At 67.1% G+C, this 57,671-nt stretch carries 26 protein-coding genes (1 of these 26 running past the window's edge); 12 read left to right on the top strand and 14 right to left on the bottom strand.

Annotated elements, in window-relative coordinates; all coding sequences use genetic code 11:
- From QSK31_RS22205 to QSK31_RS22195, 3 genes are all read right to left on the bottom strand, one after another.
- On the bottom strand, positions 1–694 hold the 5' portion of the coding sequence (locus QSK31_RS22205) for an SDR family NAD(P)-dependent oxidoreductase (RefSeq protein ID WP_285686203.1). The gene continues 41 nt to the left of window position 1, outside the view; 694 of the gene's 735 nt are visible here — the first part of the coding sequence; the start codon lies at positions 692–694; the stop codon falls past the left edge of the window.
- A gap of 78 nt (positions 695–772) precedes the next feature.
- The gene (locus QSK31_RS22200) at positions 773–1,633 is read right to left on the bottom strand and encodes an amidohydrolase family protein (RefSeq protein WP_285686202.1); all 861 of its coding nucleotides are present in this window, start codon (positions 1,631–1,633) and stop codon (positions 773–775) included.
- A 248-nt stretch (positions 1,634–1,881) separates the two neighbouring features.
- Positions 1,882–3,165, bottom strand: coding sequence for an aminotransferase class I/II-fold pyridoxal phosphate-dependent enzyme (locus tag QSK31_RS22195; protein WP_285686201.1), 1,284 nt, complete (start codon positions 3,163–3,165; stop codon positions 1,882–1,884).
- Positions 3,166–3,553: 388 nt separating this feature from the next.
- Here QSK31_RS22195 and QSK31_RS22190 point away from each other — a divergent pair, with 388 nt between their 5' ends.
- The 6 genes from QSK31_RS22190 (at position 3,554) to QSK31_RS22165 (ending at position 9,149) form a co-directional block, all read left to right on the top strand.
- On the top strand, positions 3,554–4,708 hold the full coding sequence (locus tag QSK31_RS22190; protein ID WP_285686200.1) for a thiolase C-terminal domain-containing protein: 1,155 nt from the start codon (positions 3,554–3,556) through the stop codon (positions 4,706–4,708).
- A gap of 36 nt (positions 4,709–4,744) precedes the next feature.
- Positions 4,745–5,191, top strand: a complete 447-nt coding sequence (locus QSK31_RS22185) for a Zn-ribbon domain-containing OB-fold protein (RefSeq protein ID WP_285686199.1) — start codon at positions 4,745–4,747, stop codon at positions 5,189–5,191.
- On the top strand, positions 5,188–6,117 hold the full coding sequence (locus QSK31_RS22180) for a cyclase family protein (RefSeq protein WP_285686198.1): 930 nt from the start codon (positions 5,188–5,190) through the stop codon (positions 6,115–6,117). Before QSK31_RS22185 ends, QSK31_RS22180 begins: the two co-directional genes overlap by 4 nt.
- An 18-nt stretch (positions 6,118–6,135) precedes the next feature.
- Positions 6,136–7,113: a TIGR03619 family F420-dependent LLM class oxidoreductase gene (locus QSK31_RS22175; RefSeq protein WP_285686197.1), complete on the top strand. Its 978-nt coding sequence runs from the start codon at positions 6,136–6,138 to the stop codon at positions 7,111–7,113.
- Positions 7,114–7,144: 31 nt separating this feature from the next.
- Complete coding sequence (locus QSK31_RS22170) at positions 7,145–8,740, top strand: class I adenylate-forming enzyme family protein (RefSeq protein ID WP_285686196.1); 1,596 nt, start codon at positions 7,145–7,147, stop codon at positions 8,738–8,740.
- Between the two features lie 142 nt (positions 8,741–8,882).
- On the top strand, positions 8,883–9,149 hold the full coding sequence (locus QSK31_RS22165; RefSeq protein WP_285686195.1) for a hypothetical protein: 267 nt from the start codon (positions 8,883–8,885) through the stop codon (positions 9,147–9,149).
- 55 nt (positions 9,150–9,204) lie between these two features.
- Here QSK31_RS22165 and QSK31_RS22160 read toward each other — a convergent pair whose 3' ends face one another.
- Entirely contained in the window at positions 9,205–10,149 is a 945-nt protein-coding gene (locus QSK31_RS22160) for an NADP-dependent oxidoreductase (RefSeq protein ID WP_285686194.1), read from the bottom strand.
- Between the two features lie 185 nt (positions 10,150–10,334).
- On the opposite strand from QSK31_RS22160, the gene QSK31_RS22155 reads away from it, so the two are divergent.
- From QSK31_RS22155 to QSK31_RS22145, 3 genes are all read left to right on the top strand, one after another.
- Complete coding sequence (locus QSK31_RS22155; RefSeq protein WP_285686193.1) at positions 10,335–11,273, top strand: LysR family transcriptional regulator; 939 nt, start codon at positions 10,335–10,337, stop codon at positions 11,271–11,273.
- Between the two features lie 360 nt (positions 11,274–11,633).
- Positions 11,634–12,245: an RNA polymerase sigma factor gene (locus tag QSK31_RS22150; protein WP_285686192.1), complete on the top strand. Its 612-nt coding sequence runs from the start codon at positions 11,634–11,636 to the stop codon at positions 12,243–12,245.
- Complete coding sequence (locus QSK31_RS22145) at positions 12,242–12,811, top strand: hypothetical protein (protein ID WP_285686191.1); 570 nt, start codon at positions 12,242–12,244, stop codon at positions 12,809–12,811. Before QSK31_RS22150 ends, QSK31_RS22145 begins: the two co-directional genes overlap by 4 nt.
- 256 nt (positions 12,812–13,067) lie before the next feature.
- Here the strand turns inward: QSK31_RS22145 and QSK31_RS22140 are convergent, their stop codons facing one another.
- The 5 genes from QSK31_RS22140 to QSK31_RS22120 form a co-directional block, all read right to left on the bottom strand.
- On the bottom strand, positions 13,068–13,946 hold the full coding sequence (locus QSK31_RS22140; RefSeq protein WP_285686190.1) for a dioxygenase family protein: 879 nt from the start codon (positions 13,944–13,946) through the stop codon (positions 13,068–13,070).
- Between the two features lie 111 nt (positions 13,947–14,057).
- The gene (locus tag QSK31_RS22135; RefSeq protein ID WP_285686189.1) at positions 14,058–14,915 is read right to left on the bottom strand and encodes a dioxygenase family protein; all 858 of its coding nucleotides are present in this window, start codon (positions 14,913–14,915) and stop codon (positions 14,058–14,060) included.
- Positions 14,916–14,922: 7 nt separating this feature from the next.
- Positions 14,923–15,714 carry an alpha/beta fold hydrolase gene (locus tag QSK31_RS22130; RefSeq protein ID WP_285686188.1) on the bottom strand — a complete coding sequence of 264 codons (792 nt, stop codon included), beginning with the start codon at positions 15,712–15,714 and terminating at the stop codon, positions 14,923–14,925.
- Positions 15,711–16,700 carry an amidohydrolase family protein gene (locus QSK31_RS22125; RefSeq protein WP_285686187.1) on the bottom strand — a complete coding sequence of 330 codons (990 nt, stop codon included), beginning with the start codon at positions 16,698–16,700 and terminating at the stop codon, positions 15,711–15,713. The genes QSK31_RS22130 and QSK31_RS22125 overlap by 4 nt, the downstream gene beginning before the upstream one ends.
- 27 nt (positions 16,701–16,727) lie before the next feature.
- Positions 16,728–17,669 (bottom strand): NADP-dependent oxidoreductase, encoded by a 942-nt coding sequence (locus QSK31_RS22120; RefSeq protein ID WP_285686186.1) that lies wholly within the window; start codon positions 17,667–17,669, stop codon positions 16,728–16,730.
- A gap of 111 nt (positions 17,670–17,780) precedes the next feature.
- Here QSK31_RS22120 and QSK31_RS22115 point away from each other — a divergent pair, with 111 nt between their 5' ends.
- Both QSK31_RS22115 and QSK31_RS22110 read left to right on the top strand, forming a co-directional pair.
- A complete protein-coding gene (locus QSK31_RS22115) occupies positions 17,781–18,260 on the top strand; it encodes a MarR family winged helix-turn-helix transcriptional regulator (RefSeq protein ID WP_285686185.1) in 480 nt (159 codons plus the stop codon).
- A complete protein-coding gene (locus QSK31_RS22110) occupies positions 18,257–18,646 on the top strand; it encodes a hypothetical protein (protein WP_285686184.1) in 390 nt (129 codons plus the stop codon). Before QSK31_RS22115 ends, QSK31_RS22110 begins: the two co-directional genes overlap by 4 nt.
- Positions 18,647–19,021: 375 nt before the next feature.
- Here the strand turns inward: QSK31_RS22110 and QSK31_RS22105 are convergent, their stop codons facing one another.
- From QSK31_RS22105 to QSK31_RS22085, 5 genes are all read right to left on the bottom strand, one after another.
- Complete coding sequence (locus QSK31_RS22105) at positions 19,022–36,184, bottom strand: hypothetical protein (protein WP_285686183.1); 17,163 nt, start codon at positions 36,182–36,184, stop codon at positions 19,022–19,024.
- A gap of 25 nt (positions 36,185–36,209) precedes the next feature.
- Positions 36,210–38,300 (bottom strand): hypothetical protein, encoded by a 2,091-nt coding sequence (locus QSK31_RS22100; RefSeq protein WP_285686182.1) that lies wholly within the window; start codon positions 38,298–38,300, stop codon positions 36,210–36,212.
- A gap of 105 nt (positions 38,301–38,405) precedes the next feature.
- Positions 38,406–39,434, bottom strand: a complete 1,029-nt coding sequence (locus QSK31_RS22095; RefSeq protein ID WP_285686181.1) for a CE1758 family FMN-dependent luciferase-like monooxygenase — start codon at positions 39,432–39,434, stop codon at positions 38,406–38,408.
- A gap of 4 nt (positions 39,435–39,438) precedes the next feature.
- On the bottom strand, positions 39,439–39,768 hold the full coding sequence (locus tag QSK31_RS22090) for a YbaB/EbfC family nucleoid-associated protein (protein WP_285686180.1): 330 nt from the start codon (positions 39,766–39,768) through the stop codon (positions 39,439–39,441).
- 99 nt (positions 39,769–39,867) lie between these two features.
- Complete coding sequence (locus tag QSK31_RS22085) at positions 39,868–55,167, bottom strand: hypothetical protein (RefSeq protein WP_285686179.1); 15,300 nt, start codon at positions 55,165–55,167, stop codon at positions 39,868–39,870.
- A 1,875-nt stretch (positions 55,168–57,042) separates the two neighbouring features.
- Here QSK31_RS22085 and QSK31_RS22080 point away from each other — a divergent pair.
- Positions 57,043–57,576, top strand: coding sequence for a hypothetical protein (locus tag QSK31_RS22080; RefSeq protein ID WP_285686178.1), 534 nt, complete (start codon positions 57,043–57,045; stop codon positions 57,574–57,576).
- The last annotated feature ends 95 nt before the right edge of the window (positions 57,577–57,671 follow it).

Genomic DNA, 57,671 nt, shown 5'->3' with positions numbered 1-57,671 from the left:
CCTCGCCGTTCAGCATCGGGTTGCGGACGATGTGCTCGACCAGGGCGGCGAACTCCTCGGGCTGACCGAGTCGCTTCGGGTGCAGCGTCTGCTCGGTCAGCGCGACCTGCGCCGCTTCCGGCAGAGTGGACATCAGGGGGGTGTGGAAGATCCCCGGAGCAATGGCAACGACCCGGATGAGCGACTGCGCCAGGTCGCGGGCCAGGGGCAGCGTCATCGCCGCAACGCCACCCTTGGACGCGCCGTACGCCGCCTGGCCGATCTGGCCGTCGAAGGCGGCCGCGGAGGCGGTGTTCACGATGACTCCGCGTTCGCCGTCTCGCGGCTCGGTACGCGCGATGAACTCGGCCCCGACGCTCAGCACGGTGAACGTGCCCACCAGGTTGACCTTCAGCACGTGCAGGAAAGACGCCAGCGGCTTGCGGGTACCGTCCCGGGACAGCACGCGCTGGGGATCGCCGATGCCGGCGCAGTTCACCACGATTCGGATCGGGCCCAGTGCCGAGGCCTCCTCGAACGCGCGCTGCACCCCCGCCTCGTCGGTGACGTCGCACTCCGCGAAGTGGATCGAGCCGGAGCCGGAGCCGACGGCGCCCGCCGGAGGCTTCTGCCGATCGAGCACCAGCACCGTCGCCCCGGCGCTCACCAACTGGTCGGCAGTGGCCCGGCCGAGTCCGCTCGAACCGCCGGTCACCACTGCGACGCTGCCGTCAATCTGCACAAAACTGCCCTTTCCGGACGTCGGCGTCAAAGGCGCCGGTGAGCGGTGCCTTCATTTCCAGCCGAACAATTCGATCGCGTTGTGCTTGAGAATCAGCGGGCGGACCTCGGGCTTGATCGGAAGCTGGTCGAACAGCTCGAGCCACCGCTGGGGAGTGAACGCCGGGAAATCGGTGCCGAAGAGCACCTTGTGCTTCAGCAAGGTGTTCGCATGTTGCACCAGCTGCGGTGGAAAGTACTTCGGCGACCAGCCCGACAGGTCGATGTAGACATTCGGCTTGTGCAGCGCCACGGCGAGCGCCTCGTCCTGCCACGGCGTCGACGGATGCGCGAGAACGATCTTGAGCTCTGGGAAATCCGCTGCGACGTCGTCGTGATGAATCGGATTGGAGTACTTCAGTCGCAGACCGCTGCCGCCGCGCTGGCCGGAGCCGATCGCCGTCTGCCCGGTATGGAAGATCGCGATCGCTCCGCTGCTCTGGATCACCTCGTAGAGCGGATAGAAGCGCTCGTCGTTCGGGTAGAAGTGCTGCATCGTCGGATGGAACTTGAACCCCTTGACGTCGTACGTTTCCAGCAGCCGCCGAGCTTCGGTGACGGCCGCGGGCCCCCGCCGCGGGTCGACACTGCCAAACGGCACGATCACGTCGGCATGCTCGGCGCCCAGCCGCAGAACCTCGTCGTTGGTCACCGGGTTCTCGGTGCCCATCACGTCGACCATGAAGGTCACGCACATCATGCGACGCTGACGATAGGTCTCCGCGATCTGCGGGACGGTCATCGCCATCTCGTGGCCGAACACCTCGCCGCCGGCCGCCTCCATCGATCTGGGCGCACCCTGGCCATCACGCACCGAGGTCAGGACGTGCGTGTGCATATCAATCGCGTCGATCGATTCCAGATCAATATCCATCGCCACACCTTTCCCTGAAGTGGTTGCGTCGCTCGCTAATCAGGATCCGTTCATCGGAATTAAGCCGAGCCTCGCTGGAATGGGTGAAATTGACGTTCTCGCGAGCCTTCGACGGCCTCATGCCTGTTGAAACAATGGCGAACCGGCAGGCGAAAGTCCATCGCGAACGGCTTTTCGACGCCGTGCGCTTGTTCTATAACCAGCTACGGTTGCAGGCCGCGAAATCGAGGGTTTACGGTGCAGCCGGGTCAGCTCCGGGCGACGGCGCCAGGCGCCGAAGCGGCCTCGTGAACCGCGAGCGCGACCTCGGCTGCGTGCTGCACCGGGAGCTGTGTGGTGGCGATCCGCAGATGGTGCTGCCGGTCCGGGTGGTGGGTGAACGAACTGCCCGCCGCCGCGCTGATGCGATAAGCCCGCAGCACCTGCAGCGCGGTGTGCTGGTCACCGACCGGAACCCACACGGAGAAGCCCTCGGTGCCGTAGGTCTCGATGCCCAGCCGGCCCAGCTCGCCGGCCAGGGCGGCACGCCGCTGACGGTATTGCTCAGCGGCGACGGCGACCGTCGCCGCGACCGCGTCGTCGGCGAGCATCAGGCTCAACGTGCCTTGCAGCAGGCGCGAGGTCCAGACCGATCCCATCGCGCGGCGGCGGCGAGCGAGCCGGACGACGTTGGGCGCGCCACCGATCAACGCCACCCGCAGGTCGGGGCCGTGCGACTTGTTCCAGCCACGGACCAGCACCACGCGATCCCGCAGCCAGGTGCCCAGGGACACGTCGGGACCGGCGGCGAACAGCGGCGCCGGGTCCGACTCGATCACGACCGGCGCCGTCCGCCAGGTGCGCAGGACGCTCGCCAGCTCGGCCGCCCGATCCGCGGTCATCGTGTGCCCGTCCGGGCTGGAGAACCGGGTCTGGACGACCACCACCTGGACATCTCGCGTCTCGGCGAGAGCGGAGGGGATCATGCCGGCGCTGTCGGTCGCGACCGGCACGATCTCGCATCGGAGAAATTCCAGCTGGTCGAGCACCGGCGCGGCGGTCGGGCTCTCCACGGCCACCCGCGTTCCGGCGCGGGCGAGAACGTCGAGCAGCAGGAGCACGCCGTCGTAGCAACCACCGCACGGGACGATCGTCCCGGCATCGAACGGCCAGGTCCGCCGGGCGTAGTCGGCCAGCGGCGCGATCAGGGTCTCCCCGGAATACCGGTTGAAATCGCTGATGGTGCCTGAGCGAAGCACCTCCGCGAGATGAGGCTGGATGTCGGGCAGCAGCGCGGGGTCCGGCGCCGGGCTCATCAGGTCCAGCTGCGTGGGCAGGCCGACGGTCACCGACTCCAGGCGGTGCCCCGGCGGCTCCTCGCCCACCACCCGCGTGCCTTGACTGCCGTTGGTCCGGATCAGGCCGGCGTCGCTCAGCACTCGCCACGCCTTGGCCACGGTGGCCGGGCTGACCTGCAGCGCCCGCGCGAGGTTGCGCACGGTGGGCAGGTACCGCTCCTTCACGTCCGCTCGGTGCCGGATCAGGTCGGTCATCTCGGTGATGATGCCGCGGGCCGTTGCGTCATGAATCTGCTCGGAAAGCCAGCGCGCCGGAATGACATCACCCGGAGGCAGCTCCGCAGAGTCCTCCCCGCCGCCCACGCGCGCACCTCCCGCACTCCGGCCCGCACTCCGCGCAAAAACCCATTTCAACGTATCAGAGCGACGTCCGGGCGGGGTGGGCGCCGGCGCGCGCAGCCGTGGTCCCGGGCCGCGAACCGCGCTCGTTCTAGAACAAGTACGGCGGGACCGTTGGCCCTATCTCGTTGACTTCGACAGTGCTGAGCCGTGACGGTTCTATGAACACGGTGACAGTTCTGCAACTCAGCTCGGCAGGCATGTCCAGTGCTTCGAGCTCGGCCGGACGAGAAGAGTCGACCAGATGAAGAACGAGGCGTGCATCATCGGCGTCGGCCAGACCGAGCTGTCGAGCAACAGCGGACGAAGCGTGCAACGGCTGGCCGTCGAGGCGATCACCGCGGCGCTGGCGGACGCGAACCTGCCCGCCAGTGCTGTCGACGGGATCGTCCCGTCCCCTCTCGGTCCGACGGCCGAGGACATCATCGCCTCGTTCGGCCTCGCTGATGTCCGATTCACCGCCGTTCCTCATCTGGGCGGGGCCGGCGCCGTGGCGTCCGTCCGCCTGGCCGCCCTGGCGGTGGCCGGCGGTCAGGCGGATGTCGTCCTCGCGTTCGTCGCCCGCAACGGCCGGTCCGGCGCGCGGGTCGACCAGCGGGTGGCGGCGGCCATGCCCGGCCAGCAGTTCCGGACGAACCTGGAGTACCCGCACGGCCTGAGCACGCCGGCCCAGTGGTACTCACTGCTCTGCCGCCGGCACATGTACGAGTTCGGCACGACCCGGGAGCAACTCGGCGCCGTCGCGCTCACGATGCGCCGGCACGCCAACCTCAACCCGGCCGCCCAGATGTACCGCAGGCCCCTGACCATGGCGGAATACCTCGCCTCGCCGGTCATCGCGGATCCCTACCATCTGTACGACTGCTGCCTCGAGACCGACGGCGCCGCGGCGGTCCTGGTGGCCACCTCCCAATACGCCGCCCGGGCCGGGGCCACGCCGGTGCGCATCGAGGGGGCGGCCGAGGGTCACGCCGACTCGGCCGACGACATCGGCAACCGGCGGGACTTCTTCAACACCGGCCTCACCAAGGCGGCCCCGCGAGCGTTCGACATGGCCGGGTACGGGCCGGAGGACATGGATTTCGCCATGATCTACGACTGCTTCACCTTCGAGGTTATCCACCAGCTGGAGAGCGCGGGCTTCTGTGCGCTCGGCGAGGGCGGAGCGTTCGTGGCCGGCGGCAACATCGCCCTCGGCGGGCGGCTGCCGGTCAATCCGAGCGGCGGCCTGCTCTCCGAGGGACACCTCGGCGGGATGAACCACCTCGTCGAGGCCGTGCGACAGCTGCGCGGGTCGTGCGGCGACCGGCAGGTGCCCGGCGCCACCCGCTGCGCCGTCACCGGCTGGGGCGACCTCGGCGACGGTGCGCTGGCCGTCCTCAGCACAGCCGACGCCTGACCGCCACCACCACTGTCACGAGATCAGGTGCATCGCATGGTCAACCCGCCCAACCGCCACGATCCCGAACTGGAGCCGTTCTGGGACGGCACGGAGAAGGACGAACTGCGCGTCCAGCGATGCTCGGCCTGCGGCGCCGTCCGCTGGCCGCCCCGCCCGGCCTGCTTCCGCTGCGGGGGGCTGGAGGTCGGCTGGGTCCCGGCGGCCGGGTGCGGCGAGCTCTACTCCTGGACCGTCGTGGCGCGCTCGACGCTGCCGGACTTCGCCGATCAGGTCCCCTATGTGGTCGGCGTCGTCGCGCTCGAGGGACTACCCGTCCGCGTCATCGGCCGGGTCGAGACGGATGACCCCTGGGGACTGCAGGTCGGGATACCGGTCACCGTGGCGTTCCGAGACCACGCCTCCGGCGTCCGGCTTCCGGTCTGGCTGCCGCGCGCCCGGCCGGTGGGCGGCGCGACCGGACCCGAGAGGAGAGCGATGTGACGCCGGAACCGGTCGATCTTGAGGTCGAGAAACTGCTCAGCAGCCTGAGCAACTGGGGGCGCTGGGGGGCGGAGGATCAGCTCGGGACGCTCAACCACATCACAGACGAGTCCCGGCAGGCCGCGCTGCGGACCGTACGCACCGGAGAGCCCGTTTCCTGCAGCCGCGACATCACACCCCGGCCGGGCAGAGAGAACCCCAGCCCCCTCATGCACCACATGATCATGAGTGGTGAGGGTGCGCCCGATCGTGGGCTCGGCATCGCTGCGGACTGGTTCGGGCTGGCGTTCCACGGCTACTCGGTCACCCACCTCGACAGCCTTTCCCACCTGTTCTGGGACAAGCACAGCTACAACGGCCGCCCGGCCAGTGACGTCTCGACCGTGTCGGGGGCTGCGACCGGCTCGGTCGAGGTGGCCCGGAACGGCATCGTCACCAGGGGCGTACTCCTCGATCTCGCCGGAGCACGCGGGCAGGCCTGGCTGGAACCGGGCGAACCGGTGCTGCCGGCCGACCTGGCGCTCGCCGAGCAACGGCAGGGCGTGACGGTCTCCAGGGGCGACGTCCTGTTCATCCGGACCGGCCGCGACGCACGGCGGGCTGCGAAAGGTGCCATCCATCCCGACCACGACGGGGCCGCCGGACTGCACTTCTCCTGCCTGCCTTTCCTCCACGAGCGGCAGATCTCGGTCCTGGGCTCGGACGCGGTCAACGACGTCATCCCGTCCGGCGTCCAGGGGTTCGAGATGCCCGTCCACACGGTCGCCCTGGTGGCGATGGGCCTCTGGCTGCTCGACAACGCCTACCTGGACGAACTGGCCGGCCGGTGCGGCGACCGGGGCTCCTGGGAGTTTCTCGCCGTCCTGGCGCCACTGCTGCTCAAGCGGTCGACCGGCTCACCGCTCAACCCGCTCGCGATTCTGTGACAGGCATCTGGAGGCGTCGTGAAAGTCGGCACGTGGATTCCCCCTAATCGGTCCTGGGTGCGAAGCGCCGAAGTCATGCGGCTCGCGACCAGCGCCGAGAGCATGGCCTTCGACTCGCTGTGGGTGCAGGACCACCTGGTCGCACCCGTGGGCGGACTCGAGGACACGCGTGTCGAGCCGGTGCGGCAATGGCTCGACGTCGAGGAGTACGGCAACAAGGAATACACGGCGGTCGAGTACTACGGCGCGGAGAACTGGTGGCTGGACCCCTACATGCTGTGGGGCTTTCTCGCCGGTTCGACGACGAAGATCCAGCTCGGTAGCTGCATCATCGTGCTGCCCTACCGAGATCCCGTCGTTCAGGCCAAGATGCTGGGCACCCTCGACGTGCTGTCGAACGGCCGGATGCTCTTCGGAGTCGGGGTCGGCCACGTGGAGGCTGAGTTCAACGCCATCGGCGTTCCCCCGGCCGAGAGAGGACCACGCACCGACGAGCACATCCGGCTGATCCGCCAGATGCTCCAGGGCGAGGAGTTTGATTTCGCCGGTCGATTCACCCGTCTGCCCAGGGTCCGGCCGCTCATCAGGAGCCCGCAGCAGCCGTCTCCCCCGGTGCTGATCGGCGGCAACAGCCGGCGGGCGGCGCGGCGCGCCGTGGCACTCGGCGACATGTGGCTCCCGGCCCGCCTGGAACCCGGACAGGTGCGGACCGGACGGCGCTACCTGCAGGAGCAGGCGGCCGAGCAGGGCGTTGCCACACCCGGAATGGCGGTGGCACTGACCTGGGGGTTGTCCGACCCGAATGCGCCCTATTCCGGAAAGAGCCTTCGCACGTTCTTTTCCGTCGAGCAAGCGGCGGAGCTGATGGCCGACTACGCGGACGCCGGGGTGGAGCACCTCAGCATCGATCTGCCCAATCCCAGCGAACGAATCCTCACGCGGCAAATGGAACTGCTCACCGAAGCGGTGGTGAAGTCGGGTGTCCGGGAGAACTGAAATGCGAAACCTCGGGCCTGAGGAGGGCGCCATGGGCCAGGACTGGCTCGGTCATGATTTCTCGCGGATGCTGGACACGCTTGCGGCGCGGTACGGAAAACGAGCCGCGCTCCACGCCGAAGAAGGTAGCCGGGAAGAGGATATGGAGGCCGTCACCTTCGAGGACCTCAGGACACGCTCCTGGAGCATGGCCGGCCGGCTGGCCGCGGCGGGGGTCACCGCCGGCGACCGGGTGGCACTCCTGGCCGAGAACTCGATCGCGTGGGTCTACGCCTGGTTCGGCTCGAACCTGCTCGGCGCGTCGGTGGTGCCGCTCAACACCAAGCTGACCTGGCGAGAAATCGAGTACCAGCTGGCGAAGGCGCAACCGCGTCTGCTCCTCGTCGATGACCCGCACCCCGAGTCGGACGCGGTCACCACCTTTGCCACCGAGCACCTCGTCGACTCGATGGCCGCCGAAATCACCTGCCGGTGGCTCCGTGACGTGCCCGGATCACCGTTCCCGGTGCTTGAGGCAGGCACCGAGGACGAGCTGCCGACGACGGGTGGCGACCGGTCCGGCGAGGTCGGCATGGTCCAGTTCACCTCCGGGAGCACCGCGTCCCCGAAAGGCGCTCTCCTGCGGCAGGACGCCGTGATCGCCACCGGCGCCGCCAACGCGGGTCGCTGGATGGTCGGCGTGGACGACGTCTTCCTCGGGACGTCGCCGTTCTACCACAACTCCGGTGCGGTCTTCACCCTGCTGTCCGCCCTCCTCGGCGGCGCCTCGGTGGCGATCACGTCCCGCTGGTCCGGAGACCGGGCGGCCCGGATGGCCCATCGCCTCGGGGTGACCGTGCTGATCGGGGTCGGTACCGTCCTGCGGGACTTCGTGCGCAGCTGGGCGGAGATCGGGGCCGAGTCGCAGATCCGGCTGGTCGCCACAGCCGAAACCCCGGCCTTCTGCCGGCAGGTGCGCGAGGCGCTCCAGGCGGAGATCACCAACGTGTACGGCCTGACCGAGTGCTCGCCCACAGTCGCGCTCGGGGACCTGCGCGATCCACAGGAGAAGCGCCTGCAGTACATCGGCCGGCCGCACGCCGGCATCGACGTCCGGATCGTCGACGACCACGGCCGGCTCGTCCCGGCCGGCACGCCGGGCGAGATCCACGTGCTGAGCTGGAATCGCATGGTCGGCTACCTCGGCATGTCCCCCGACGAGCAGCCGTTCACCGAAGACGGCTGGCTGCGCACGGGCGATCTCGGAACCCTGTCGGCGGACGGTTACCTCCAGTTCCACGGCCGCATCAAGGACGTCGTCAAGTCCGGCGGCGAGAACGTGTCGGCTCTCGAGGTGGAAATCTTCCTCAAGGGGCACCCGAGCATCGTCGAGGCGCAGATCGTCGGCGTGGAGGACCCGAAGTGGGGCGAGAAGGTCGTCGCCTTCGTGGAGTTCGCTCCGGGGAGCGCGCTCACGCCGGAGCAGCTGAAGGAGTTCTGCCGCTCCGGCCTCGCCGCCTTCAAGCGGCCGAAGGAGTTCATCGCCGTCGAACAGTGGCCGCTGACCGGAAGCACCAAGATCTCCAAGCCCGACCTGCGGCAGCGCCTGACCTCGTCGATGCCCGCGCCCGCCCGGCAAGAAGGCTAGGTCAGTGATGTCAGAGCCGCTCGTCGACTTTCGCTAGCACTTCGTCACCGACGACTACATCGCCGCCGGGCGGGCCGGCCACCCGGTGCCCGACCATATGCCCGCGTAGCCGTCCTGGCCTCCGAAGAAGCACCTCGCGTTGATGGATGAGGTCGGCATCGACCGGGCGATCCTGTCCATGTCCTCGCCCGGTGTGCACTTCGGCGACGACGAACGGGACCGGGACCTGTCCCGCCACGTCAACGACGTCGGCGTCGAGGTCGCCCGGCGGCACCCAGGCCGGTTCGAGCTCTTCGCCTCGAGCAGCTCGCCACCAAGTCGGAGCCCGAGTTCGTCAAACGGCGGGCTGAGGTTCACCCTCGTGCGCAGGCCCGGCCAGGTGCCCGACGTCCCGGTCGCCCGCCAGTAACAGCGCCACCGGCCCCAGCCGGCGCCCCGATCCCGATACCGAACCGCCGATGCAGTTACGGAAGCAGGATCAGTTTGCCGGGCGCGTGGCCGCCGATGCCTACGCGGTGGGCTTCTGCGGCCTCGTCCAGCGGGTATGTGCCGGCGATGATGACCCGCAACCGACCTTCGACGAGTTTTGCGATCAATTCCGGCCTGGCCGCGGCGCGGACCTCGGTGCCGAGGTCGGCGCCGGGTTGGTTGCCGATGACTTTGATGCCTTCTTCGATACGCCGGGGGCCGCCGGCGATGGAAGCGATGCGGTCCGGGTTACCGACCAGTTCCAGTGAGGTGTCCAGAGCCTCCTCGGTGCCGATCAGATCGAGTGCGGCGTCGATGCCCTCGGGTGCCGCTGCTCGTACCCGATCGATCAGGCCGGGTCCGTAGGCCACGGGCGTGGCGCCCAGACGGCGCAGGAGTTCGTGATTGGCCTCGGACGCTGTGGCGATCACGGTAGCGCCGAGGTCGACGGCGAGCTGGACTGCCATAAGCCCGACGCCGCCAGAGCCACCGTGAATCAGGACGAGGTCACCTGGTTGCACCGCGGCGGCGTGCAGCGTGTGCGCGGCCGTGGTGCCGGTCAGCATCAATGCGCCGGCGACCGGCCAGTCCACGGCGTTCGGCTTGCTGACGAGCGAACCGGCGCCGGCCACAACATAGTCGGCGTAAGCGCCGGTCACAGGGTAGACGATGACTTCTTCGCCGACCGACACTCCGCTGAGCTCCTCGCCCACCGCTGTCACGATACCGGCACATTCGAGGCCGATCCGAGGCAGCGCATCCGCGCTGACGCCGGCTTCGTCCTTGTACTTATCGTCGATGGCGTGGAACGAGCCACTGTAAAGCTTCCAATCAACCGGGTTGACCCCTGCGGCCTTAACCCGGACCACGACCTGGTCAGCTGCCGGGACAGGGACCGGCACCTCGACCAGGTCGAGGACCTCCGGGCCACCGTAAGACATCGGTCGGATCGTGCGAGCCATCACCAACGCTCCAAAGACTTCAGTTCGTTTGCCGCGGATCGCGGCGAGCCTGCTTCCGCGGCCCAACATCAACTGAATCGCCTCGCTGACATAACGTCCAGTGCATGGTTGGTATCTTGTAAGTGCGTTCTGAGCACTGGTCGAGGGATCGGAGCAGCGCCTCGATGAATGATCTGGACTTGAATCTGCTCTGGGTCTTCGACGCACTGATGGAGACCGGCAGCGTGGCGGCGGCCGCCGACAAGTTGCACCTGTCAGCTCCCGCGACCAGCCGCGCGTTGGGTCGACTGCGGCGAGCGATGAACGACCCGATCATGGTCCGCGCGGGACGAAGGCTCGTACCGACACCGTTCGCACTCCGTTCCAGAGTCCAGGTAAGAGCGCTTCTCGAAACGGCCACCCAGTTGCCGACCACCCACGCCGGCAACCCCTTCACCTGGCGACGCACATTCGCCATCCGCATCAACGACGGGCTCACCCCAGTCATCAGCTCACGTCTGGCTGGCCCGATTTCCGCCGAGGCGCCTGGCGTCACGCTGCACTTCGTGGCCCAGGACTCCAAAGCCCCCGAACCACTCCGCGACGGCGACCTCGACCTCGACCTCGGCGTCGCGAAGACATCACCACCCGACTTGAACACCCACACTCTGTTCGTCGACCGCGTCGTTGCCCTCGTCGCCGCCGACTCCGACCTCGGGCGGGCAGCCGAGCTGAGTCTCGACGACATGGTGCGCTACCCACACGTCTCCGCCTCCCGGCGAGGACTGGCCTACGGACCCATCGATGACAAACTGCGTGAGGCCGGCTTATCCCGGCGCGTCACCTCGGTGGTCCCGAACTACGCGGCCGCCGCCCTGATGGCGCTGCAACCCGACGTGATCAGTATCGCGCCCAGAGTCCTTGCCGAAGACCTCGTCCAACGCGGTATACCACTGCGCTGGCATGACTACCCACTACCGCTACCGCACGTCGATGTCAAACTCCGCTGGCACCGACGTCTAGACGAAGACCCAGCCTCCCAATGGCTACGCAACCACATACGCGCCGCAGTCAAGCCGCTCACCATGAGACTGGCTCAGCGACGCTCGGCAGCGCAATCATGATGCGCAGCACGCGGACCTCGCATGCCATCCGGTGCAAGCGGGCACGGCCCCGCGAGATCACCATGAGATGCCTGGCGCCTGCCGACCCGCGGGGACCGATCCCCCTGCAGATCGTGGAGTCGCTGACCTAGGACCACTGCTCTGAGACCCCGTACAGCTCCCGGCCGTCGTCTCGCGGGCCGTGGCCGCCGCGAGCACGCAGGCCTTTCTCCGGTGGCGCGTCTCCGGTGGCGCGCCGGGCGCATGTGATGCGATGCCCCGCAGCCAGGGCGTCTGACCACCCGCGCGTCAGCTGATGCAACAGTTTGCCGCTGTCCGGCAATAACAGGTGAAGGGTCCGCCAACCACCTTGGAGGAACGGTGCCTTTACTACCCCGATGGGCCACACCGCCCGAACGCCGCACGCGCCGGGCAGCGCCACCGCGGCCGGACGCAGCCGGATTCTCGGCGTTCTACGAGGAGAACTTCAACGCCGTCCTCGGCTTCGTGACCCGGCGCACGAGCAACCCGCAGGTGGCCGCGGATCTCACCGCCGACATCTTCGTCGCCGCGCTGGAGGCCGCCGGCCAGTACGACCCGAAGCGCGGGGCACCCTACGCCTGGCTGTACGGCATCGCCCGCAACGTCCTGGCCTCGCACTACCGCGGTAGCGCCCGCGAGCAACAGGTGGTGGCCCGGCTGAACGGGCACCGGCTGCTGGACGAGGAGGACATCGCCGCGCTGGAGGAGCGGATCGACGCACAACGCGCCGCACGCGAGCTGACCCAGCGGCACAGTGCGCTGAGCGAGCCGCTGCGCGAAGTCCTCGATCTGGTGACCGTCGACGGCCTCACCCCTCGCGAGGCCGCCCAGGTCCTCGGCATCAACCGGGCGACGGTGCGCAGCCGTCTGCTCCGCGCGAGGCGTGAGCTGGGCGCCGACCGTCCGTCCGTCCTCAAAGACACAGAATCAATCTTGGAGGTTGTCTCATGAATACCCCCACCGGATTCAAGCAGCGCCTGGCGTCGGAACTGTCGGCCATGGCCACGCACCCGGCCCCCGCCCAGGCCGCCCGGAACCCTGCCCGGCGTCTTCGCCTCCCGTTCATGATCGCCACGGTGGCAGCGGCCGCCGTCGCGGTGGCAGTGGTCGTGCCCGCCCTGAGCGGCGCGGGTGATTCGCCCGCATACGCCGTGACCCAGGAGAATGACGGCTCGCTGGTCATGGACCTCAAGCGCGGCGACGGCATGCCCGGCCTCGAGAAGCAGCTGAAGAAGATGGGCGTGCGGGCGGCCATCCTCAAGGGAGACGAGGACTGTGCCACGGGCATCCCGCCCATGGTTCCCGGGTCCTCCCAGCGCGAACCGGTGACCTACTTCGACGACGACCCCGGGAAGGCCCGCATCAACCCGGACCGGATCCGGGACGGAGAGACGCTCCTGATCGTGGCCGAGTTCAGGAACGGCGAGGACACGCCCTTCGCAGTGTCCGACCGGCTGGTACTGAACGTGCCAGCATGCAGCGTGGGCGGGATCGGCACCTTGGTCGCGCACCCGTAGCGCCCCTCGGGCGGATCCACGGGCACTTCCCGTGGATCCGCCATGTCCAGCAGCACCATCACGCCATACCTCCGACGGGCACCCTCGCACACAAGTATTTCGATCTGCGCGACTGAGGACGTGCCGACCGTTGAAGACTGAGTCCCCGAGACCGGGACGTCTGCTGTTCCAGGCCTCAGTCCGCCGGCACCGTGACCACGTCCGGTCAGATCCGAGCTTGCCCGTCGCCGCGCCGCCCGGGATTCCGCTTTCCGCTTCAACGGACCTGGAAGGAACGCTTAGCCAGACCGAAGTTGAAACCGTCGATCGTGGTGATGGCCGGCGTCGTTGGATCGGCGACGGCGCCGAGGGTGACGAATATGGGGACGAAGTGTTCGACGGTGGGATGGGCGTACGGCATGCCAGGTGCGTGGTCGCGGAAGGCGGCCAGTTCGTCGATGTCGCCGCGGGCGAGGGCATCGGCGGCCCAGGCGTCGAAGTCGGCGGACCAGCCGGGAACCTTGTTGCGCTCGATCATGTCGCGGGTGAGGAATGGCAGCCCGTGCGTCATGAACCCGGATCCGATGACGAGCACGCCTTCCTCACGCAGCGGTCGTAGGCGCCGGCCGAGGTCCATCAGCCGGGTGGCGTCGTGGGTGGGGATGCTCAGCTGCAGTACGGGGATGTCGGCCGCCGGGTACATGACTTTCAGGGGCACCCAGGCGCCGTGGTCGAGGCCGCGGCCGGTGTTCTCGATTCCTGGGAGCAACTTGCCAAGCCGTCGGGCAAGGTTGCCCGCGTCCGGTGTGTCGTAGCGCATGCGGTGGTACATCGGGTCGAACCCGCCGAAGTCATAGACCAGTTCGGTCGGGCCATTGCTGGAAAGCATCAGGGGTGCGGATTCCCAGTGGGCGCTGACGATGAGGATCGCCGTGGGCCGGGGCATCTTCCGCGCCCAGTCGTGCAGTTCGCCCATCCACCTGGGGTTCTCGAAGGTGCGCGGTGCGCCGTGCCCAAGGAAGAGAGCGGGCATCGGCCCGTCGGCCGGCGTCCACGCCCGATGTGGCCCGGCTACCTCGACGCGCTTCAGGTGCTCGCGGAATGGATGGTCCGGCGAAATGATCGCGTCGGCACGGGCAGTGCTGCTCAGAGTCATCGGTGTCCTCCCTCAATTCGGGCCCCGGCTCCCGAGAGGGCCAGGGCTGATCATCGTGCTCGAGCGGTCGGGTCCCGAGGCCGCCGGCATGCGGTATTGACCGGCCAGGTGTCATGAGGGGCGTAGGACGTAGTCGTAGGTGAGGGTCCGATAGGGCTGGCTGAGCCCGCGGGCGTTGTAGTCGTCGGGATTGTCGTGACGGGTGGTGGTCTTGACCGCAGCGGCGGGCACGGCGCCCTCGACGGTGCCATCGACCAGTGGGTCACCGTCGAAGTAGATCTGCGTGGTCAGTGGCTGGCATCCGGCGGCCGAGACCATCGAGTGGATGTGGAGCGGGCGCAGGCCTTGGAGTCGCAACGCGTGGACAAGTGTGTCCAGTGGGCTGTGCGGGTTCAGGCCGAAGGTTTCGACGCCGGGCATTACGGTGCGGAACTCGTAGCGCCCGTCCGCGTCGGCGACGATCGTGGCCCGCAGGTTGTAGGTCGGGACGCCGGTGGAGTCGTTCGGGATGTTCAGCGGTGCAAAGGCGCTGCTGTCCAGGCCGGAGTAGACGTTGTTGGCGTCGATCTGCCAGATTTCGAGGGTCGCGCCGGGCACCGGTGCGCCGGCGGTGGTCCTTACGGTGCCGGACACGATGAGCGGCTCGCCGGGTTCATCCGGGCGCATGGGCAGCACGGCGGGGCTGTGCAGGACGGGCGCGCCGGGTAGGTGAGCAGGGCCTTGCATCTCCCAGTAGCTCGCGCCGTCCTTCTCGGGATGGGCGTAGGTGGCGCCGTCGGTTGCCTGCTGCACGGTCTTGTAGAAAAAGATGCTCGCCGCCGTCAACTCACCAGCGTCGGCGACGTGCTGCAGCCAGTCGATCGCGGCGATCAGCTCGTCGAGGGTGACCTGATGTTTTCCGATGACGTCGTCAACGGCTCGGCGCAGGTCGGCGAAGACAATCTGCAGACGGCTCTCGGGTTCGATCACGTGCGTTTCACTCCTGGGCGGTAGGGGCAGGTGGGTGGACGCGGTGGCGTTCCAGGAAGTCGAGGATGGTGGCGTTCCATTCCGTCGCGGCTTCCCAGAACGCCGCGTGGCCGACCTCGTGCAGGACATGGAGCTCGTGGCGGGGCAGGTGCTGGGCGATCTGCCGCATGAGGGCGGGAGGGGTCAGCAGATCCGCCCCGCCAGCGAGTAGGAGGATCGGCGTGGTGAGGGTCATCAGCCGGTCGGCAGTGATCGGCTCTCGTGTCAGTTTTCCGGGAACGACTACCCGGCCTTGGTGAGCCGCGGCGCGAACCGCTTCCCACCGCTCGACCCCCTCCGGATGTAGCGCTCGGTATCCGGCGGACAGTTCCGACAGATGCCACGGCAGCGTGGTGAGTTCAGGTCGCATGCACCTGTCCAGCACCTCGACGAAGTCGGCGTCGGTCAGTCCACCGTTGGTGCCGCTGAGCACGAGCGAGGTCACCTGCTGCGGGTGGACGAGGGTGTACGCCAGTGCGATCTGCCCGCCGCCGGCGGCGGCGACCAGGTGAACGGCGTCCACTCCGAGGTGCTCCACCAGTTGACGCAGATCCGCAACCGAGTCGGCGTCGGCGGCCTCGGCGGGAGCCGACCGGCCGGTCCCGCGCCGGTCGTAGGCGACGACTCGGAAGCCCGCCGCAGCGAACTCGTCGATCTGATGGATCCAGCTGTCCGCCGATCCGGAGGCAGGGTGCAGGAGAACGACCACCTCACCGTTCGTACCGGTATCGGTGACGTGCAAAGCAGCGCCCGCTGTCATCGCCGGATCCCGGCGATGAGTTCTTCCCAGTTGCGGAAGGCGATGCGGGCCCGATCGGCGTCGCTGATCGGCGCCTCGGCCAGGAATCTCCGCGCGGATCCGGCTCGTTCGCGGTTGAACGGATAGTCGGAGGCGTACATGATCCGATCGACACCGACCGTCTCGAGGCTCCATCGCAGATACTTGTGGCTGGAGATGCCGCCGGGTGTGATGTGGATGTTCGATCGGAAGTACTCCGCGATCGGCCGCTGCAGGCTGGTGACGGCGTCCAGGATCGCGATGCGGTCGAGGTAGAAGAGCACGACCTCGCCCCAGTGGCCCAGGATGATTTGCAGGTCGGGAAACCGGTCGAACACACCGGCGACGATCATCCGGAGCACGGTGAGCCCGGCTTCGTAGTGCCAGCCGAAGGCGCCGGTGGCCAGCAGCGCGTCCACCGGGGCGTCGAAGCCGCGGTAGTAGGCGTCGGTGACGACCGGTACGGGTGCACGGGGGTGCAGGTAAATCGGTGCCCGCAGGTCGGCGGCGGCCTCGAAGATGTCCCAGAACTCCGGCGCGTCCAGTGATCGGCCTCCGGAGTGTGCGTTCACCAGCGCCCCGTTGAGGCCAAGCCGGGTGACTGCGCGCCGCAGTTCGTCGGCGGCGGCCGCCGGCGCGGGGGTGGCGAGCGTCGCGAATCCTTGCAGCCGCCCGGGATGACGCCGGACCGCGGCGGCGATCGCATCGTTGGCCGGCCCTTGGAGCGCGGCCGCTTCCGGTCCGTCGAGGCTCTGCAGACCCGGTGTCGTGAAGGACAGCACCGCGGTGTCTATGCCGGCGTCGTCCATCGCGGCGATGCGCCCGTCGTCGAGGTCCAGCAGGTCCCGCCGGGTGTCACCGGCGAGGGCCCATTTCATCATCGGTTCGGTGAGTCCGGGATCGCGTCGCTGCCACGCCTGCATCACCTCGGCGGTGGCCATGTGTTCTTCCAGCCCGTACAGCTTCATCGAGTGCCGCCCTTCCACGCCGATCGGTCAGTGGTCGAGGGTGACGACGGTCTTGCCCCTGGCGCGGCCGGCGGCGATCGCGGCGAGGCCGTCGAGGGCCTGCTCGAGAGGCAGGACCATTCCGACGTCGACGGTGATGGTGCCGGCGGCTGCCTGTGCGGCGAGCGGGCCGGTGATCTCGCCGACCGCCTTGGCCATGATCTTGGTGACGGTGACGCCGGCGGCGGTGCCGGCCTCGCTGTCGGGCACCTGGGCCAGTGTGGCCACCTGGCCGCCCGGGCGGACGGCGGCCAGCGGGACGTCGGCGTTGCTGCGGCCGTACAGGGTGATGAGTGCGTCGACGCCGTCCGGGTACGCGGTGAGGACCTGCTCGTCGATCGGCCCGGCCGCCCGGTCGACGACGGTGGTGGCGCCGAGGCCGGTGAGCCGCTCGGTGTCGGCACCGGTGGCAATGACAGTGACGCCGCGAGCGGCGAGCAGCTGGATAGCGAAGGAGCCGACACCGCCGGAGGCGCCGCTGATCAGGACGGTCTGCCCGGCCTGAGGGTCGATGGCCTCGACCGCCTGGCTGGCGGCCGCGGCGGCCAGGGGCAATGCGGCTGCCTGCACGAAGTCCAGGCCGGCCGGCTTGGGCGTCACCGCGGCGGCCGGAAGCAGCGCGAACTCCGCGAGGGTCCCCGCCTGGATCGGCGGCGTGAGAAGCACGTGGCCGATCACCTCGTCACCCGGCTTGACGTGCTCGACACCCGCCCCGACGGCTTCCACCACCCCGGCGGCGTCGCGGCCGAGCACGAGCGGGTACTCGTGCGGCATCATTCCGGCCAGCCAGCCGGCGCCGATCGCGTTGTCGAGCGGGTTGAGCCCGGCCGCCCGGACCCTGACCAGCACGGTGTTGTCGGTGACGGCCGGGATGGGAAGGTCGCCGATCTGCGGCTTCTCGCCGGGGGCGGGGACATGCAGTGCGCGCACTCGAGCTCCTCAAATTACTTCATTGGTTAACCAAACCATAGACGCCAAAAACTTCATCAAGCAAGTAAATGGTGACTCAGTTCACTTCACTGTGCAAGTTATGCTGGTCGCATGGAACTTGACACGGAGCCGCGCTGGCTCGATCCGGACGAACGTGAGACCTGGCTGGCCGTGGTCAAGGCGCTCCTGCGGCTGCCCGCCACGCTGGATGCCGAGTTGCAGCGTGACGCCGACGTGAGTCTCTTCGACTACCTGGTGATGGCCGCGCTCTCCGAGGCGCCGCAGCGCACCATGCGGCTTAGCGACGTCGCCGCGCGCGCCGAGGGGACCCTTCCGAGGCTGTCACAGGCCGTCAGCCGCATGGAGAAGCGTGGCTGGGTGCGGCGCAGCCCCGACCCGAACGACGGCCGCGCCACCCTGGGCACCCTCACCGATGCCGGCTACGACAAGGTCGTCTCCGCCGCCCCGGGCCACGTCGAATCCGTCCGCCGGCACGTCCTCGACCCCCTGACCAAGCCCCAACAGCGCCAGCTTCGCAACATAGCCCGGCTTGTCACCGGCACGATCAAGCCCACCAGCGCAGGGCGTTGACTACACCGCCCGGCCGACTCTTGATCACCGCCACGACCGATTCATCCGGTCATGCAGTACGACTTGAGCACGGCGCCGCCCGGATCGCACCTCCCGCTCCCGCCGCCAACCCGGTCACCGACATCTCCGGACCGCCCCATCTGTACGCGGCCCACACCATGCTGAGCACCTCCGACGTGGCGGCCGGCCGGCTGTCCCCGACCGCCGGGCCGACGCTGGACGCGCTGGTCCGCGACGCGGTCGCCGCCACCGGGACACGTCGGTGGAGCTCGCCCGTACGGCTCACCATCGCCCAGCACATCGAGGTGTCCATCGGCGAGCCGCTCGACATCGGCACCACCGCGACCGGCGGGACGGAGTCGGCCGCGGAGCGCTCCCGGAAGTAGATCTCGACGAGCGTGCTCCGGAGCCGCTCGGGCAGGGCGTCGAGCGCCGCCCGTACCTCTCGCGAGCTCGATGCCGGCAGCTCAACCTGGTCGGTGAGAAGGCGGCGGGCGGTCGCGAACAGCCACGACCGGCTCCATTGCCGGTCGTTGGCCCAGGCGTCCGGGTTCCGCTCGGCACACGCCACCGTCTCCCGGGCGATCGCCTCGGCTCGGTCCCGGTCGCCCCTTGGTCCAGCGTGTTCAGGCAGGCGACCAGCACCGGGCTGTGCGAGTTTCGTGAAGATGTTTCGTAAATGCCGCGCCACCGTCATGCCGAGGGCTCGCCGCGGCCGTTGTCGACGTGACCGCGGCGATGCGGTTTCGGCGGGTTGCCGGTCAGCACCGGAAGATCTCCTGCTGGAGTCTTTCCATGGAGAGTTTCGTGGCGGCACTGATGGTTTCGTTGGCGTCAATGTGATTGGCGACTGTCGCGCTCATCTTCTTCTGCAGGCCAAGGTTGTTCCGCATGCGGGTTTGGTTGTCCTTGTAAAAGGAATTGATGAGGTTGTCCAGGTCAGCACCGACGTGCTCGCGTTTTTGAAGGGTGTCCAGCGCGGTCAGCAGCGACTGCGTGAACTTCGCGTGATCCTCTTCGGGGCTCCTGGGCTCGTACTCGACGGCGGACCCGGCGATCACCTTGTTGAGCTGATCGACGTTCAGGTCACCGACGTCTGGGTCGTGGGTCTTGATCGAGGTGAACGCCGCACCGAAGATGGCGATGCTCGGGTGCTCGTGGATGGGGATGTTTCCGGCGTCATACTGATCGCCGGCCGCGGCGATCTTGCGGATCAGCTCAGGTTTCACGTTCGCCTGGGCGAAGGTGAAGGCGCCCTTGGCCAACTGAAGGCTGCGGTCCTCGGGCATGAGGTCTGCCACCCGTGTGACCTGTTGCTCATTCTCCGCCGTGTAGTCCGGTTCTGGGGCGGCCTCACGGTCGGCGCTGGTGATCGCGTGCAGCCACGGCGCCAGTTCGGCTGGCACCTGCTCGACCGTCTGGAACGAGGAGTTCTTGGTCAGCCCCACCGCCGCCGGGGAGAGCTTGATGCCGGAAAGATCGACGGAGCCTTTGTCGTCGTTGCTGAGGGTGAGCCGCCAGGACTCCGAGATCCCGACCGTCACCCGATGCATGATCGGTACGTGAAGGCCCGCGTCGTTCAAGGCCTTGCGCAGGCGCATGTCCAGGCCGCCGTCGATCACCAGCACCGGCACCCGCCGATCAGCCTGCGGCAGCAGGTCCTGCGACGAGGCGAACATGTGCAACGTGCGCACCACCCGGCGGATGCTCTGCCGGCCCAGGTCTCGGCCCGCCCGGTTGACGGCGATGAAAGCCTGGTCGCTGTGAGCCGCCGCGGCTGTCTTGACCGCCTCGACGAATCTGGCCTGCCGTTGCAGATCGGCGTTTTGCGGCGCCGCGCCCTGTGTCGCCTTCGGCTCGATCACCAGCACGTTCGGACTGTTCGTGTCCAACCTCGCCAGCTTGGCCAGCGTGGTGGAGAACCATTGCGGACGTTCCGCAACGGTGACGTCGAGGTTCTCGGTCCAGAGGAAGCCGAAATCGCTCGAGTCGGTGAGTGAGCTCGATTGGCGGTGGCTGTGCGTTGTCGCCTCTCGTGCCTCGGCTTGCAGTTCCTCGGGTGCCTTGGACTGCAGAAGGCCTTCGCCCCGGGAGATGGGCTGAGCGACCAGATCGGCGGCCTTGGGCACATCTTTGAGCGGGACACCGAGCGTGGCGGCGTGCATTCGCAGCCTGCGGTCGACGAGGCGGACGACTTGAGCGTGCAGGTTCGCCGCGCGCTCCTGCGAATCGGCCCTGGCCTGCGGGTTGTCGACCGGTGACCAATCCAGCTGCTTGGCCCACTCGTTGAACTGCCCGGCAAGCCTGGAACCCAGCGCTCCGGCCTCGACATGCAGCTGCGGCATCTTCTGCGGGTTCTTGGCACCCTGGTTGATCTGCTGTTTCCTGATCGCTTGGAACGCGAAATAGGAGATCACCGAGTGTGTCCGGTGGTCCAGTGTCGGCTCGTTCGCGGGACCGAACAGCACCATCGAGTCACCCCGGGCGGGCGGATCCCACTGGAACGTGTCGGCTTTCTCGGAGACCCAGTCGTGCTTGGGGTCGCCCAGGATGCGGTGCACCGTACTGCTGCTGGTCTCGCCGCCGACCAGGCCGAACGCGGGAAAGAGTTCCTTGCCGCCGTCGCTGTCGCGAATGAAGAGATAGTCGAACTGTGGCTTGTCGGCCGAGTGGAACGGCAGGTACCACTTGCCGAACACCTCAACGCCGCCGGCCTCGATGTAGGAGTTCTTGGTCAGAACCCGATTACGCAGCGTTGCTTCGTCGACTCGGGCCGACGGGTCGAAACTCTCCGGGGTGAACTTCCACTGACGGTCCAGGGTGCCCCAGACCATGGCACCGTCGATGTCCAGCGCGACACGGTCGGCCCGCTGGTCGGAGGCGTCCGACTTGTATTCGCGTACCGGCCGGCCGAACCTGTCGAATTTACCGGCCAGGCGCGCCGGAATCGCCTCCGCCGCGACCGCCGGAGCCGATGTCGGCTGCGGCGCCACGGTTCCCGCGGGCGACAGCTTGTCCATCTGTTCGACCAGTGCCATGAGTTGCCGGCCGGTGACCGGGGTCGCCGGCTTGATCGGCAACATCTCCAGCACCGCATCGATCAGCGGCCGCAGCACCTGGCCCGCGAACGCACCGGCCCACCCGTAGGGGGTCGCGGCGCCCTTACTGCCCTCGACGATCGTCTTCCACACACCGGCGTTGGTGCCGTTGCTCTTCGCTTCCTCGATAGCGCCCTTCAAGCCCGTCGTCAGAGCCTGCGCGAAGGTGCTCTTGTCGGCGCCGCCGGCCAGCCGCTTCGCCTCGTTCAGCCGGCCGTCGAGCAGCTCGTTGAAGGCCGGGCCGGCGATCCCCGAAATGAGCGGCCAGCCGGGGAAGACGTGAGCGCCGATCTCGATGGCCTCCAGCGTCAGCCGGAACAACGTCTTGGCCGTCTCATACTGCGCCGTCGCCACGGTCAACGGATCGTCGTCGTGCGCGGCGAAGATCGCGGCGGCCGACTTGTCGCCCTCCTGCCGTTTGGCGTCGGCGTGTTCAACCGCTCGCATCACGGCCGTGCGCGCGAGGTCGGCGAGGAAGGTGGTGGTCGCCGGTGCCCAGCCCCAGCCCGTCGGTGCCAGGGCCATGCTCATGGCGCTGAAGCCCGAGTTGAGGACATTCATCGACAACCCGACGCGCGCCTTGAGGGGTGTTTCCGTGGCCGCAACCGCGGAACGCGTGGCGAGCGTGGCGATGACCCGCTGGACTTCCCGGGACAGACTGGTGCTCTTGGTGGTGAAGTCCTCCATCTCGGCCGGGAATTTTCCGAGAACTTCCTCGGCGTCGGCGACTCCCTCGGCCGTCAGGCTGAACAGCGGCCGCAGTTTCTCGGTGTAGTCCTCCAGGTTGTGCTGATGATGCACCATCAGCCGCAGCGTGAGGTGGGCCCGGGCCAGGTCCTTCGGGTGGTCGCGCAGCAGCGCGTTGCTCGGGAAGTCGTGCATGCCCTCGGCCAGGAACCGAGCGTCCTGAAGCTTGCGCTCGACCTGGGCCCACGCTACCGCCAGGCTGTCGGCCAGACCGGCCACGACGGCGAGAGGGCGGGGCAGCGGGTTCGTGACCTTCGCACTCCGGGCGACCTCGTCGAGCCAGGCGTAGGCATGCGCGTAGCTGTTCAGCACGGCCCGGATCGACGCTGTTCCAGGCGCCAGCGACTCGGCGTCCTCCTTGGCCCCGTTCCAGGCGGCTGTCAGCGCCGTCTTGTCCGCGGAATCCGGCAGGGATTCAAGGACGTCCGATACCAGCCGATCCAGGTTCGGATCGGCGGACTCATCAGTCGACGGCCGCAGGGCCGCCTTGATCCGTTGCACCAGCTCCGCATCGGTCAAGGTCGAGCCGGCCATCCGGAACTGCCAGGCCTCGGAGACGGCCTGGGTTGCAACCGTCTGAGCCGTGTCTCTGACCTGGGAGGTGAGAACCGCCCGATGGGTGACCGTCGTCGGCGGTGCACCGACCGGAGCCAGGTGCTGCTCCGCCCGATCCAGCCACTGCGGGCGGGCGTGGGCGGTAGCCTTGAGATTCTCGACCCAGATCAGGCCGAGATCGCTGGCTCCTCTCAGCGACGCGTCGGCCCCGAAGCGTTGCGACACCGTCGCCTTGGCCGCCTCGATCAAGTCCTCGTCCGCCCGGGAACCATCGAGACCGGGGCCTCGTCCGATCGGATCCGCCAACAGGTCATGCACGCTGGGCAGGGCTTTTGCGTCGATCCCGCGTTCGGCGGCCTGCTGATCCAGATGCCGATCGATCAACCGGAAGACCTCATCGCGCAGCACACCGGCTCGATGGATCGAAGCTTCATCGGCCGCCGAATTCCCGGTCTTCAGCCGACCCGACAGACGGTCGGGAAGCACTCGCTTGGCCCAGTCGTCGAGCTGTGCGTTCAGGCGATCCCCGATCGCACCTGCTTCCACGCTCCAATGCGGACGGGTCGTCTGGGCGCCGCCGAGCCCTTCCAGCACCTGGTGCGCCGTCCAGGCGGCCAGCTGATGCACCTGCTGGCCCAGCTGCGGCCGATCGTCGACGAACGGAATCACGAGCTTTCCGTTGGTCGGCGGGTTCCACGCGAAGTCGCCCTCAGTGATCCAGCCTGGGTGCGCGGCGAAGATGTTGTGAATGTTGTCGCGGCCAGTCCTGCCGTTCCCCGGCACGGACATCTCGTGATACCACTCCCAGCCGCCGTCGCTGTCCCGCACGAACAGGTAGTCGTTTCGCGGCTGTCCCATCCGTGGGCTCTTGAACGGCTGGTGCCAGGTGCCACGCACCTCGACCCCGTCCTCCGTGTACGAGGTCTTGCCGATGACGCGCCGCTGAACGGTGGCCTCATCGACGTAGGAGTCGAGGTCCACGTGTTCCGGGGAGAAGATGCCCTTACGGTCGAGCTTGCCCCACACGTGGCTGCCATAGAAGTTGAGCGCGGCGGAGAACAACTGGCCGTCGGAGCCGGCATTCCGATAGGCGACAGTCGCTCGGCCGAACGCATCACGCCGGGGCATGTCCTGGGGGAACGGATCCGAGCGGAAAGCCTCCGCCGCGACCGTCGGCTGCGGTCGCGTCGTGTCCTCGGTCGACAAACTGCCCAGGGCATCGACCCGTTCACGCAGATCCCGGCCGGTCACCACCGCGACCGGACGCAACGGCATGATGTCCAGCATCAAGTTGACCAGCGGCTTCGCGACCAGCGAGGCGAACGAACCGGTCACACCGTACGGGGTGGCACTGCCCTTGATCGCCTCGGTGATGGTCTTCCAGGCGCCGGCGTCGGAGAACTTCTCCTTCGCGTCCTTCAGGAACGTCGCCCACATGCCTTCCAGAGCCTGGACGGCGGTCGGCCGGTCCTTGCCCTCCAGCTGCTGCCGGGCCAGCTCGATCCGCTTGTCGACCACGTTGTCGAACATCATGTTGATCGTGCCCTGGAGCACCGGCCAGGCCGGCCACACGTTCGCCCCGATCTCGACGGCCTCGAGCATCAGCTTGAAGCCGTCCTTCAGGACCTGAGCCTGCGCCTGGGCCACGAGCAGCGGATCGCGGTCGTGCGTCGCGTAGATCTGGTCGTTCGACTGATCCGCTTGAATCTTCTTCGTCTGCGCGTGCTCAACCGCCCGCAGGGCCGTCACTCGGGCAAGGTCGGTCGCGAACGTGATCGTCGCCGGCGCCCAGCTGAACCCGGTCGGCAACAGACCCACCGACGTCGCACTGCCGGCCGAGTTGACGATGTTCATCCACAGGGTCAGCTGCTTTCGGAGCTCGTTGTCCCTGGTCGCCGCGACGGTCCGGGCGGCACGCTGCTCGATGCGTGCCTGCGCTCGTCCGACGATCTCGGTGGAGTTCTGGGTGAACCTCTCCAACCGCCTCATCGAGGCTTTCAGCAGCTGCGAACCGGCACTTAGCTCCATGCCCGGGGCGTGGTAGAGCTCTCGCAGCTCTTTGCTGAAATCTTCGAGCTTGTGGAGTTCATGTTGCATCTGGCGGTAATCGGCAAACGCCACCGCCCGGCGCACCGGACTCCTGAACAGCGGATCGTTGAGCAGGGCCTTCAAAGCCTCGCTGAGCGTACGAGCATCCGAAATCTTGTGCTGAACCTGCGCATGCACCAATGCGGCCTGTTCGGCGAGCCCGCCCATCAGGAAGACCGGACGCGGCAGCACCGCCTCCTGGCCATGCGTGCCCGCGAGCTCCCGCAACTGGACGCTCAACTCGGTGTAGCGCCGCAGAACCGCTTCCACCCGTTCCTCGGGCGCAGTGTCGGTCAGCCCCGCAGCGTCTGCCTGTAGGTCGTTCCATTGGGTGCTGATCTCCGCTTTGACCCCATCCGGCAGCCAACCGAGGGCGCCCCGGACAGCATGATCCAACGGCTGGAGACGTTCATCGGTCGACCGCTTGAAGGCCTCTTTGATCTGGGCCACGTGGTCTGCGGTCGAAATATTCAGAACCGCCGGATCCTGCCGGGCTTCCCGGACCAGGCTCTCCACCGAGCCATCCGGCGCGACCAGCCGTCCCGACGGCCCAGCCGGCAGCCCAGTGACCGGGAACGCGATTGCTGTCGCGACGTCCCGGATTTCCGTCATCGTGGCCTGGTGGATACTGGACAGGATGTCAAAGGTCGAACGCGCAGTTGCAAGATCGACCTCGCCGGAAAGCGTCCCAGCCGCTTCCCGCACCGCATCCATCAGGTCCTCCCAGTGCAGAAGCGCGTTCTCGTGCTCTGTACCACGGATTCCCCGCAAAACCCGCGATGCGTCCTCCATCGCGTCGGACACGACCCCGAAGCTGGCTCTGATGTCGTCCAGAGACGCGTCGCCGGGCAACTCGAAGGACAAGGTCCGGACGAACTCCATCACATCGAGGAAATTCGCCGGGCTCCCGCCGGTCAGATGCGGTTCCTGCTCGAGCGACGGCGACATCCCGAAACTCCGGAGAAGTTCCGAGAAGCTGGGCCGCAGACCAAGATCCTCAAGAACACCATCCGGAAGCTCCTGCGCTGCCTCACGAGCCGGATGAATCGTCAGCGGCACCGTCCCACCCGCGTTCACAGGGGGGAGAGCAGAGTCCGTTCTCCTAATGCGAAGTGCAACTTCTTGCATTGCCTTTCTATTTTGCTGCGCTGTCTTAGACGCATCATAGTCGTGTCCAACTCTTTCCCAATCATGAGGTTTGTCCCCGACGAGCGTCGACATCGCTTTTACGTGCTCTTTAGTTATCCTCCCAGGCTTCAAGGATTTCGACGGCTGGCCGATCATGCCACGAGCATGCAGGAAAGGAAGGCCCGCATAGACGTCCCCTACACTCGGGACGGGCATGGGAAGATTCGTCACGTTCGGCGGAATGTAGGCTCTGACGTCCCGCGGATTAACCGACCACATCTTCCAACGCAAATACTTTTGCGCGAACTGAAGGATGGGATTCAAAAGAATACCTTCTTCACCAGCGGTTGTCTTGCCCCAAACAAAGAATCCTTTCAGATCATGGGACTCCAACATAAAGTTGACCCAGTCGTGCGGCTTCTCACCGATGCTTTCGTGCCCCGGCAGCCTTCTCACCCAGTCGGACAGCTTCTCCAATGGGAATTCCGGGGCCGGGACCGACCAGTCAGCGTTCCGTTTGTACACCTGCATTGCGGCCAGCCATTCCGCAGGCGTTTTGTACTTCTTATACGTCGGCCCGAAAATTTCTTCACTGCTTGGCCGGGCGGTTTCGATCTGTTTCCCGTTGTACCTGTAAGCCGTTACATTCTTTCCGGTTAAAACCGAAGAAAAGGCAGTGGGCTCAATTTTAGCGAACTCGCGCAGTACATAATCAAAGTCTTTAGTCGAGGGATGGCGACCGCCACCGGCAATCTTCTGGCCCTTTATTTGCAACGCCTCATTAACCATGGTTGCAGTGAGGTCGACGGGTGGATGGGCCGCCCGGTTCATACCCATGTCCTGCATTACCCTATGAGACTTGACGGAATCCAGGAAGGTAGACAGTCCATCTGGAGACGGTGCATATACTAATGTGAATGCCCGGTTGTCAGCTGTCCACTGTATTTTCCAGTCTCTACGATGGAGCCCGTAGTGCTGGAGGAAAGGAATGCCATGGTCCTTGTAAATCAAACGCTTCGTTGCTGAAGCCTTTATGTCCGGCCTGAGTGCCAAAAACTCCTGAATCGCCCTGGCGGACGCATCGGGAGGTGACGCGGATATGACGTCCTGATAGTCCTTCAATTCTTTTTCGAATTTTGCCAGCTCTGGATAATTCCTGCTTCCGGCCGGCACGAGGGATCGCCACGTTGCCTGGTGGGTGGCCGGTTGCGTGGACGCCCCTGCGGCGAGGGCAGGGATTTGATCGGCCGGCTGATGCTGCGGTGTCGCAGAATGCTGCTGCCCCCGCTGCCGCGGCTGCAGCGAGAACGGCGGCTGGGACGGTGCTGGTATCTCGCGTCGAGTCTGCGGCTGCGGGTACCTGAGCTCGCGTGCCGCTTCACGCCTGCGGCGCTCAGCCCGGGGTAGACCCTCGTCGCGGGGGTTTGCGTACATTGAATTGTCAGAGTCGTACTCGTCCTCCGCGCCCTGGTTCTCCCCGCCAAGACCAGGCTGGAGCTGCCTGAACTGGTTCTCCTCGTCCGACCCTTCCCAGCCACGAGTAGAGCGCGGCAAACCCACCTTCGGCTCGGAGCTGTGCGAGCTGCCCGAGTCACTGGAGCCGCGGTATTCGGATTTGGCCTCCTCTTCCTCAGTTTGCAGCTTGTGCAGTCGCTCAGTAACGTCCTTCCACTGCTCCAACCACCCGTCGTAGGTGTATTCCCCTCTCCCCTCAAGATAGGTAACCTTTCCGTAGACCCACTGCGCTAGCCGATTTTTGACGTTGACGTCGTCAACCGGCTCATGCTCCTGGGCCGTGCGGTATCGATTCAGCTCGGGCGCATCGCTGCCGGCCTCCCAATACCGGTAGTCGGCATGAGCCACACGCTGCCCGTCGAGAAAGAGAAGACGATCGACAGATTTGTTCAGCTGCTTTTGATTCACCTCCCGCAGCCTCGCGTCTTTATTCCCCTCTGCGGCCAACTCCGCTATCCGCCTAGGAATCTCGGCTTTGAGCGCCGGCTCCAAGAAATCCAGCAGCGCAATGCGCGTCTGGGCGTACTCACGACGTTCGGCGTAGATGCGGTTCATTTTTCTGTGGTACGTTTTTTCAATTTCACGCCGAATGTTCACCATTTCGGCTACCTGAGCATCAGCCCTCCGGAAGATGTCATTTTGCCGGCTCGCGAGATCTCTTACTCTGTCAAGAGACCACTTCATATCCTGTTTCAGGACGGCGAGTCTTGTGGCACGGCTAGCCCAGAGGGCTGCATAGAGTTCGGGAGCGTATCCCGGTACCTTTGCTGCCCCTTTCTCGGCTGCACGGAGATACGAAATTAGGATTTTGGTATCTTTTTCTTCCTTGCGCGAATTCTTAAGGTATTGTGCCCTCTCCTCCTCACTCGCGGCACCGTCATGATTCCAGTACTGGCGGTCACGTATCGCCGCCCGGTCTCGATCCAGCCGACTGAGCCGCTCGAATGCATTCCGGAAATCCGTCATCAAGTATTCAAGATTGTCCTCCATGTCTGGTTCGTGGCCGCGGAGCTGCTCAAGGAAAGGAATCTTACGAATCTCATCGTCAGAGCTGGGCCAGGGACCCGAAATTTCGAAGACTTGCCGGATGCTGTCAAACATGTCCATACGCCGGCGCGACAGAACACGCTGGTCCTCGTAGGCCGTTTGCAAATCGCGTCGAGCAGCATCCGCGGCGGCCCCTTGAGCCGGAGCAAAGGACGACTGCGACGTAGGAGCGGAGCCACGCCGAAGCTCCAGCGGCCTGGATGACGGCACAGGGCCGATCCGTTGCTGCAGCGGATTCGCAGACGCCACCGCCTGCCGCTCCCGGCGCGTCACCTCTTCAAATTCGGTAGCCAATCTTTCGAGATTGCCCCGCTCCTGCTGGATTCGCACCGCGAAGCTCGTCCAGCCGTCAAGCGGGTTGCCGCCTCCCAGCTGGGAAGTCACAAATTGGACATCTTCTAGATATCGAGTCATGCGCGTCATGGCAGTGACCTCTTGCTCAGCCTCCGACGCAAAGAATCCGAAGGTCCTACCGCCATCGAGCCTTGGATCGCCAAAACCGAAACTTTGCCGACCTCTGTTGAGGAATTCCAGCCGCTCCAGCGGTGGAAAAAAGTCATCCGAATCGGGGAGACGACCTCTAAGAGTCAGATATCGGGGATGATCCTGAATAGACTGCATTAGGCCGATGCTGCTGCCACGTATGGCAAGTCCGGCTTTCAGCCGTTCCAACACCTGCTGACGCTCTGCCGACAACCGCTTTCGAGCGTTCCAGGCTTTTTCCGCCGGCGTGAGGTCCGGCGTGAGGTTCGGCAACTGCATCATGTTCACGGTGACGTCAGCCGACGCCGCACCCTCGCCCAGGCTGCTGCCCACCAGCCGCGCGAACTCTCTGCGAAGCCGTCTCTCGTCGAGGGCACTGGGCAGGACAACCTGAACTCTGGCCGGCTGCGCGGGCAACGTCGCGGCAGCAGCCTCGCCGTTCACGGTGTGCCACACGGCAAGACCGGAATCGTGCATCGTGGCCTGGTACTGCACCGCCGCAGTATCGGCGTCGGCTGTCACATAGACGGTCGCGTGGTCACCGATCGACATGGCACCGAGCCAATGCACCAGCTCGTCGTAGCCGGCCACGAAGCCGGTCTCCGGTGCGGGCGACTGCTCCGGCTGGGTGAGGCCTGCGGCCAAACCCTTGACGGCAGACGGTGTCAGGCCGATCTGCACACCGTCAGGGACCTGGCGCAGCTGGGCCTTCCCCGCGGGAAGCGCTGTCGCTCGCGCACCCGTCCGGCCACCGTCGGAACTCGTCCCCTGATGAGCCGGCCTGAGCTCTTCGAGTGTCTCGGCCGCGTCCCGGATGCGCCCCATCGTGCTCTGATGGAGATTACGCAATGTCGCGAACGTCGACCGTACCGCATCGATATCGCCTGAAGGCGACTCGATCGCCACCCCCACCTCGCGGACCAGGTCGTCCCACATCGGAAGGACGTTCACGCCCCACGAGCCGGGATCCGCGCGCAGGACCGGACTCATCGTCGGCCGGGCGCTCTGCAGCGCGCCGGACAAGGCTTCCAGGCTCGCCCTGATCTCGGGCCCGGTAGCTTCGGAGCCCAACTCGAGAGCCCAGGTCTCGAGGCGCACGAATACGTCCCAGAAGTCCGCCGGAATCACGGGCGAATAATCTGCTCGAGGCAGCAGTCCGAGATCTTGAAGAACACCGGCCGGGTGCTGATCATCGAACGAGACCCGATGGATACTCAATGACGCCGTCGCGCTCGCATCCAACCACTCGACACCAGTGGTCAACGTGTTCTCCGACCGGATCGGTCGCCAATCGCCCGCTCGATCGCCGACAAGCGCGGCCACGGCATTCAAATCGCCTTGGTTGACGGTGCTCGGCGACCAGCGGTCCCGCAGTCTTGGCAGCAAACCGACGGCGTACAACACGGGCATGCCCGCGCTGACGAGGGAATGATCCAGGGCCGGGGCGGGAAGGTTCGTGACTCCAAGAGGGATATGTTCACCGGGATGGGTGGGATCCGCTTTCCACTGCTTCCACCGTAGATACTTCTGCGCCCACTGCATGAACGGGTTCAGAAGGACACCTTCACCGCCATCGTTGTTAGTACCGATGACGTACAGGCTGAGCGGGACCCGGGCATCCCGCAAAATGTCTTGCAATTGTTCCGCAGGAGTCTGGTTCGGAGGCGCCACGGAACCGAAGACGTTGGATGCCCGCCACGCGGCCAATTGGTCGAAAGGAATTTCCGGCACCGGCCGCGACCAGTCGCGGTCCGTCATGTACTGCCGTACGGCCGCACGCCATTCTACGTACGAATCATACTGCGTATCATCATACGTTCTGCCGTAGAGCTCTTGACTGTCCCGGAGAACGGTCTCGATCCGATTATCGTTCGGCACCCATTGAGTGACATACGTGCGTTTAGTCGCAGCAACTGGCGAATAGCCGAGGGGATCAATCCTGGCGATTTTGCGTAGCACGTATTTGAAGTCGGCTGCCGAGGCGCGGGTTTTCGTTACGAAACCAAGACGCCTGAGTCCTTCATTGACCGCCACGGCATGAAGGGTCGGAGCGTTTGTCGGCCACGCTGTATCTCGAAAGTTCAGGTGTGACCAGAGAGCATCCAGGAAGGCAGAAAGGCCTTTCGGATCTGGGGAGTACGTGACACTGATCGACGAGGGTCCGCCCGTCTGAACCTTCCAGTCATCGCGATGCAATCCGTAATACTTGAGAAACGGTTCGAGATGAGCACCATGTCTGAACCCGCTGGCGCTTGGCGCACTTGCGCCCGTCCGCCGCGTCAAGTAGATGCGGAAAGCGTCCCTGATGGCCGCCAAGGTGATTACCGGGGCCGGGAGGGCCAACCCACCTGCTTGATAATTTGCAAGGTCCCGCTCGAATTTCCGCAGGTCGGGATAATCCCTGTTGTGCTCCGCCACAAGTGGTCGCCATGGCGTGTAGTAGGTGAACTGGAATGGCTGAGCGGCTGCTCCGGCGGGGCTCCGGCGCGCCTGCGGGTTTGGTTGCCTCTCCGGTATCGGAGCTTGGCCACTCCCGCTCCGGTCATCGCGGTACAGGTCGAAGTTTTCGGAGTGCTGTTCGCCCTCCGCGCCGGCGGCGAACGGGGATGCTTGTCCAAACGCAGGGTGCTGCCTGGAGTGCGACCGCTGAGGCGGAGAGACGCTTTGATCTTGGCTTGCTTGGGCCCGGGCGGGAGAGTCGCCGGAGTCGCTGGAGCTTCGGAAATCGGAGTTGGCCGCGTCCTCGTCGTCCTGTAGCTCATGCAGCCGCCCGGTCAGTCTCCTCCATTCCGCTGCCAGGTTTTCGTAGGAATACTCGTTCCCGGGCACGGTAGAGATCCGGCCGGCGCCGATCAACTCAGCCAACCGGGCCGCTATTGTCATATCGTCAATACTCTCGTGTTGAGAAGCGTCACGATATTGCGCGATCTCGTCGCGGGTGGCCCGGCCGCTGACATTCCAGTGTCGATGATCGGCGTACGCGCTACGTTGCTGATCGAGGAACCGAAGACTCCGGACAGCGGCCTGGAATCGCTTTTCGGAATTGACCAGCCGAGCCGCTTCTCTGTCTCTCGCAGCTCGCGGCTCCTCGATCAGTCGAATCGAGTTGCCGAGCGCCGCCTGAATGCGTTCGAGGGCGTCAAGGCGTTCCCTGGCCAGCGTCCGGCGCTCGCCGTGTATTTCCCGCAGCCGGTCGTTTTTGATTTGTTCAACGGCCCGCCGTAGTCGCACATTTCCATTGCCTTCGCGCTGCCCATCGCTGAAAACTTCATCTTCCTGTCGGCGCAAATCCTTGACTTTAGCGGCATGCTCTTGCATTCTCTCTTTGACGGAGGTCACACCGGCCGCAAGATTCACCCAAAAGAATCTGTTATCCGCGTGCGAAGCGACTCCCGAAAAGGCCTGTTCGGCCAAGCCGAGAAAGCGGGCAACCGTATTCGTATCCTTCCTCTCTCTGCCCGAATACTCAAGATACCGTTTCCGATCTTCCCTGTATCGTTGCGGATCTTGGCTCCTTGCCTCGCCACCTTCATTCCAGTATCGACGCTCCAGGTGCAAGAGTCGGAGGTTGTCGAGGTTATTGAGCCGAATATACGCTCCCAAGAATTCCGGCATTGCTTCGGCCAATTCCGCCGACCGGAACGTATAGTTGGGGTCATCTCGGAGCTCTCGACGTTTTTGACTCTCAAGCGCCCGGAGCTCTGCCACCAGGCCAATTTGGTGATCGGTCGAAAGCGATTCGACGCGAAGCTCGAACAGTCGCAGGATCTCGTCGAGCCCATTCATGCGGCGATCGGACAAGAGCGACTGGTCCTGGTATATTCGCTGCAGTTGTTCCGAAACCGAACCCAGCCTTACCGGCTGCTGCTCACTCCGGGTCCCATGCGCATACTCCTCCCTTGCGGGAGTCCGACCGCTGCCCGACCGCCGAGAGGCGGGGGTGGAAACGTGTTCCAACATCCGCACCACGCTCGTCGACCGAGCGTTGTGGTCCCGTTCGAACCTCCATGTACCGGGAGCTGCGTTGACGAGTTTCGCGATGAGATCGAGAACACCGTCATCGACGTTTTCCTGGTGCGGGCGGTGCGGCAGCGAGCTGCCATAGAACACCGCTTGCGCATAAACGGCTACGCTGAGGTCGAGTTCCCGCCGACGACCAGGATTCAGATAGTCGTACACCCACTCCAGGAATGGGTTACGTACGATTTCCTTCTCAGTTCGCTTGCTACCCTTCATTATCCAACTGTTGGTCAGATCTCTGTGCACGACCTGACCGTGGAGATCAACATAGGTAAAGGGTTCCGGAGCGGTGAACAGCACCGCTTCCATGTCTTTTCCGGTCACGTCTGAAGGCTTACGGAACGATCGCGGCGGCTGCAGAGACGTCAACGACCGGCTAATGAGTTCCCTGGTCGGCCGAGGCACTTCGCGAGAAAGGTCGTTTGCTTCACCGAACCGCCGAATCGCATCCCGGTACTCGCCCAGCACCATGTATTCGTCACCGTTGACGCCGCCCGGCGCGACCTGCGGGTCGGTCGGCGCCTGACGCGCCCGTTCCGCCTCCGGCGCTGGTTGCCGGGGAACGGCGCTGTGGGCGGTGCGTGACGGATCACGGCGAGACGTTGCGCGAGGCGTGGAGGAAGAGATGGATGATTCATTGACGACTGCGTCTTCCTGCTGGAGTCGGTTGAGCGGCTCGGTCGCCGCCGACCATTCCGCAGCCAATCGCCCCAGAGTTGCCCGCCACTCGCCCCATCTGGCATCGGCCCAGTGATGCTCGGCGACTTTCGCCGCGGCGCTGCTGAGCCGGTCCAGGTAATCGCCGACGAATCGGTTGTCGCCGTGTTCCCGTGCACTTGCCTGCACGTATGCATCTTGATCTGCGACCGACGCGTCACCGTCGGCATCCCAGTAATCATATGGATGGGACAAACGCTGACGATTGAGGTATACAGCGCTATTTAACGCCTCGATGAAGCCTCTTTGGAAATGACCGACCGGCCTGCCTCCGGACGAGCCGAAAACCCTCTCGCTGCCAAGGTCGGCGGATTCGTCTCCAGACTCTTCCTGCCAATATTTCTCAGTGTCACGAATGAGGGTCACCAGGGCCAGCTGATGGCCGGACGAGACCTGGCCAGAAGGCAACTCGAGGGTTTGCCTGACATCCCGGATGACGGCTCGCCGCTGGGTGGCCAGTCGCTGGCGTTCCGCATGTATATCTCGCCGTTTGATGTCTCTGACCGTTTCCGACCTTCGGTCGGACTCCTCGATCTCAGTCAAGGCGGAAGACCTGCGGATGATGTCCACCAACGACTGAGCATGCTGCCCGGCAACTTGTACGGCCTGCAACATCTGTTGGCTCACGCCGACATTACTGACCACCACACGCGCCGCTTGCACGAATCTGCGAACTGTCTCCAGTTCCGCCAACTCGCGCCTCTCCCGGGAGCCCTGCCGACTCGCTTCCTCGGCGGAGGCCTGCCGCGCCGGCCTGGTCCGGCTCTCGTCAAGATTGATCAGGTTGGTCAGCGCCGACGTGAATGTCTGACCGCCGTCCGACAGAGTCTTGTCGACAAACGTACGGTCTCGTCCTCGCAGCCCTCTCGCCGCCTGCCGCAGTCCGTCGACCAAGTCGCCGAACCCACCACCACGCCCGACACCCATAGCGTTGGCGATCGGTTGCAGGACAGACAGCCGCGCGGGAGCCATTGCCCCACGCTGCTCCCGGAACCAGCCGTTGTGCTCAGCCCGCGCGACCTCGTCCTCGGTCTGCGTCTGACCGAGCCTCGTCAGTTGGTCATTGATGTCCCGGAGATTCGCCAAGTCACCGCTTACGTGGGCCAAAATCGGGGCCGACGCACCACCCTGGACGAAGAGCGAGTTGGCCGAAACGTCGGCGATCGCTCTCAGGAAACCGGCAACGATCCGCTGATTATCGACTTCACTGTTCTGGTAATTCGTATAGTCTTCGTCAAGCGCCAGCTGGTCGCGTTCGACCCGCACACGAAGCTCATCGAGATTGACAAGATCGTTCACCGCGTTCGTGAAGTCCTCGGTGCGGTTCAGAGTTCTCCGGATCGCGTCGGTGCGGTCTCGGGCCAGATTCAGATTCCGCGTTTCTTCCTGGATCTCGCCGAGCACCTCGTCGAAGCGGAAGCCGCGAGAACCGAGACCCAGGTCGGCTTCGACTCCCCGCAGAACCTCCAGTCGCCGCTGCGCCAGGTCACGACGCTGCTCATGGAACCAGGACGGTGTCCGTTCGTGCAACGGAACCTGCTGTCGCGCCCGTTGATCAGGGCGCCCGAACTGCATCATGTTCACGCCGATGTCGTCCGAGGCGGACCCCAGGCCCAAGTTGCTGCCCATCAACCGCGCGAACTCTCGTCGGAAACGCTGCTGGTCGAGGTCAACGGGCAGGACCACCCGCACCTCGGCCGGCTCCGCGGGCAGCGTCGCGGCAACGACCTCGCCATTCATCACGTGCCACACCGCAAGACCGGCATCGTGCATCGTGACCTGGTACTGCACCGCCGCGGCGTCTGCGTCGGCAGTGACGTAGAGGGTCGCGTGGTCACCGACGGACATGGCGTCGAGCCAGTGCAGCAGATCGTCGTAGCCCGCCGCCGCGAAGCCTGTTTCGGGTGCTGGCGACTGCTCCGGCTGGGTGAGGCCGGCGCCGAGGTTGGTGGCGGTGGAGGGGGTCAGTCCGATCTGCACACCGTCACCGGTCCGGCGCAGCTGGCCTTTCCTGGCTTTGAATGTGGTGAACCCGGCGCCTGGATGCTCCTCCCCGGCGACCGGATACTTACTCAGAAGGTGCCTGTCCGGTCGCACCAGCACGCCCGTGGCCTGGTCCACCTCGACCGGCTCCAATCGGTTATTGACCGGAACGAACTGCGCACCACCGGCGTCCGCCAGCGGCTTCACCATCTCCGGATCAAGACCCAGCGTGAAATGGTCCAAGCCGCTCAGATCGGCCAGGTCCTGCAGGCCTTGTGCTCCCCGGCCGACCACCATCGACTGGTCGACGAACACCACCATCCGGGCGACGGTCTCCGGATCCGCACGACGCAGCATGTCCCGCACCGTGAACGCGCCGTACGCACTGAGGTCCATGAACACCGGCCGCACGCCCCGATATAAGGCAGCCTTCACCCCGTACGCAGACGAAGGAACGGCAGCGCGCGGGTCAGCGGTCAGGAAATCCCCGAACTCGGCCGGGAAGTGGCCTTCCAGGCAAAGGATATTTGTAGCAGAAACCATCACACACTCCCGCGCTGTCGGGCCGTCAGTGGCAGAGGCTGAGCTCGTCGCTTATCTGATTCACCGCGAACGCCTCATGCGGCCGGTCGGAATTGGACACCAGCTTGAACAGATAGTGGTAACCGACCCGGATCTCGCCTGTGAAGCAGTCGATGGCATCGACAAGCGTGCGTATCCGATCGGGATCGACGCTGGTAAGGCCCTGGTCGTAGATCTCACCGAGCATCTTTGCCACAGCGGCGTGACCGAGGTCGAGTTCCGGTGCGCCGGGTTGCCGCTGAGCCCGCTCGTCGGCGAACTCGCCCTTCGCACCGAGCAGGATTTCGAGCTCCCGGGCGGTGAGCGGACCATACTCGTCGGTGGTCAGCGGCCGGAACATGTCCCGCAGCCGCACCACCGCCATATTGAATTCAAGTCTCTCGTCCGACGGCAGGCTCATCGCCCGATTGGTAAGGTAACCAAGCACCGTCTGCGCATCGAATCGCACGTTGGCGGGTCTGGTCTCATCGGTGAGAAACGGGCTCGACGGCTCCATCGACTCCTTGTCGGCCCACCGCGGATCCGTCGACACTCGGGCGTCGATCCCCACCAAAACGGACAGCGCCGGCAGTGTCCGGTCAGGCAGATAGAACGGGGCTTCCCCGATCGTTCCGGATCCGAGTGGATTCGGCTGCGCCGCCCTGGCGTCGGCCGCATCCACCTTGCCCTTGAGAATTGCCGCGTTCTCCGGAGTGGAAATCTCCGGCCGATGCGAGTCCATAAGCTGTTGCACGGCCTTCCAGCTGTCCGACCGAATCAGACTTTCCAGCATCGGCGGCAGATTTTCTTTCGCCGAGTCCGCCTGCAGCACGCGGCGAATCAGGTCGGCCGAGAGTTCGAAGTACCTGTCCCGGTTCACCCCGCCGCGGTGGACCACTTCCCATTCGTGCCTGTCGAGGCCGACGGCCTGCGGCGAGATGACCTTGGCGTCGTACTGAACCGTGGCCAATCCGTTCAGATCCTCGAGCGATTCGGTGGAGACGATCACGGGCTCGTGGAGACTCCGCAACGCCTCGGCGAGCTCTCTCTTCAGATTCACGTCCAGGGTGGGCTGGCCGTTCTTTTTCGGGCCACGCCGGACCTGCAGGAGGATCACGTTTTCGTCGTGGATCGAGGCGGCCTTCTCGCGGATGTGATTACCCATGGCGGTCGGCGCCGACCAGGCTCCCAGCTCCGTCACGCCCGGATTCGCACCGTCCCGGACGCGTGCCTGCTGCGCCGGGACGGGAAACGCCTGGTTGTGTACGTCGAGAAGCATCACCCGAGTGGCTGGCTGCTCCATGACGAGCCGAGCATCATCACCCTCGAGATCGGTCTCCACCAGGGCACCGGCGGGTCCTTTCGACACATCGACCCAGTACCTCTGGCCGCGGTCGGCGAAGAACAGGTACGTCTGCGGTTCGGTGTCGCCCGGCTTCCACCCGTGCACCAGCGCGCGTGCCCCCTGGTCCACCTGCGACAGGACCCCGCCCAGGTCGAACCGCTCGAAGCCGGTGGCCAGGCCGCGCTCGGCGGTGAACCTCCCCATCGGGGCGTTCGAGCCGGCCAGGTCTGTCATCCGCAGGCCAGGCAGCTCGCCGCTCAGCGCGGCCAACGCACCCAGGGTCGTACCGATGTCGAAGTGCTCCCCTTGAAGACCGGCCAGGAAATCGACCAGCCGGCTCATCGACGGAGCCGCGGTGTCCTCCGCCAGCGTGCGCAGCGCGCTCTGCCGCCGGACGATCGCGTCGGGAACAATCCGGTTGGCACCGTCGCCCGTGCCCACCGCGACATCGAGCCGTTCGTGCGCGGCGCGGAGCGGCGCGGGGTCGGTCACCAGCTCCTTCGTGCCGCTGTCGAAGAGGTCGACCACCAGGTCGATACCCTTGCTGGTCGCGCTCCGGACGTACTCCGCCAGTCTCGGGTTCTGCACATCCTCGGTGCCGACCAGCAGATGGTGTCCCTCAGACCCGGAGACGGCCCGGACCGCGTCCTCCAGGCCGGGGTCCAACGGCGTGGCCGCTGAACCGGTACGGAATACTGACGCATTGGGGCCGACCGTGTTGATGAACTCGGCGCAATCCTCAAGCACTCCCACCACGGACTCCCATCGAGCATCGCTGAATCTGGTACGTCACCAGAGATCGTCACAGCGCGCCGCGGAGCGTCGACAGTCCTCCATGGGAAGGACGGGCGTAGTCCCTCAGCCGATCCGGATGCGGGCGGCAAGCTCCCTGCGCAGCACCGGGAGCACTTCGGCACCGAGCAGGTTGATCTGGTCGAGCACCGCCGCGAGAGGGAGCCCGCCATGGTCGATGAGAAAGAGCAGACGCCGGTAGTCGCCGACATAGTCCCGGTACCCGAGAACCGCGTCGATGACCTGCTGGGGGCTGCCCACCACGAGCGGGGTGGTGTTCATGTGCTGCTCGAGGGAAGGGCCGTGGCCATAGATCGGTGATCTGTCGAAATACGGCCGGAACTCACTGATCGCGTCCTGCGAGCGCGGCCGGACGAAGACGTGACCGCCGATCCCCACGACCGCCTGCCCGGGTTCGCCGTGGCCGTACTCCGCGTATTTCTCGCGGAACCGCTGAATGAGGGCCGCGGTGTGTTGCCACGGCCAGAAGACGTGGTTGGCGAACAGGCCGTCACCGTGGCGGGCGGCCAGATCGACGGTCTCCTCGCTGGACACTGTCGCATGCCAGACGAACGGCGGCCTGCTCGCGTAGGGCCGCGGCACCGAGGTGAAACCTTCAAGTGGGGTACGGAATTCGCCGGACCAGTCGACCTTCTCCTCGGTCCACAGCCGGCGCAGCAGTCCGTAGTTCTCGGCGGCGAGCCGGTGGCTGTCCCGGGAGTCCCGGCCGAACCACGGGAACACCGGACCGGTGTTGCCCCGGCCGAGCATCACGTCCAGACGCCCGTCGCTCAGGTGCTGGAGGGTGGCGTATTCCTCGGCGATCCGTACCGGATCATTTGTCGTGATCAACGTCGCCGCGGTGGACAGCAGCAGGTGGCTGGTCTGCGCGGCGACGTATCCGAGCAGGGTGGCCGGTGCGGAGGAGGCGTAGGGAGGGTTGTGGTGCTCGCCGACGGCGAAGACGTCGAACCCGGCCGACTCGGCCTGCACGGCGATGCGGGCCAGGCCCTTGAGGCGCTCGTGGTCGGCCGGCATCTGGCCGGTCCGGGCGTCAGCCGCACGATCACCGATGGTGTAAACGCCGAACTGCATCTGATCAGTTCCCCGACAACAAGCCCTTGGTGACGTCGTCGAAGATGTCCTGCATGTCGTTGGCCCGGCGCTCGGTGATCTCCTTGAGCTGCCGTGCGATGTCCTGCAGCGCGGCCAGGACGGCGTCCTGGACGGCCTCCCGGCCGTAGTCGTACACCTCCGGATCGATCCGCACCGAGCGGTACTCGCCGGTTGCGGTGACCCGCACCTTGACCGCGCCGCCGGCCGCCGAACCGATCAGCTCGATCTCGGCCATCTTGTCGCGGATGGCGCTCACCTGGTCCTGCATCGACATCGCCATGCTCATCGCGCGGTTCAGGTCCGGCTGGGTCACGGCAGCCCCTTCCCTCGATGTGGTCCGACGTACGCCAGCCTGTCACCGAGCCGCGGAGCGCTGTAGTCATCCGTGTGGGGACGGTCGATGTCCACCCGTTCAGCAATCCATGATCAGGTACGCGAGGCGGGTGAGCACCTCGCCGGCGGCACCGACGGCCTCCGGACGTTCCAGTACGCCTTCCATCAGCTTCTCCTTGAGCCGGAAGGGCAGATCGTTCTTGAGCCATCCGGGCGCGCGTTCGGTCGCGATCGGCCGGCCGTTGAGGGTTCGGTGGACCAGGTCGAGCGCCCAGCCGGTGGCGCGGTCGACCGCGTCCGGTGCGGGGAGATCATCGACCATCCGGGCCAGCATGGCCAAGGCCGGTACGCCGGCCGTACCGACGTGCTCGATGAGCAGGTGACTACGCAGGTGGGGACCGGACTGGTCGAAGAACCGCCGGGCCACGCCGGGCAGCCCCAGGCCGGCCAGCCGCACCTCCCACTGCTCGGCTGTGGCCGGCCCGCCGGTGACGTCCTCGACGGTCTCCGGCTCGACGACATCGACCTCGGCCGTCGACGCGGTGTGGGCCAGCTCGCGCAGGCGCTCGGTGTGCGCGGATCCGGACCGCTGGACGCCGGTGATCCATTCGCCGGACCGCCCGAAAGTCTGGTCGTACCGGGTCAGCCAGTCCTCGATGAACGACTCGGCCAGTGTCTGCCGAGTCGCTGCCGGCGTCTCCTCCTCGCCCTCGTCCTCGTCGACGAGGCGGGCGAAGGCCGTCGCCGCTCGCGCCGCTTCCACCTCGAGCTGGGCATCCTGCAGGATCCGGAGTGGCACACTGCTGACCAGCGCGGCGGCTGTCCGCCTCAGGCTTTCGCTTCCGGCCCGGATCGCCTCATCGACGAAACCGTCCCGCCGCATGCCCGCCAGCGCATGGTCGATCGCCGCCTGCAGCGCGTCATCGATCTCGGCGGCGATCAACTCTCGGGTCGCCTCCGCGACCATGCGGTCGGGGCGGGCCAGGGCCCCTTCGATCTGTTCCCAGGTTTGCCGGGCGACGTCCTGGATCAGCTCAGCGACATCGGCGGGGGCGTCGGCGCGGTCGGTATCCGGCTCCGACTCCAGCTCCGGCTCGGACCGGGACGGGATCGTGCCGGCTTGGAGGTAGCCGGCGTATTCGGCTTCCAGATCACGGATCCCCCCGGCCAACCGGTGCGCCCGGCCGGCGTCCGTGGCGGAAAAGAGGTCACCGCGGAGGTGCCACGCGTGCACCTCGTCGTCGATCCGGGCGTACAGATGATCGATGACGCCCCGCATCTGCCCGGGCGCGAACCGGATGGCGTGGGCCCAGGCCAGAGCTTCGGCCACCGCGACGGGAATCGTGTCCCGGATCCGGTCGACCACGGCGTCGTCAACCTCGCCGAGGACATCCTCGATCTGGTCCCGCGCCATTTCGACAGCACTGCCGACCGCGTCCTCGATTTGCACGAGCCCGTGCAGCAGGCCGGTAATCGGGACGCGGTGTGAAACCAGTTCCGGGAAATGGGACAGGACGGCCGGCAGAGCGTCGAGCACGCCGGGTCGAAGCAGAACATCAGCGGTCTTCAGTGCGTCGCGCAACCGGTCCAGGGTCGGCTCGTGCAGGAACGCCCGGCCGGCCGGCGACTCGGACAGCAGGAGCAGGGCCGGATGCTCCAGCCACCGTTCGACGAGTGGGGCGATCTGGTCGCCTTCCCGCCGGATTTCCTGTTCGATGTGCTCAGGGGCGTACCTGTGGATGGCGGCCCCGTTGCGGATCTGCTGCAGGACCGGTGCGCGGCTGGGGGCGACGCGGTCGACGAGGAAACGGAAGATCGACTCGGCCTGCTCCGGCGGAAGTTGGGTGAGTGCCGTCTCGTCGCTCACCACGACGTCCGCGATAGCGCCGGCGAGACTCAGGTCCGCCTCACGACGCGCGGGAATCTCCCGGTCGATGGCCGTCAGATGGCGTTCCAGCAACGCCGGCGCGCCCGCTTCGGTCAGCCTTTCACGCATCGAATGCAGAATGGTCCGGGCGTCGTCGACCACCGAGTGGGGCGTGTGCGGCGGCCAGTCCGCCACGAAGGAGTCGTACACGTCAGCCGCGTCCAAGCTGTGCTGGAGTGCCTCCTCGGCCTTCGCATCGGCCGGCTGCACCCGATGCCGGTCGAGGTAAGCCAGGTACGCGTCCTTGGCCGCCTTGCGGGCGGTGTCGTCGAGCCCCGGGTATTCGGCGGCCCGCTCGTCGAATCGGTCATTTGCCAGCGTGCGTCGCTCGTGATCAATTCTGGCCTGGGTGCGACGATAAGACATCCGCTTCACCAGATCCGGGTAACTCGCCGCGAACATGGTCGCCGCGGCGTCCAGCGATTGCGGTGCGAGACCGACGCTCTCCGAGATCAGTTGCTGCACCCACGACTGGAATTCCCGCCGCATTGCCGGGGCCAGGGTCGGATACTGTTCAGCCCAGTCCGAAGGGACACCAGGGTCCGCTGCCTGAATCCCCGACACCCGCCGGTTGAATTCGGCCCGGCTGTGGAACGTCGCTTTGAATTCGTTGATGAGACCGGAGTAGAAGCCCCTCCAGCTCGCATCGGGGTTCACTGTGTACGGTCGCCCCTGGGCGGACGCCAGCCGATCGAACTCGGCGTCCGCACGAGCCTTGAATTGCACTGCCAGCCTGGCCGCGAACTGGGCGAGCGCGGCGTCGGCCGGATCCCTGATGACCCGCTCGGCGAAATCCGCCACGAAATCCGGTCGCTCCACCGTGAAATCCGGTCGCCGTACCTCGAGATCCGGTTGCCCCACCGCTTGGGGGACCGCCGTTGCCGGGGTTTCCTGGACCGGCTCAGCCTGCGCCGCGACCTTCTTCGGAGCAACGTCCTGGGTGTACGCAGCGGCCGCCGCGGCTCGCCATTTCGCCGCCATCTCGTCCGCGGCGCTGGTCAGTCTCTGCCGCACCTCGGCGAAGACGGCACGGGTACCGAGGGTGACCTCAGCGTCATTGGTCCAGTTCGCGGTCCGGTGGAACTCCTCGATGATCTCGCTCGCCCGGGCCGGCAGATCGAGCTTCGGCCTCGGGTGCATGTGGTAGGGCCGCGCGATGTCCGCCCGCAGTCGTCGGCCGAGTTCACCGAGCTGGTCCAGCTCCCACTGCGCCACCCCCTGCCGCTCCCAGATCGTGCGGTAGCCGCCAAGGGCTTCGTCGATCAGATCATCCAGTTCGTGCCTGAGGATCTGGCTTTCGAGGAGGCGTTCCACAATGGACGGCAAATCCGGGGTGATAGCGATGTTGGACTCAGCGAGCAGTGCCTCTCTTGTCGACGCGACCGCGCGAGCCCCGACGTCCTCGGCGACCTCATGCCGCGCCACGGCCGCGCTCAAGCGGCGATCGATCTCCTCGGAGTACGTCCGCACCTTCTCGGCCCGGGCGGCCCGGGCGGCCAGCCAGTCGGACAGCCAGGAATCAGCCTTCGCCAGATGTTCCTCCAGCACCTCCGACCAGGGACGCGCCGAGTTCAGATCATTGGCCTTGACGGCTTCGCGGTGCTTCCTGCGATGCTCGTCGAACTCACTCGTCACCATGGTCCGGAAGGCGTGCTCGGCCTCGGGATCCACGCGGTCGCCGACGTCTCCGCGCGCATCCTGGAACCGGACGTGCATGGCGATCCAGTCGCCGAGCCCGGTCAGTTCTTCCGTGAGGTGCCGGTCCCAGACCTCGCGATCGAAGTCCCACGCTTGACTGTGTCGTCGCTCCAACTCGTGGCCCAGCCGCTCGGCGAACGCGGTGACGGCCCGGATTCCGGCCTCGGGCGATTCGCTGCCGAGGCCGGCCAGCGCCGGCTGCGCTACGGATTCGATCCGCTCCATCAGCCGAGCCTGGTCGGCGGCCAGACCGGCCCCCATCGGCACGGGCACCGGATCCTTGCTGATCGAGCGGACCAGGCCCGACGTCAGCTCATCCAGGTCGAGGCCGGGGGTGTCGACGGTCGCCAGGCTTCGCGCGATGTCGCGTACCAGTCGTACCTGATCCTCCAAGCCCGGTAGGGGCAGAGCCGCCTTCCGGTTCAGATTCAGATAACTCTCCAGTGCGTGATGGATTTGGCTGGAGAGGCGCAGGCGAGCCACGTCGGACAGCCCTGGCACGATCGCATCGACACGATCGCGCACCCGGTCACGGATCTGGGACACGGTGATCCAGGCATCGGCCGACCCGAGTATCCGGTCCAGCCGGCTGCGCCACGAGCGCGCGTCGCTTCCGGAGAACGACGCCTCGTCGGAAGTCAGACTGTGGCTGTCGAGGAAGAGCTGTTCGATCGCGGTACGGAACCGCGCCGCGGCTTCCGGCGCACGGTCGACGAGCTCGGCCGGCAGCCGGCTGTCCAGGAGCGTCCTGGTCTCGGCGAGCGCCGCCGCCCGGCGGTTGTACGAGGCCACCCAGGTCGTCCGGTGCATGAGGTGACGGTGGAGAATCCGCTCCCAGGCGACGTCGGTGAGCTCCCACCATTGCTTGCGGCGCTTGTCGAAATCATCGAGGATGCGCGCCCGCAGCGCCTGGTCGCCCGCACTGTCACCCAGCTGGGCGTCCAGGCTCCGCCACCGGTCACCGATGGGCGGCGCGAGCGGGACCGGGGCGGAACGCAACGACTCCAGGGCCTCGTCGACGGCCTCGCCGACTCGTTGCCCCGTCCATTCGCGATCGCGGAAGGTCACCGCGTCGTAGGCCGACGGCGCGAGGTCCGCTGTCCAGAACGTGGCCAGCCCAGCCAGGTCTCTCTGCTCCAGGTCGGGCCAGAGCGCGAACGACGACGACAGATCGAGCTGACGAGCGACGCGTTTTTCGATCTCCGCGTCGACCGCCCGGACAATCGCCTCCGACGTGGCCGGCCGCTCTCGCAACCTCGCGGCCAGGGCCTGGCCGACATCCCGCCGCAGCCGCTGCCCGAGCAGATGCACGCTGATCCAGGACTCGCGCAGGCGCACCATCGAGTCAAGCGTCTCCGACCGCATCGTTGCACCGCCGGCCGACGCCGGGGCGGCCTGGAGGCGCCGCTCGGCGGCCACGACGAAGGCGTTGACGGCGGCCCGCCTGGCCGGAGCGAGATCCGCGCCGACAGCCAGCGTCGTCGCCGCCAGGGTGGCCCGTTGCGGCACACCGGCGAGCCACGCCGCCTGATCGAAGTTCCAGTCGGCGGCCCGGGCCTCGTCGTACCGGACCAGCTCGTCGTCGACGAACGCGGGAAGCATCGCGATCGAGAATGCCATCGGACCGCTCTGGAGCTGCGCGCTGATGGATCGGCGCAACACGGCTCGGTCGTTCTCGGCATCGGCCGACCGGCCGGCCGGGACCGGTTGACCGGCCGCGATCCGCATCAGCGGCCGATCCTGCTGAGCCTCTGCCCGCATCGCGTTGGCAACCGGCCGCATCCAGGCGAACTGATCTTTTGCGAGCCGGTCGGCGGTGGCGACGAGCTCGCGGTCGATCTGCGCGAACAGGCCCTGCTGCTCCAGCTGACCGAGCGATGTCATGCGCAACGCGTCGAAATACAGGTACGGACGAACGACCGTATCGATGGTCTCGATCAGGGCACTTCTGGCCGCCGCCCGCTCTTGCGGGCCGGCGGCTTCCCGGCCCCAGCGCCGGTCGAAGGCGCGTGTCACATAGTCGGAGGCGCGCTGAGCGACCGCCCGCACCGTCAGCCAGCCGTCGAGCTTCGCGACCAGGGCGTCGTACACGCTGTCGAGGCTCTCGCCGCGGCCGAGCGCGACGCGGCTCCCGAAGATCTGGCGCGCGTACGCCCTGAAGTCCTCGGCCGCTCTCTCGAAGGCCGATTTGTACGACGGCCAGTGGGCATGCTTGCTCAGCTTCGCGAACGCGTCGTCAAGCGCTGTACTCACCATGTGGTCGAGCTCAGCCATCTCGGCCGGGTGAGCCGAGACGTCCGGCGTGAGCTGCGCCGGCTCGGCCACCGCCGCGGGCCGGTCGTCGAGCGCATCGAGTGTCGGCTCCTGGTCCGTGGGGTGGCCGGCCACCCAGGCATCAGCCTGGGCCAGATGTTCCTCTAGTTGCTCCCCCCAGGGACGGATCAGACGGAACACGTCGTGGGTCCGGACGGCCTCGCGAAGTTCCCTGCGATGCTCGTCGAGCTTGCTCAGCAGCATGTCCCGGAACGCCCGCTCAGCGCCGGGATCCGCCTGGTCCTCGACGTCTCCGCGCAACTCCTGGAGCCGCACGTGCGTGGTGACCCAGTCGCCGTACCCCTCGAAGGTGTCCGCGATGTGCTGACTCCAGGCGGCGCGATCGAAGTCCCACTCCCGCGAATGCCGCCGTTCCAGCTCCTGACCGAGCGGCTCACCGAAAGCGATGGCAGCCCGTTCCGCTGCCTCGGACCACGGTCCCTCGAAAAGGTGCCGCATCGATTGGGCCGCCGCCTCGAACTGCTCGTTCAGCCGGGCCCGTTCGCCGTCCAGGCCGGCTCCGGCATGCACCGGAAGAGGGTTCCGGCCCAGCGAACGGCGCACGTCCGCCAGCAGCTCGTCGCTGGTCAGTCCGGTATCGGCGACCTCGGCGGCCGACGTGAGATCGCGGGCCAGCCGATCCTGGTCGGCCGATCCCGGCTGCGGCAGAGCCGTCCGCCGGCTCAGATTCAGATATTGCCCGAGCTCGGCGTCGATCCGGTTGGAGAGACGTTCACGGACCTGATCGGAGAGCCCGGGCGCCAGCGCGTCGACGCGATCCCGGACCCGATCGCCGACCCGCGACACCGTGATCCACGCATCAGCGGAACCGAGTATCTGATCCAGCCGGCGCCGCCACGAGTCCGCGTCGGCCTCGATGAACCGCTGGTCGGCGCCGACCGCGATGAACCGGTCGTGGAACAGCTCTTCGACAGCGGTGCGCAGGCGTGCCGCGGCTTGCGGGGCACTGTCGGCATAAGCGGCGGTGAGCCGGCTGTCCAGGGCCGACCTGGTCTCGGCCAGCGCGGCCGACCGGCGGTTGTACGAGGCCACCCAGTCCGGCCCCTCCTTGGCGTACTTCCGGAGGACCTGCTCCCAGCTGCCCTCGGAGAATTCCCACCACCGCTCTCGGCGCTCGTCGAAGTCGGCCACGATGCGCTCACGCAGCGCCTTGTCGCCCGCGGTGTCACCCAGCATGGCATCCACGGCGGCGTGCCACCGCTCGACCGTCGACCGGGCGACCGGCACCGGGTTGGCGTCCAGCGATCGGAGACTCTCCCCGACCGCCGCATTCGCTTGCCGGAACACCGACACGCCGTCGTCGAAGGCCACCTGCTCCTCGGCGGTCAGCGCCACACGCTCGGTCCAGAACGTGGCCAGCCGGGCCAGGTCGCTCTGCCCCAGGTCGGGCCAGAGCCCGGCCGACGCACTCTCAGCGAGCTGACGAGCGATGCGCCGCTCGAGCTCCGCGTCGACGGCCCGGACGACCGGCGCCGAGTCGATCGGCAGCCGCCGCAACCTCGCGGTCAGGGCCTGGCCGACATCCCGCCGCATCCGCTGCCCGAGCAGATGCACGCTGATCCAGGAGTCGCGCAGCCTCATCATCGAGTCGACGGTGTTCTGGACCGTCCGCTCGTCGGAGAAGGTGTGGGTGGGCCGGATCCGCCGCTCGACCGTGTCGATGAAGGCGTCCACGGCCTCCTGCGCGGCTTCCTCGAGATCCTCGTCCACGGCGATCCTGGTCAAGGCCCTTTCCGCGGCCCGCCGGACCCCGGCCATGACCCGCTCGTGATGCTCGAAGGCCGCGAACCATCGATCTTTGTTCTCGAGATGCTCGTCGAGAGTCCTGCGCCAAGCAGTTCGATCGAAGTTCCAGTCGGCGTCGTAGGCCGTGTCGAACCGGGCCAGCTCCGCATCCACGAATGCGTCCTTGGCCCGGTCGTCCGGCACCTGGGTCGCCGGGGCGGATGCACTCGTCCGCTCGCTGTCGAGTTCGGCCCGGATGGACCGGCGCAACGCGGCTCGCTCGCCTTCCACGCCGGCGTTCCGGCCGACCGCGACCGGTCGGTCGACTGCGATCCGCACCAGCTCGTCGCGCATCGTCTCGGCCATCGTCTGCGACAACCCGAGTCGCCGGCTGGAGAGCTTCCCGGCGTCCTCGACCAGCTCTCGGCCGATCTCCGCGAACAAATGCTCCTGTTCCGGGCGGCCGAGGGACTGCGCCCGCAGCTTGCCCAGACGCAGGTAGCTGTCGATGACCTTTTCGACGCTGCCGGTCAGGGTGGCCTTGACTCGGGCCCGGTCCTGCGGGTCGAGGGCGCGTTGGCTCGAGTCCTGGTCAAAACTGTGTACAACCTGGTCGTGGGCGCGCTTGCCGGCGACTTTCACGGTCAGCCAGCCGTCGAGCTTGGCGATGAGGTCTTCGGACTCACTGTCGATTCGGTGCTCTTGCCGGAGCCTGACGAGGCCCTCGAAGTTCCGCCTGACGTACGCGATGAACTCGTCCGCGGCCCACCTGAATTCGGGATCCTGGCCGGGCGCGCCGAGCTTCGCGAGGGCCTGATCAACCGCCGAGCGCACCTTGGTGTCGAGCTCGGCCAGCTTGGCGCGGAGGGCCGGCGGCATCCAGGCACCCGCGTCGGCGGAGTTCTGCTCATTCTCCGGGGCGCCGGGACGCCAGGCCCGGCGGCCGGCGTGGCCCGTCTCCGGGTCAGCCGGCTCGGTCACCTCGAGACGTAGTTCGCCGGCAATCGACCGGGCGTTCCTCAGCTCGGCGTTGATCTGACTCTCCACCGCGGGCCAGTCGAGGAGCCAATCGATCATCGATCGTTCGTCGGCGATACCGACGATCTTCCGGGTGAAGGCGTCGATGGCCGCGTTCTTGGCGGCGGCGTCGGCCGGGTGGCTCGCCAGTGCGCTCTGTGCGGCGTCACGGGCGCGCTGCCGCAGATCCGCCCGTACGGCCTCCATACCGTGGCCGGCCCGGGCCGCGACCGGACGCTGCTCGACCGATCGGATCAAGCTGTCGCCCAGCTGGGTGAACTCGGCGTTCCCGGGTCCGCCGGGCAGCGCGGCGGCCAGGTCCCGGGCCAGCCGGACCTGTTCGGCCGGGCCGACCGAGAACGACTGGCTCGACGAGCCGGCCTGAGGCGAGCCGGCTCGGGACATCAACTGGTTGCCTGTCCGGACGAGACGCTGCCCGATGACCCGGTCGATGACCGCCCGGGCGGTGGCCTGGTCCTCGGGCCGGCGGAGACCGGACGCGGCGAGCCGTTCGGCCCGGGCGGTGATCAGATGCGTCGAGACCCACGAGTCGAAAGACGTGAGGGCGTCGATGTAGCGTCTCTCCCATACCTCGTGGTCGAGGGAGCTCGGCGCCTCGGGGTATCGCGTCCGGAACATCTCGCGCATGGCGTCCTTGAAGGCTTCGCCCGCCGCGGCCAGGTCGGCTTCCGACGTCCCGTTCCTCGGCAACTGGGCCAGCCGGCCCGGCACGTCCCGACGCAGCTGAGACTCCAACGTGTCCAAGGCGTCGAGCCGCCGGGCCAACCGCGAGGCGGAATCGTGCAGACCGGCCGGATTCACCAGGCTGTTGATCTCCGTCTCGAGCGCGGACCGGTCGACGATCCAGTCGAGCACCGGCCGCCTGTCGATGGCGTCCAGCGCCTTGCTCACCACGGCCTCGACGGCACGCTCTTTCGTGGTTGAACCGGCCGGGTGCCCGGTCATCACCTGGTGAAGCTCACGCCGCATGCGAACCTGCAGCTCCGAACGGAGGTCGTACAGGCCTGCGCCGGCCCGGGCCGCCACCGGACGCTGCTCGATCGACAGCCTCAGCTCGCGGCCGATCCGGCCGAGGTCGGAGTCGGGAACACTGCCCTCCAGTTCGGTGGCCAGCCGGTCGGCCAGACGCCTCTGTTCGGACGGGCCGACCGAGCCGGGCCGCAGCCGGAGCTCCGCCTGCACGAGACGGTCCCCGATGACCGTCGCGGCGATGTCCCCCACCCGCTCTTCGAGGCCCTGAGCCCGCGCGAGCTCTTTCGCCCGGGCCACGACCAGATGCGTCGACAACCAGGTGTCGAGCGATGCGACCGCCTCGGTGTACCGCCTCTCCCAGGCGGCATGGTCCGAGGGGCGGGGCTTCTGCGAATAGGTCGACTTGAACATGTCACGCATCGCCGACTTGAACGCTTCGCCGGCCTGTTCGAGGTCGGCCCGGGAAGTCCCGTACAACTCCAGCTGTCCCAGCAGCGCGTCCACGTCGTCGTCCAAGCGCTCGTGCAGGGCCAGGTCAGCGTGCATCCGCCGGGTGAGCAGGGTGATGGACGTGTCGAGGTGTTCCGGGCTCAGAGCCTGCTCGACCCGGGCGTCCCACTCGGTCCGGTTGAAACCCGCGGTCGCGTACGACGAGGCCAGGTCATCGATCGTCTGCCGGCGCACGATCGAGATGGCCTCCGCCTCCATCGCATCGGTTCGGGCCGGCTCCGGCCGCAGATCGGACAACGCGTTGTCGAACGCCTGCTCCAGCCGCTGACGTGCGGCGCTCAGCCCGGCTCCCCCGGGGAAGACCGGGTTCAGCGTGGACAGCAATACGCCCACCCGTTCGCGGACGGCGACAGCCACCGGCCGGACCGCCTCCAGCAGACGACCCTCAACCCGCGGCGCGATCTCGACGGCCTCACGCCAGATGCCGGACAGCAGGTCCTTCATCTCGGTGACGCCCATCGAGTCCGGTGGGCGGCTCGCGCTCAAGGCCCGTAGCTCGTCGGTGAGGCGAGACTTCAGCCCCTCGGCGTACGCCCGCACGATGGTTACCTGGTCGGCCGGCAAGTGGGTCGGCATCCGATCGGCCACGGCCATGTCCACGGCGGCCGAGACGCGCCGGCCGAACTGCTCCACGGCCAGGTGCAGATCGGCTCCCCGGGACAGCGTCTCGTACTGGCGCTGGACGGTGGCCAGGACCTCGCCGTCGGCCCGAGTCGTCGTCGCGGTCTCGTGGACGCCGTCCAGGAAACGCTTCTGGATCGTCCGGGCCGCTCGACCCGCCTCGGCCCGTTCGCCGTCCGTGCGGTGGTCAAGCCGATTGATCGCCGCCTGGAAGTCCTCGTCGAGGCGCCGGCGCAGCGTCTCCTGCGTCGCCTGCCACTGGCGCCTGCTCAAGGTCTCGCTGTACTCGTCGACCTTCAGCTTCTCGCGGCCCAGCCAGGTCCGCTGGTCCACCTCTCGGGACAGCGACGTGTCGTTCGCGACGAAATATTCCGCACGGTGAGCCTCTCGCATCTCGGCCACGTGCTCCGGGCGCTGAAGGTCCTTGGCCCGGCCCAACGCGTCCGCCTCGATCTTCTGGAACTCCGCCGCGCCTTCGGTCAGCCGGACGCGAGCCTCCGCAGCGGCGTCGACACGGTGCTGCAGGTCGGCTCCGAAGGCGTCCAGCCGGCTGGTCCACTCCTTCCGCAGCTCGCCCAGCGGCACCTCTCCCCGGCCGGCGGAGTGGAAGATCTCGTCATAGACACGCTTCAGGCCGATCGCCAGGTTCTCCACGACAAGTTCCCCGGGCGCTCCGTGCGGGATCGAAGACGGATCTATCGTGTCCAGATGAGCGGAGAGATCCGCGTCGACGGCCTTCGCGCGGGCGATGTTGTCGAGCTCCCGCTGAAGCCGCTCTCCGGTCAGCTCGTCGAGGAAGGCGTACAAGTCGTCGTCGCGGGCCTTCTCCTCGGCGGCCGTCGGCTTTCGCGGCAGGCCGGTCTCGGCGTCGAACGGATCGCTGAAGGTCTCCGAGACCCGGGCCTTCGCCCGGTCCAGCAGAGCCTGCCGGAGGTCGTCCAGCTGAGCTTCGTGCAGGTCGGGGGTTAGCCCCTCCGCCCGGCGCGACTCGTTGCGCAGGGTGACCGCGCGCTCGACGTGATGGCTGAGAGTGTTGTTGAGCGAAAACTTGAGATACGCGTCCCCGCCGGCCGCCGCCGACGTCGACGCGTCCTTGGCCTTCTTGAACTCCGCCTCGATCTCGTCACTCGTCGGAAACAGCGATTTTTCCCCTGTGCCCGGTTCACCGGCCGGCCGAAACGGGCTCTCCCCGGCCCGGAACCATTTATCGACCATTTCGGCCTCTGCCGCCCTGGCCTTCACCGCCGCCTGCGCCGACGCCACATCGCGTTCCGCGCGCGCAGCTGCGTACGCCCGCTCCGCGGCTTGGGCGTCTCGCACCCGCGCCGCCGCCTTGTCGTCCGCGAAGGAACGAGAGATCTTGTCGCCGGATCCAGCGCCCTTCGCCACGTTGTCCGCGAAATCCGGGTCGCGCCGGGCGAGCCAGTCGTACCCGCTGCGGAGGTCCTTCTCGATCAGGACCATCCGGTCGGCGGCCAGGGTTTCATCCACCCGGGCGGCCCACAACCGAGAAACCACGACGTCCGGCGACAATCGTTCCAGGCCGTATTCGCCGTCCGGACCGAACCACGCCTCGTGCTCGGCCCGGACGACGTGGCCCGCGACGGAACGCAGCTCCCGCAGCACCACTTCGGGGATGTTCAGCCCACCGGCCGCCGTGACGCCGTCGGCCGCGCGCCGCCCGTACTCGGCCGCGTCCAGCTCGTCGAGGTATCGCTCGATCCGCCTCGACAGGCCGTGCGGCGCGGTGGGATGAGTGTCGAGCAGGCTGTCCAGGCGCATCCGCACCTGATCGGGCACGGTCAGTTCGAGGCGCCCGGCCAGCTCGGAATCCTCGCCCGACGCGACCCGATCCAGGGACTTGGCTGCGAATGTGTTGAACCGCTCCCAGAACTCCGCGCGCAGAGCCTGCACGCCCCGCTCCCCGAACAGGGCCGCCCGGTCCGACATCCGCGCATGCGTGTCGAACAGCGAATCCACCCGCTGCTTCGCGCCACCGGCCGCGGAATCCCAGAGCGCCCGGGCCTCGAGCCGCTGCGCGAGCGAGCCGTGCAGTTCGTCGTACGCCCGCTGGAAGCCCCCCTGATCGAACGCGTCGTGCCAGGTCGATCGACCCAGGAAACGCTCCGCCGCGGCCCGCACATCGGCGACGAACGAGTCCTTGACCGACTCGAACCCGTCGTCCCAGCGCATGCTGGTGTGCGTCGGAAGGTTGATCTCGACCAGGTCGGCGTCGGCCCGCGCGCGTTTCAGGATCAGCTGATGCACGGCGTCGAGGTCGAACTGATCACCGAACCGCCGGACCCGCATCGCCGTGGCGTTCTCGCCGGTCCTCGCGCCCGCCGAGATCTCGGGTTCCGCGGCCACCGGGCGTTCACCCAGCCAGGTGATCCGGTCACCCTCCCCACCGGGCAGCCGCCTGGCGATCGCCCGCGCCTCGGCGGCCATCGGCCCCGAAACGGGATGGCCGGCCGCACCGACCAGTATGTCGCCCTGGTGGGCGTGGATGCCGCTGCGGATCTGGAAGGCCACCTCGACGGGTACGTCCGCTGGCCGGACCCAGACGCCCCAGTGGTGAAACTCGACCGCCCCGCCGTCCGAAAGCGGATGCGCGGTACGCCCCGCGAGCTTCTCGAACTCCGATGGCGTGGCGTTCCTCAGGTTGTCGCCGCCCCGGAAGTGCCACTCCACGGCCAGGTGCGGAAGGGTGACCCGGCCCGCCGCGTCGATCGGCAGCGCCCGGGTCGCCAGGACCGGATCGGGCCGCGCCGCCATGGTGACCGTGATCCCCGCCCGCTCCGCCAGTTCGGCCTGCTCGGCCGGCTTGAGGTAGGGGGCATGCACGACGGTGTGCGGGCGGAGCGCGGGGCTCAACACCGACAGCGCGGCCTCCGGATCGACGCCGGCGCCGAACACGATCCGCCGGAGGCCGGGAACCTCGGCCAGAGCGGATGCCGCCGTCACCACGTCCAGGTCTTGGCCGGCCTGATAGCGGCTCGCGTGGACGACGGTGCCGCTCCGCACCTCGCTGACGTGAAAACCACCGGCTTTGAGGAGGTCGCGGAGCAGGCCGTCGACCCGAGCCGGCTCTGGCGTCACCGCGTGCAAACTGTGGGCATTCCGCAGCAGATCGGCCACGACGTGATCGGCCGGTGGCGGCATGTCCTCCACCGCGTACCGCTCCTGCACATACGCCGTCCCCAGCCGGACCAGTGTCTCTTCCGGGACGAAGGCCAGGGAGTGGGGGCTGAGCCGCATGAACGCCTCGACCGCGTCGCGGGCGTCAGCCGCCGGCAAGACCGCGACCTCGACATCGTCGGAAAGGCGCGGTGACCGCGGTTCCCCGGCCCGGTCGGCCGGCGCGGCCACGTCAGTCTTCGCCGCCGGCACGGCCACCTCAGTCTTCGCCGCCGGAATGTGAGCGGTCGCCCGTTTCAACGCGCGGTTCTCGGCGATCGCCGCGTCGCTGAAGTGGTGGCGGATCGCACCAACCATCTTCTCTTGGAGGTCGTCCCAGTGCCGGACCGTCGCGACGCCGAGGGAACGGGTGCCGTTTCCACGCATCAGGTCCCCGACGGCGATCCGCACCGTCTCCCGGACCCGCTGCAGGGCGGCGATCCGGTCGGCCTCACCGACGCCACGGGCAGTCGCTTCCGCGTACGCGGACTCAATGTCTCTTTGCAGCCGGATCATCTCATGATGGGCGACACCGTCGGCGATCGTCTGCCGTCGCAGTTCCCGCAGCCCGTCGGCGAAGTCACGCTCGGCCATGTGGAAGTGGGCACCGCCCGGTCTCGCACCGCTCGATATCGCCCGGCCCAAGGTGCTGTCGAACATCGCCTTCACCCCGGCACTGTGCTGTGCGCGGAACCGTACGGCATCCTCCGGGCTGAGCGATTCCAGGGAGGACAGGCGCTGCTCGCCGCCCGTCCGGAGCTCCCGCACGAGCGCGGCGGCATGCCGTTGGGCCTTCGCGTACTCGCCGGCTGCGTCCCGCCACACCGACTGCGCCCGTTCGGCACTCTTCAACCCGGCGGTGTACTTGGCGTTCACCTCCTCGACCGAAGTAGCCCTCACGGTCGGGGTCCTATTACTGACCTGCACATCGCGAAGGGGAAACTTCGAGATGTCGTGCTTGAGCGCGCCGAACTCCTTGTCCCGCGCTGTGGCCCACTTCCGGGCGGCCCGCTCATCGCCGCCGTGCAGAGCACGACCCTCGGCCAGGGTGAGCGACCGGTCGCCGAGCGGCTGGGAGTGCAGCCGGGCGACGGCGTCCGGGTCGGCCGCCCGATGCTGACGCAGCGCGAACCGGAACTCGTCGGCTGCCTCGGCCATCTTGACCGGGTTGCGCGTCTTGAACCCCTGGGCGATGTCGCTGACGAGATCCTCCCGCAGGCCGGCCCTGCGCCCGACATACTTGGTGATCTCACCCAGTGCGTCCGGCAGAGCCTTCGAACCCAGTTCCCGGAACTCGTTGCGGACGACCCGCCTGATCTCGTCGATGTGCTGCGCGAGGCCGGCGTGGCTGACGAAGTTGTCGACGAAGCGGTCCATCACTCGCGCATTGACGGCCGCGAGCTCCGCACGGGGGTCCGAGATGAACTGGCGGTACACGTCCGCCTTGACGTCCGCCCAATAGTGACGCCAGAGATCCCGACTCTCCTCCGCCCGTACGTCTTCTATCCGCGCGGGACGACCGTCGACGGTGTGTCGGTCCATGGCGCCGGCGACGGCGGCGTTCCCCTTGGCGGCCGTCTCCAGATCGGCGTGCGGGTTGCGAGGGACCTCGTTTCCCGCTGTCCGGGGAGCGTCGGCATGCGTCCCCCGACCCTCCGATCCGGTGGGCCGAGACCCGCCGGATCCGCCGGCCATGGTCCGATCCGCGGCCGGCAGTGGATCGCTGTGCAGGGTTCGACCTGCGTTGGCCGGTTCGCCCAGGCCGTCCCGTGACGCCGGCGACGATGGCCGCGACGTGGCGTGGCCACCGGCCTCAACCGGCGGGCGCGATTCGGAACCGGCGGGGTGGCCGGTCGATCTGGGCGGTGCGCCGGCCGCCTGGTCCGGCACATTCGGCAGCTCGGCACCGGGCCGAACCGGCACCCGCGGCGACTCTCCACCGGCCGTGCCGGGCACCTTGACCGGCTCGGACCCCGGCTGGACCGGCGCACGCACCGGCTCCGATCCCGGCTGAACCGGCGCACGCACCGGCTCCGATCCCGGCTGAACCGGCGCACGCACCGGCTCCGATCCCGGCTGAACCGGCGCACGCACCGGCTCGGGTGCTTGCCGGCCGGGGTGGAGATCGCCGCCACCGGGCCGCTCTCCCGTCCCTGCCATGGGCGGGCGGGCCGAAGCTGCCTCCGGAGAAGCGGCGGGGGGATCGACCCGCGGTTGCTCCCCGCCCGAAAGCCCGCCGGGACGCGGGCCGACCGGGCTGGAGTGCGGGGCGGCGTGCGACGGTGTCGAGACATTCTGGTGGAAGTTGCCGACGTCCGACGGAGTCTTCGGGAGCTGCGCCGGCGGCTGGACGTTCGCCTTCGGCGGGGGAAGATCATTCAAGACGCGCGGGGGTACGGACGGTTGCCCGGCGGCACCATGTCCGGTCGAGGGCTGCGCCGTCGGAAGGTCGCCCCGCGGCGCGGCCGGCTCTCCTCCGCGCGCCGCCGCACCCGGGTGTCCGGCGTCAAGGTGCGCGTTCGGGGTTACCGGCTGCGACTTCGGCGGCTGGGGCGGATGCGCCGACATCGAAGACTCGCCGTGGACCGGGTGCGGTGACTCGGGTCCCAGGTTGAGAGGCCGCAAACCGGCCGGCTGCTGGCCGTCGACGCCGGCTTTGGGAGTTTGGGCACCAGCGCCCAGGTCGGCGTGCGGACTCTTCAGCAACGGCGTCTCGGCGCCCGGAGGCCCGCTGACCCGGCGTACTCCCCCCGGTGGTTCCAGGTGTGCCACCTGCGGTGTCGTCCCATGCCCCTCGGTCACATGGGCGACCGGCCGCGCCGTCGCGCCGGGCGATCCGCCCGCAACCGTTTCCCGGCCGAGACCGTCACCCGTTGCTCTCGGACTGAGCCCGGCGCTCCGGACAACCGGCGTCGGCGTCGGCGCGGTGATTCCTTCCGTCCCACGCCCGGTCGGGCCGGCATGTGACTCGGGACGGGGCCCCGTGAGATTGGGGTTGTCGACGTGAACGTCGGGTCCGTGGACCGAATCGGGCGTCTGGCGCGTGGCCGGCTTGACGTCTGGGTTCACGTCGGTGAGATTCGACGGCAGGGACGGCCCGTCTTTGACCCCCGGCGCCCCTCCGCGGAGACCGTTGCGCAGCTCTTTCCAGTTGATCGAGAAAAGGCCACCCAGCAGAGCTCCCAGACCGACCGCGAGCGCTTCCCACGGGGTGAGCTTGAAGGGGGCGCCGCTGGCCCCTGCCCCGATTCCTTGAGCGATCAAGTCGATGGCGAACGCTTCGATGCCGTAGACGACAAAGCCGGCCAGAAATTCCAGGAACGCGCGGCCCAACGCGGCCCCCAGGCTCGCGAGGCGGGTAGCCAGGTTAACCGCCATCCGGGTGATCGCGGCAGGGATGATGATGAAATCGAAGGGCAGCATCCGGAAGAAGAACAGCAACGAGACGAGAGCCTCGAGAAACTGCTTGTTCAGCTCCCGGATCTTCTCCTCGACCTTGTTGGCCATGTAGCGGAGCTGGTTGGCCCACATGCGCGCAGAGTGCACAACCTGCCCGACGGAGTCCCCCAGAGCGAAGGCCGCTCGGAGGGCCGCCTCGTGCGCCTTACCGGACCATTCGTACGGAAGGATGTCGAAGGATCGGGACAGCTCACTGAGCCGATCGGCCTGAGCGTCCCATGCGTCCGCCTCGTTACGCAGATTCTGTGGATCCGGAAGGACCGGGTCTGCCACGGTTCAACGCTCCTCGCCCTAACCTCAGTCTTTCGCTTGGCCGTCGGCCCATAGCTATGATTCGATGAATGCGATTCGCGTGCTTTTAGCTGTTCTGTAGGCATGGTGAGGGCCCGGCGCTCGGCCGGGTTCCTCCGTGTTGCTGGTTG

The organism is Actinoplanes sp. NBRC 103695 (genome assembly GCF_030269485.1).
Lineage (GTDB): Bacteria > Actinomycetota > Actinomycetes > Mycobacteriales > Micromonosporaceae > Actinoplanes.
This window is presented reverse-complemented; position numbering and strand designations above follow the sequence as displayed.

Coding starts and splice junctions, on each gene's coding strand:
- QSK31_RS22145 (WP_285686191.1), top strand. CDS start 12,242: ATGAATACCCCCACCGGATTCAAGCAGCGCCTGGCGTCGGAACTGTCG.
- QSK31_RS22155 (WP_285686193.1), top strand. CDS start 10,335: ATGAATGATCTGGACTTGAATCTGCTCTGGGTCTTCGACGCACTGATG.
- QSK31_RS22185 (WP_285686199.1), top strand. CDS start 4,745: ATGGTCAACCCGCCCAACCGCCACGATCCCGAACTGGAGCCGTTCTGG.
- QSK31_RS22095 (WP_285686181.1), bottom strand. CDS start 39,434: ATGCAGTTCGGCGTTTACACCATCGGTGATCGTGCGGCTGACGCCCGG.
- QSK31_RS22170 (WP_285686196.1), top strand. CDS start 7,145: ATGGGCCAGGACTGGCTCGGTCATGATTTCTCGCGGATGCTGGACACG.
- QSK31_RS22190 (WP_285686200.1), top strand. CDS start 3,554: ATGAAGAACGAGGCGTGCATCATCGGCGTCGGCCAGACCGAGCTGTCG.
- QSK31_RS22160 (WP_285686194.1), bottom strand. CDS start 10,149: ATGTCTTACGGTGGCCCGGAGGTCCTCGACCTGGTCGAGGTGCCGGTC.
- QSK31_RS22200 (WP_285686202.1), bottom strand. CDS start 1,633: ATGGATATTGATCTGGAATCGATCGACGCGATTGATATGCACACGCAC.
- QSK31_RS22195 (WP_285686201.1), bottom strand. CDS start 3,165: ATGACCGACCTGATCCGGCACCGAGCGGACGTGAAGGAGCGGTACCTG.
- QSK31_RS22140 (WP_285686190.1), bottom strand. CDS start 13,946: ATGACTCTGAGCAGCACTGCCCGTGCCGACGCGATCATTTCGCCGGAC.
- QSK31_RS22165 (WP_285686195.1), top strand. CDS start 8,883: ATGGATGAGGTCGGCATCGACCGGGCGATCCTGTCCATGTCCTCGCCC.
- QSK31_RS22105 (WP_285686183.1), bottom strand. CDS start 36,184: ATGGTTTCTGCTACAAATATCCTTTGCCTGGAAGGCCACTTCCCGGCC.
- QSK31_RS22085 (WP_285686179.1), bottom strand. CDS start 55,167: ATGGACCGCTTCGTCGACAACTTCGTCAGCCACGCCGGCCTCGCGCAG.
- QSK31_RS22125 (WP_285686187.1), bottom strand. CDS start 16,700: ATGAAGCTGTACGGGCTGGAAGAACACATGGCCACCGCCGAGGTGATG.
- QSK31_RS22130 (WP_285686188.1), bottom strand. CDS start 15,714: ATGACAGCGGGCGCTGCTTTGCACGTCACCGATACCGGTACGAACGGT.
- QSK31_RS22115 (WP_285686185.1), top strand. CDS start 17,781: ATGGAACTTGACACGGAGCCGCGCTGGCTCGATCCGGACGAACGTGAG.